This is a genomic window from Enterobacter sp. Taxon_2 (assembly GCF_058355295.1).
Map to the genome: position 1 here is coordinate 3,319,655 of NZ_CM178024.1, position 57,671 is coordinate 3,377,325.

A 57,671-nucleotide genomic window follows, 5' to 3' on the forward strand; every position below is an offset into this window, starting at 1 on the left:
TTTGAAATCGCCATTGATGATTTTGGAACCGGCCACAGCGCGCTGATTTACCTTGAGCATTTCACCATGGACTACCTCAAAATCGACCGTGGTTTTGTTAATGCGATCGGTACTGAGACCGTGACGTCGCCGGTGCTGGATGCCGTTCTGACGCTGGCAAGACGACTGAATATGTCGACCGTCGCCGAAGGGGTAGAGACGCCGGAACAGGCGGCCTGGCTGCGCGAACATGGCGTTAACTTCCTGCAGGGATACTGGATTAGCCGTCCGATGCCGCTGGCGCAGTTCCGTGAATGGCGGCCTGATATTTCGCCCGAGGGCGATTAATTTCACATTGTCCACGACGTCACTTATTATTCAGCTTAACCGAGCCGGTCTGTAAAAGAGGGAGCCGCCGCGAGATGCTTATGCGCTTTATGTTGCTGATGTTGGCATTCACCAGCCTGTCCAGCCAGGCGCAAGCCATCAAAGAAAATATCGCCTTCGCGGTGATTGGCGAGCCGAAATACGCGGTCAATTTTACGCACTTCGATTACGTCAACCCTGCCGCGCCGAAGGGCGGTAAGGTGACGCTTTCCGCCACGGGAACCTTCGACAACTTCAACCGCTTCGCCCTGCGCGGCGTGGCGGCAGCGCGGACGGAATCGCTTTACGATACGCTCTTTGTCACCTCTGACGATGAACCCGGCAGCTACTATCCGCTGATTGCCGAGAACGTGCGTTACGCCGATAACTTCGCCTGGGCGGAAATCTCGCTTAACCCGCGGGCACGTTTTCATGACGGCACGCCGGTGAAGGCCAGCGACGTCGCGTTCACCTTCCATAAATTTATGACCGAAGGCGTGCCCCAGTTCCGCATCGTATATAAGGGCGCGTCCGTCAGAGCCATTGCGCCGCTCACCGTGCGCATCGAGCTGAGCGAACCCAACAAAGAGAACATGCTGAGCCTGTTCTCGCTGCCGGTAATGCCTGAATCGTTCTGGAAAAATCATAAGCTAAGCGATCCCCTTTCGACTCCCCCACTGGCTGGCGGCCCTTACCGCATTACCGACTGGCGCATGGGGCAATATGTCGTCTATTCCCGCGTCAAAGACTACTGGGCGGCCAATCTACCGGTAAACCGCGGACGCTGGAACTTCGACACCCTTCGCTATGATTACTACCTCGACGATAACGTGGCGTTTGAAGCGTTCAAAGCCGGGGCCTTCGATTTGCGCGTCGAGAGCAGCGCCAAAAACTGGGCGACCCGCTATATCGGCAAAAATTTCGCAAAAGGCTATATCGTCAAAGACGAGCACAAAAATGAGTCTGCCCAGGACACCCGCTGGCTGGCGTTTAATATTCAGCGTCCGGTATTTAATGACCGCCGGGTGCGGGAAGCCATCTCCCTGGCCTTTGATTTTGAGTGGATGAACAAAGCGCTGTTTTACGGGGCCTACAGCCGCGCCAACAGCTATTTTCAGAATACCGAGTACGCCGCGCGCGATTACCCGAAAGCCGACGAGCTGGTTCTGCTGGCACCGCTAAAAGCGGAGCTGCCACCGCAGGTGTTCACCACCGTGTTTCAGCCGCCCGCGTCGAAGGGTGACGGCTACGACCGTGACAACCTGCTGAAGGCCAGCAAGCTGCTGGATGACGCGGGCTGGCACCTGAAAAATCAAAAGCGTGTGGATGCCAAAACGGGTAAGCCGCTCAGCTTTGAGCTGCTGCTCTCGTCCGGAGGCAACGATCAGTGGGTGCTGCCGTTTAAGCACAATCTTGAGCGGCTGGGAGTGACCATGAACATTCGCCAGGTGGATAACGCGCAGATCACCAGCCGCATGCGCAGCCGTGATTACGACATGATGCAGCGCCTGTGGCCCGCCCAGCCGTGGCCCAGCTCGGACCTGCAAATCTCCTGGGCCTCCAGCTACATCGACTCCTCGTACAACGCGCCGGGGGTAAAAAGCCCGGCGATTGACGCGCTGATTGCGAAAATCGTGGCGGCGCAGGGGGATAAAGAAAAGCTCCTGCCGCTCGGGCGCGCCCTCGACAGGGTCTTAACCTGGAACTACTACATGCTGCCGATGTGGTATATGGGCGAAGATCGCCTTGCGCGCTGGGATAAGTTCTCCGTGCCTGCCGTGCGCCCTGTCTACTCCCTGGGCTTTGATACCTGGTGGTATGACGTTAACAAAGCCGCCAGACTTCCCGCTGAGCGGCGATAAGGAATTATCATGGGTGCCTATCTTCTCCGCCGTCTCCTGCTGGTCATCCCCACCCTGTGGGCCATCATCACGATTAACTTTTTTATCGTGCAAATCGCCCCCGGTGGGCCGGTCGATCAGGCCATTGCCGCCATTGAATTTGGCAACAGCGGCGGCATGCCCGGCGGCGGCGGTGAAGGGATGGGCGCCAGCCATGCGCGAACCGGCGTAGGGAATATCAGTGAAAGCCACTACCGCGGCGGACGCGGGCTGGATCCGGAAGTGATCGCCGAGATCACCCACCGCTACGGCTTTGACAAACCGATTCACGAGCGCTATTTCAAAATGCTCTGGGATTACATCCGCTTTGATTTTGGCGATAGCCTGTTTCGCAGTGCGTCAGTGCTGACGCTGATCAAGCAAAGCCTGCCGGTTTCGATCACGCTGGGGCTGTGGGGAACGCTGATTATCTATCTGGTCTCTATTCCGCTCGGGATCCGCAAAGCGGTGTACAACGGCAGCCGGTTCGATATCTGGAGCAGCACGTTCATTATCATCGGCTATGCCATCCCGGCGTTTCTGTTTGCCGTCCTGCTGATCGTCTTTTTTGCCGGGGGAAGCTATTTCGACCTCTTCCCGCTGCGGGGGCTCGTCTCCGCCGATTTCAGCTCCCTGCCGTGGTATCAGAAAATCACCGACTACCTCTGGCATATCACGCTGCCGGTGCTGGCCACGGTCATCGGCGGGTTTGCGGCCCTGACCATGTTGACCAAAAACGCCTTTCTCGATGAAATTCGTAAACAGTACGTCGTCACGGCCCGCGCCAAGGGCGTGAGCGAGAAGCAGATCATGTGGAAACACGTGTTTCGCAACGCCATGCTGCTGGTGATCGCCGGATTTCCGGCCACGTTCATCGGCATGTTTTTTACCGGCTCGCTGCTGATAGAGGTGATGTTCTCGCTTAACGGCCTGGGGCTGCTGGGCTATGAAGCTACCGTGTCGCGCGATTATCCGGTGATGTTTGGCACACTCTATATTTTCACCCTGATTGGCCTGCTGCTGAATATCATCAGTGATATCAGCTATACGCTGGTCGATCCCCGAATCGATTTTGAGGGCCGCTGATGCCGCGTTTAAGCCCCGTCAACCAGGCCCGCTGGGCCCGTTTTCGCCACAACCGCCGCGGCTACTGGTCGCTATGGATTTTTGCCGTGCTGTTTGCCTTAAGCATGTGTTCGGAGCTGATCGCCAACGACAAACCGCTGCTGGTGCATTTTAACGACCGCTGGTACGTACCGGTTATCGCCAGCTACACCGAAAGCGACTTTGGCGGCCCGTTTGCGACCCCGGCTGAATATCAGGATCCGTGGCTTCGCGATCAAATCGACAGGCACGGCTGGGCGCTCTGGGCACCGGTGCGCTTTGGCGCAAACAGCATTAACTTCGCCACCACGACCCCCTTCCCTTCCCCGCCCTCCGCGCAAAACTGGCTGGGAACCGATGCGAACGGCGGCGACGTGCTGGCCCGCATCCTGTACGGCACGCGAATCTCGCTTCTCTTTGGGCTGATGCTGACGATCTTCTCAAGCGTCATGGGCGTCGTGGCGGGCGCCGTTCAGGGCTACTACGGCGGGAAAATTGACCTGTGGGGCCAGCGGATTATTGAAGTCTGGTCAGGCATGCCGACGCTGTTTCTGATCATCCTGCTTTCCAGCGTCGTACAGCCCAACTTCTGGTGGCTATTAGGCATCACCGTCCTGTTCGGCTGGATGGCGCTGGTCGGTGTGGTAAGGGCCGAGTTTCTGCGCACCCGCAATTTCGACTATATTCGCGCCGCGCAGGCGCTTGGCGTGAGTGACCGCGGGATCATCTTCCGCCATATGCTGCCCAACGCGGTGGTAGCAACACTCACCTTCCTGCCGTTTATTCTGTGCAGCTCCATCACCACCCTCACCTCGCTGGATTTTCTTGGTTTCGGGCTACCGCTGGGTTCCCCGTCGCTCGGCGAACTGCTGCTGCAGGGCAAAAACAACCTGCAGGCGCCGTGGTTAGGCATCGCCGCCTTTCTGTCCGTGGCCGTGCTGCTGTCGCTGCTGATTTTTATTGGCGAAGCCGTGCGCGATGCCTTTGATCCGAACAAGGCGGTATAAAATGACCCAGCCTCTTCTGAGTATTGATAACCTGTCGATTGCTTTTTCAACGCAGGGCGAGACGCGCACCGTTGTCACCGACCTGTCGCTGCAGATCCAGCCTGGTGAAACGCTGGCCCTGGTGGGCGAGTCGGGTTCAGGCAAGAGCGTTTCGGCACTCTCCATCCTGCGGCTGCTGCCCTCTCCGCCGGTGAGCTACCCGCAGGGGGATATTCTGTTTCACGGCAGTTCGCTGCTGCATGCCGACGAACAGACCCTGCGCGGCATTCGCGGCAACAAAATCGCCATGATCTTCCAGGAGCCCATGGTTTCCCTCAACCCGCTGCACAGCCTGGAGAAACAGCTCTATGAAGTGCTCTCCCTGCACCGGGGGATGCGCAAAGAGGCCGCACGGGGAGAAATTCTGAACTGTCTGGAGCGAACAGGCATACGTAACGCGGCCAAACGGCTGAATGATTTTCCGCACCAGCTCTCCGGCGGCGAACGCCAGCGCGTGATGATCGCCATGGCCCTGCTCACGCGCCCCGAACTGTTGATTGCCGACGAGCCCACAACGGCGCTGGACGTAACGGTACAGGCGCAAATACTGACGCTGCTGCGGGAACTGCGTGACGAGCTGAACATGAGCCTGCTGTTTATTACGCATAACCTGAGCATTGTGAGAAAGCTGGCCGACAGCGTCGCGGTGATGCAAAACGGACGCTGTGTTGAACAGAATACCGCGTCAACGTTGCTTAGCGCGCCGCAGCACCCCTATACGCAGCGCCTGCTTGACAGCGAACCCTCCGGCGACCCGGTTCCTCTCACGGCTGACAGCACACCGCTGCTGCGCGTTGAGGATCTGTCCGTCTCGTTCCCGATCCGCAAAGGTATTCTGCGGCGCATTGTCGATCGGAACACGGTATTGAAAAACATCCGCTTCTCGCTGCGCCCGGGAGAATCCCTGGGGCTGGTGGGCGAATCCGGCTCGGGTAAAAGCACCACCGGTCTGGCGCTGCTGCGCCTGATCGCCTCCCAGGGCGAGATCCTCTTTGACGATATGCCGCTGCACCGCTGGAACCGCCGTCAGATGCTGCCCGTGCGGCCCCGCATGCAGGTGGTGTTTCAGGATCCTAACTCCTCGCTTAACCCGCGGCTCAGCGTGTTACAGATTATCGAAGAGGGTCTGCGCGTGCATCAGCCCGGCCTGAGCGCGCAGCAGCGCGAGCAGGAGGTTATTCGGGTCATGGCCGAAGTGGGTCTAGATCCCGAGACGCGCCACCGCTACCCTGCGGAATTTTCCGGTGGGCAGCGCCAGCGCATCGCCATTGCCCGCGCGCTGATCCTGAAACCGGAGCTGATTATTCTGGATGAACCGACGTCGTCGCTGGACAGAACCGTTCAGGCGCAGATCCTGGCCCTGCTGAAAGGGCTTCAGGAAAAGCACCGGCTGGCCTATATCTTTATCAGCCACGATCTACAGGTGGTGCGGGCGCTATGTCATCAGGTGATAGTGTTGCGACAGGGAGAAGTGGTCGAGCAGGGTGAGTGCCAGCGCGTATTTAGCGCGCCAACGCAGCGCTACACGCGCCAGCTGTTGTCGGCAGACTAGCGGTCAGAACGGGTACTGGCCGGAGAAAGGTTCAGCAATGGCAACGCCAAAATTCTTCAGACGGCAGGTGGCGGCAAACTCGTCCTGGCTTTTCACAAACAGGCATGGCTCACCTTCACACTCCAGGACGGAGCTGTCCACTTCGATATCCGTCAGGGCCTGACTGAGACGCTCCATCACCCGCCATGCATTTTCGTCGCTCGGGCTTAACAGCTTGAGTGCCACCAGACAATTTTCGGAGCCCGCGACGTTTTGCGGAATCGGTTCAACTTTCGAACCTGCAAAACCCGCCGACCAGCGATAGCTCTGGGGCAAGCGATGGACAATGGAGAGTTGTAATGTATTCACGTTCGTTCCCCGGAAGCAAAATTTACTTCACAATTTATTTACATTTATAGTAACACATCATCGCCAGCCTGCACTATTCAGCGCTTTTTTATCCGTTTCCAGGCTCGCGTCGGCGCTATATGTACCCGTTTCTGCGATCTAACTCAACCTTTTTGAATACAATGATGTGACTTTTTACACAAATAGATTTTACATAAAATAAACAAACACGGAATAAACGAACGAGGGTTTGGTTGATATGCATCAACAAAAAAGGCCCTGCCGGGCCTTCTCTGTGTTTTAGTGGGCCGCTTTTCGCGGTCGACTGGCGTAAAGATAGAAGAGTATCGAGCTGGTTGCGCAAAAAGCCATCGCCCACAGCATGGGCCATGCCGTCGTAAAGGTGGCCATCGAAAGCAACGCGCCAACGATAGCGCCGATGCCGAAGCGGAACGTCCCTGCCAGAGATGATGCGGTCCCCGCCATGTGCGGGAACTCATCCAGAATCACCGCCATCGCATTGGATGATACCATCGACACGCAGCCGACAAAGGCCGCCACGCCGACCACCAGCGCCCAGAAGCCCACGCCCAGAAACGCGCTCACCACCAGCCAGATCGCCATCACAAACTGGATCCACAGCCCGGTGCGGAACATGTTCAGCGCCCCCACCCGCCGGACAAAGCGGCTGTTGATGATGGTCATGATAAACAGGAAGACGATGTTAAGGGCAAAGTAATAGCCGAAGTGCTGCGGCGAAACGTGGTTCAGCTCGATGTAGACAAACGGCCCGGCGCTCAGGAAGGAGAACATCCCGGCGAAGCTGAACCCGCTTGCCAGCATATAGCTGAGCACGCGCTTGTGGCGAAACAGAGAGGCAAAGTTGCCGATGGTGGTTCGGATGTGGAATTTCTGCCGACGCTCGACGGGAAGCGTTTCATCAATAAAGAAGAAAATCATCGCGGAGGCCAGCAGCGCGGCCAGGGCCAGGATCCAGAAAATCACATGCCAGCTAAACCACACCAGCACCGCACCACCGGCCATGGGTGCCACCAGCGGCGCAATCGTCGTCACCAGCATCACGAACGACATCATGCGGGAGAACTCTTCCTTCGGGTAGATATCGCGCATCAGGGCGTTAATGACCACGCTTGCCGCTGCCGCCGCCAGACCGTGGAAGAAGCGCATGACAATCAGATGATCGATGGTCTGCGCCAGCGCACAGGCAACCGCAGCGGCCGCAAAGACCAGCGTCCCGCCCAGAATGACCGGCTTGCGTCCAAGGCTGTCCGCCATCGGGCCATAAAACAGCTGGCCGAGGGCAAAGCCGAGAATATAGGTGCTGAGCGTCATCTGCGCGCTGCCCGCCGGGACGCCAAACTGTGCAGAAATCACCGGCAGCGCAGGCAGGTACATATCAATAGACAGCGGCATCAGCATGGCCAGCAGGCCAAGAATGAAGACGATTTTGAACGACGAGTGTGGCCTGGTGGTCACAGAGTTCTCCTGAAATTAGTGCGAAGGCAGACCGACGCTGGCGATCTCTTCTTCCGTTAACGGGCGATATTCGCCTGGCGCCAGGTCGGGATCGAGTTCGATCGCACCAATCCGTTCGCGATGCAGGCCAACAACGTGGTTCCCCACCGCGGCAAACATACGTTTCACCTGATGGTAGCGCCCCTCGCTGATGGTCAGGCGGACCTCCGTCGGGGTGATGACTTCAAGCACCGCCGGTTTGGTCAGATCTTTTTCATTATGCAGCTGAACGCCTTTCGCGAAGTGCTCTGCCGTGTCATCCGACACCGGAGACTCCAGCGTCACGAGGTAGGTTTTCTCGCAGTGGTGTCGTGGAGAGGTGATGCGGTGCGACCACTGCCCGTCGTCGGTCATCAGCACCAGACCGGTGGTGTCGATATCGAGGCGGCCTGCGGCATGCAGCTTGTGCGCCACCGGTTCGTCGAGGAAATAGAGCACCGTCGGGTGATCCGGATCGTCCGTTGAGCAGACGTAGCCTTCCGGCTTATTGAGCATGAAGTAGCGCGGACCGTGCTGCTGGGTCAGCGGATTGCCGTCATACTCCACCTGATGGTCAGGTTGCAGTTTGAACGCGCTGTCTCTCACAATGTCGCCATCCACGGTAACGCGGCTGGCGCGAATTTCGCGCCCGGCAATAGCGCGGCTTACGCCGAGTTGCTGAGCGATAAACTTATCAAGTCGCATGAAATCTTTTTAGCCTTAATGGTGCAGGAAGTCGGACAACAGGTCCGAAAAAAGAAGCAGTCTGGAACGGTTCAGTATAATGGTCTGGTTGCGCCACTCAAGGGAAAAAGTTTCGTGGCATACTATCTATACCCTAAATAATTCGAGTTGCATGAAGGCGGCAAAGGAGTGAATCCCCGGGAGCTTACATAAGTAAGTGACCGGGGTGAACGAGTGCAGCCAACGCACAGGCAACTTGAAGTATGACGGGTATATGTGCGGAATAACGAAACCGAGACCCTATGACTTTTACACTTCGTCCCTATCAGCAGGAAGCCGTTGACGCCACCCTCGCCTGGTTCCGTAAACATCGCGAGCCGGCGGCGATTGTGCTCCCGACCGGCGCAGGCAAAAGCCTGGTCATCGCCGAACTGGCACGTCTGGCCCGCGGCCGCGTGCTGGTGCTGGCGCACGTTAAAGAGCTCGTCGCGCAAAACCATGCCAAGTATTGTGCGCTTGGGCTGGAAGCCGATATTTTCGCCGCCGGGCTAAAGCGTAAAGAGAGCCACGGCAAAGTGGTGTTTGGCAGCGTGCAGTCGGTGGCCCGCAATCTGGATCTGTTTCGCAGCGAATTTTCGCTGCTGATTGTCGACGAATGTCACCGCATCAGCGATGACGACGACAGCCAGTATCAGCAAATCCTGTCCCACCTGAAAGCGGTGAACCCTCACCTGCGCCTGCTGGGCCTGACGGCGACCCCGTTTCGCCTGGGGAAAGGCTGGATCTATCGCTACCATTATCACGGCATGGTGCGCGGCGATGACAAGGCCCTGTTTAGCGACTGCATCTACGAGCTTCCGCTGCGCTACATGATTAAACATGGCTACCTGACGCCGCCTGAACGGCTGGATATGCCGGTGGTGCAGTACGACTTCAGCCGCCTGCAGGCGCAGAGCAACGGGTTATTCAGCGAAGCGGATCTTAACCAGGAGCTGAAAAAGCAGAAACGTATTACGCCGCATATCATCAGCCAGATAGAGGAGTTTGCCGCGACGCGCAAAGGGGTGATGATCTTTGCCGCCACTGTTGAGCACGCGCGGGAAATCACCGGGTTACTGCCCTCCGGCGACGCGGCGCTCATCACCGGCGAGACGCCCGGCCCGGAGCGCGACAGCCTCATCGACGCGTTTAAGGCCCAGCGGTTCCGCTATCTGGTTAACGTGTCGGTATTGACCACCGGCTTTGACGCCCCGCACGTCGACCTGATCGCCATTTTGCGCCCGACCGAATCGGTGAGTCTGTATCAGCAAATTGTTGGCCGCGGCCTGCGTCTGGCCCTGGGGAAAACCGACTGCCTGATTCTGGATTATGCCGGTAACCCGCACGATCTCTATACGCCTGAAGTCGGCTCGCCAAAAGGAAAAAGCGACAACGTGCCCGTGCAGGTCTTTTGCCCTGCCTGCGGGTTTGCCAACACCTTCTGGGGCAAAACCACCGCCGACGGCACGCTGATCGAACACTTTGGCCGCCGCTGTCAGGGCTGGTTTGAAGATGATGACGGGCATCGCGAGCAGTGCGATTTTCGTTTCCGCTTTAAAAACTGCCCGCAGTGCAACGCCGAAAACGACATTGCCGCTCGCCGCTGTCGGGAATGTGACACGGTGCTGGTTGACCCGGACGACATGCTGAAAGCAGCATTAAAGCTGAAAGATGCGCTGGTGCTGCGCTGTTCCGGCATGGCGTTGCAGCCCGGCGCCGATGAAAAAGGCGAATGGTTGAAAATCACCTATTACGACGAAGACGGGGCGGACGTCAGCGAGCGCTTCCGGCTTCAGACGCCTGCCCAGCGAACGGCCTTCGAACAGCTGTTTATCCGCCCGCACACCCGCACCCCGGGCGTGCCCCTGCGCTGGATCACCGTGGCCGATATCGTGCGCCAGCAGGTGCTATTGCGCCATCCGGATTTTGTCGTCGCCCGTAAGAAAGGCCAGTTCTGGCAGGTGCGCGAGAAACTCTTTGACTACGAAGGTCGCTTCCGTCGCGCCAACGAATTGCGCGGGTAACGGGACTTTTCGTTGATGTGAAGGGCATTTGAGTATAAAATGCCGCCCGCTTCACATCCGTGAGGCAGAACACTCACCTGCTGCTGGGTCGCCTGTAGTAGGGTTTTAAATACAGAGAGAAATCAATGTTTACTATCGAAGCAGAAGTACGTAACGTGCAGGGTAAGGGTGCGAGCCGCCGCCTGCGTACCGCTAACAAGTTCCCGGCTATCGTTTACGGTGGCGAAGCTGCTCCAGTTGCAATCGAACTGGATCACGACAAACTGTGGAACCTGCAGACCAAAGCTGAATTCTACAGCGAAGTTCTGACCATCGTTGTTGGCGGTAAAGAAGAAAAAGTGAAAGTTCAGGCTGTTCAGCGTCACGCGTTCAAGCCAAAACTGACTCACATCGACTTCGTTCGCGCGTAATCGCAAACCTGTCGAAAAAAACCCCGCTTCTGCGGGGTTTTTTGTGCCTGCTATTTACCGCCCGAGGTGCGGCGCTGAAGCTGATCGCGCAGATTCGGCGGCGTACCCTTAATGGTCAGCGTATCGGTGGCCGGGTCCCAGAAGATACGTTCCCCCAGCAGCATCGCATCAAAGTTGATGGTTAACCCGCCGCCGCTGCCGGCAAACTTGGTTAACTGGCGCAGCGTGCTGCGATCCGCCGGGAAGCTCTCTTCAAGCTCATAGCCCTTCTCTGCGGTAAATTCCTGGAAGCTGACTTCGCTGACGCCCGCCAGCTCTTTTGACAGCGACTCCAGCTCAATCTCTTCCCCTGCCTGCAGCTGTTCGTTGCAGTAGCTGTAAACCTGCTGGCGCACCGTCTGGCGCTCAGATTTATCGAGCTGCGCTTCTGCTGTGAAATCGTCAACCGCCTGGAGCAGCCCTTTGTTCTGCGCTTTGGCGTTAAGCCCTTCACTGGCACCGAGGAAGTCCATAAAGAAATCCGCCACTTTGCGGCCCACGCGCCCCTTCAGGAATGTCAGGTAGCGGGTCGACTCCGGGTTGGTTTCCCATTCGGTCAAATCAATACGCGCCACGATATCCGCATGGTTGATATCCAGATAATGCGTCGAGCTGATGTCCAGCTGCTCATTCACGCGCATGCTGCTTAAGTTATTCAGCACAGTAACCAGCAAATACTCGACCGCCAGATAGCGGTAGTGGCAGAACAGCACGATCCCGCCGTCGGCGAACGGATATTTCGCCAGCTCGTCGCGCAGACGCCCGGTTGCGGCGCGGCTAAACGCCAGAAAATCCTCTTCACCCTGACGCTGCAGGCGCAGGCTATCGGCCAGCTCACTCTCTTCGCTGAACAGCCCATAGGCTTTATTTTTGGCGCTGTAGACGCGATGCAGCTCTGCCATCATCTCCACAACGGTCGCCGTGGGTTCCAGTAACGAATCGCGCAGCACCACTTCAAGGGTTTGCTCATCACGCTTGATAAGCTGGTGCAAGGCAATCTGGTTGATTTCCAGACTCATGATAAACTCTCCTTTTAGACCGGGCGGTATTCAACCACCACCAGGACATGTGTGCAACAACAGATAAAAAAGGGGAAAAAAAGCTGTTGCTACGGTAATATGTTGCCCTTTCATCAACAAACTGATTTTGATTTATGCCACAACATTCCCGCTACAGTGATGAACACGTTGAACAACTGCTCAGTGAGCTGGTCAACGTACTGGAAAAACATAAAACGCCGACCGATCTCTCCCTGATGGTTTTGGGAAATATGGTCACCAACCTGATTAACACCAGCGTTGCTCCGGCTCAGCGTCAGGCGATCGCAAAATCTTTCGCCCAGGCTTTACAGTCGTCCGTCAGCAACGACCCGGCCCATTAAGGGATACGAACAACAGTTTATGGTGACGAATCGTCAGCGCTACCGTGAAAAAGTCTCCCAGATGGTCAGCTGGGGGCACTGGTTTGCCCTGTTCAACATTCTGCTGGCGACGGTCATTGGCTGTCGTTATCTGTTTGTCGCAGACTGGCCAACAACGCTCACCGGGCGTATTTACTCCTGGATAAGCGTTGTCGGTCACTTTAGCTTTTTGGTTTTCGCCACCTATCTGCTGATCCTGTTCCCCTTGACGTTTATCGTCATGTCGCAGCGTCTGATGCGATTCTTGTCCGCCATCCTTGCGACGGTGGGGATGACGCTGCTGCTTATCGACAGTGAAGTGTTCACCCGCTTCCACCTGCATCTCAACCCCATCGTCTGGGAACTGGTGATTAACCCCGACCAGAACGAAACGGCCCGTGACTGGCAGCTGATGTTTATCAGCGTCCCGGTGATCCTGTTGATTGAGATGCTGTTTGCCACCTGGAGCTGGCAAAAACTGCGTAGCCTGACACGGCGACGCCATTACGCGAAGCCCGTCGCCGCGCTCTTCTTCGTCTCCTTTATCAGTTCGCACATCATGTATATCTGGGCGGATGCGAACTTCTATCGCCCTATTACCATGCAGCGCGCGAACCTGCCGCTCTCATATCCGATGACGGCCCGTCGCTTCCTCGAAAAACACGGCCTGCTTGATGCGCAGGAATATCAGCGCCGTCTTATCGAGCAGGGTAACCCGGAAGCTGTCAGCGTTCAGTATCCTCTGAGCGACCTGAACTACCGCGATATGGGACGAGGCCAAAACGTCCTGCTGATCACCGTCGATGGACTGAACTATTCCCGTTACGAGAAGCAGATGCCTGCGCTGGCCAATTTCGCGAGTCAAAACGTCTCGTTTACTCAACATATGAGCTCCGGTAACACAACCGACGCGGGCATCTTTGGCCTCTTCTATGGCATTTCAGCCGGATACATGGACGGCGTACTTTCTACCCGCACACCTGCGGCGCTGATCACCGGGCTGAATCAGCAGGGTTATCAGTTAGGGTTGTTCTCATCCGATGGCTTTAACAGCCCGCTCTACCGCCAGGCGCTGCTGTCTGATTTCTCACTGCCGGCGGCACAAAATCAGTCCGATGCGCAGACCGCCAGCCAATGGATAAACTGGCTGCAGCGCTATGCCCAGGAAGATAACCGCTGGTTCTCATGGGTTTCCTTTAACGGCACAACGCTTGCTAACAGCAATAAGAGTGATTTCGCGCGCCGTTACGGCCGCGCGGCGGGTGATGTTGATGCGCAGATTGGTCGCGTGCTTGACGCGCTACGTGAGTCCGGCAAGCTGGATAACACCGTGGTGATCGTGACCGCAGGCCATGGCGTCCCGTTAGGTGACGAGACGAAGAGTATGAGCTGGTCACGCCCGAACCTGCAGGTTCCGCTGGTCATCCACTGGCCGGGCACGCCGGCGCAGCGTATCAATATGCTTACCGAGCATAAAGATGTGATGACCACCCTGATGCAACGCCTGCTGCACGTCAGCACGCCTGCCAACGAGTACTCGCAGGGGCAGGATCTCTTCAGCGCCGCGCGCCGCCATAACTGGGTCACGGCAGCGGGGAATAATACGCTGGTGGTGACCACGCCGAAGCTGACGCTGGTGCTGAACAACAACGGGAATTATCAGACGTATAACCTGCAGGGTGAACGGCTGAAAGACCAGAAACCACAGCTGAGCCTGCTGCTGCAGGTCCTGACGGATGAGAAGCGCTTCGTCGCTAACTGATTAATAATAAACCAGTTAGCGACGGATTCCCTTGCATTCGAAACGGAATCGAGTAGTATTCTTTCTATGCGTCGGCACGTAGCGCAGCCTGGTAGCGCACCGTCATGGGGTGTCGGGGGTCGGAGGTTCAAATCCTCTCGTGCCGACCAAAAACACATTGAAAACCAGCCTCTTATGGCTGGTTTTTTTATTCGATTTCGCCAGGTGTTTTACGCAGGTACACCAGCGTAACCAGGCAAATCACCGCTCCGGCATAGAACGTATATTCTGCGCCAAACGTCTCCCAGATGGCTCCTGCTCCCAGGCTTGCGACTAACAATCCCACGCCGCTGACCAGACTAAAAATGCCGTAGGCGGTACCGCGCAGATCCGCAGGCGCAGTTTTCGCAATCATTGCCGCCAGCAGCCCCTGCGTCATCCCCATATGCACTCCCCAAAGCGCAACGCCCAGAAGCATTCCAGCCCAGTGGGTGCTCAGCGCCAGCACAACATCTGCCCCAATCAGCATCACCAGCCCCCACTGCAGTAATCGGGTATGGCTCATCCCGTCCGATAACTTGCCAAACGGATAGGCAGAGAGGAAATAGAGCAGATTCATGGCCACCATCACCAGCGGGATCAGCGCCAGCGGCACACCCGACTGCTGAGCGCGAAGCACAAGAAATGCTTCACTGAAACGTGCGAGCGTGAAGATGGCCCCCAGACCAATAACCCACCAGCAGCCTTTCCCGAGGCGCCTGAGGTTCTCTCTTTTGATGGGATTCGTGCGTTTATGCTCGACAGGGGTTTTCGGCTCATGCAGGCCGAAGAAAAGCAGCGCCACGGCGAGCACGCCGGGGATCACCGCGATCCAGAAAATGGTACGAAAATCATCGTTCCACAGCAGCATTAAGCCTACGGCCAGCAACGGCCCGAGAAATGCGCCAATGGTGTCCATCGACTGACGCAAACCAAAGGCCGCGCCGCGGAGTTCCGGCGGCGTAACGTCAGCGACCAGCGCATCGCGCGGCGCACCCCGGATCCCCTTCCCTACCCGGTCGATTAAGCGAGCCCCAAGAATCATGCCGGAGGAAGAGGCAATAGCGAACAGCGGCTTACTCAACGCGCCAAGACCGTAGCCCAGAACCGCCAACCCTTTACGCTTGCCCAGATAATCACTGATGGCGCCGGAAAACACCTTGATAAACAGCGCCGTGGCCTCAGCCAGGCCTTCAATCAAACCAATGAAAATCACGCTGGCGCCCAGCGTCGTAACCATAAACAACGGCAGCAGGCTATGAATGATCTCCGAAGAAATATCCATCAGCATACTGACGCCACCCACAACCCAGACTCCTTTCGGGATCCGGCTGAGCGTTGCAAACCGGGATAACATTGCGCATCTCCTGCTTTATGTCGAACAGTCTTGTTCGAAACAGAATATCCTGGAAATGCGAATAAAAATCATCTGATATAAAAAAAGCCAGCCCGCAGGCTGGCTTCATTATCTGAGGTGAAGGCTTAGTGCTTCTCACGTCCGCCCAGGAAGAAAATGCCCAGCGGGATGGCCAGTAGAACAGTGAACACCAGACTGTAGACGAAGATCATCGCCGATTGCAGGACATACATGCTGGTTGTCCAGGCAGAGAGAGGAATGTTGTACTGTTCGATGACGCCAACAATGGTGGCCCGCCCCACGCATGCGGCAGCAATCATAAACACGACCAGCAGCGCCAGGAGGAACTTGCGGCCTTCAGGCGTTTTCAGTTTTGCTCGAACCATCTCTCTTCCCTTTTACAGATGAATAACATTATAGAGGATCTAAAATAACACAAACGCCTGCCGGACTCCACGCCAGTACAAACATCTACATAAATAGCAAATATGTGGTTTATTACGCTATTGATATTGAAAATGTAAGTAAATAACACCAATCATTCATAATTGATATGTTAACCTGTGCAGGATCGTTTTGACATAAAGGAATGACAATGAAAAACGCACCTAAATTTGCCATCGCACTCATCGCCGCCGCGTGTGTCAGCACCAGTGCTTTCGCCAGCGAAATACCTAAAGAGCAGCCGCTGGAAAAAGTCGCCCCGTATCCGAAAGCGGATAAAGGGATGAAGCGTCAGGTGATCCAGCTGCCGGCACAGCAGGATGAAGCGAATTTCAAAGTGGAGCTGTTAATTGGCAAGACGCTGGAAGTGGACTGCAACCAGCATCGCCTGGGCGGTCAGCTGGAAAGCAAAACCCTGGAAGGCTGGGGTTACGACTACTACGTCTTTGATAAAGTCACCTCGCCGGTCTCCACCATGATGGCCTGCCCGGATGGCAAGAAAGAGAAGAAATTTGTGACAGCGTATCTGGGCGACAATAGCCTGCTGCGCTACAACAGCAAGTTGCCGATCGTGGTCTATACGCCTGAAAACGTGGAAGTGAAGTATCGCGTGTGGAAGGCAGAAGAGACTGTCGGACAAGCGGTAGTACGTTAAAAGTCGGGTGGCGGCTTCGCCTAACCCGACCTACAAAACAACACCGAACATAGGCCGGGTAGGCGTCAGCGCCACCCGGCTTTTTTACCTTACAGCGCGATATCCGCAACCGGTTTGTTTTCCGGCTGAGGCTTCAGCTCCGCTTTTGGCGCAGCATCCGCAGCCTGCGGTTTGATGTACTGCAGCTGCAGTACGCGGCTGGTGTATTCCAGCTCCTGCTCCGTCGCGCTCACGTTGCCGTTCAGCTTCGTGCCATAGGATGGAATAATGGTTTTCAGCTTCGCCTGCCATTCCGGGCTGGCGACTTTATCTTTAAACACTTTTTCCATCAGGTGCAGCATGATTGGCGCAGCGGTAGACGCACCCGGTGACGCCCCCAGCAGCGCGGCGATGGTGCCATCTTTATCGCTTACCACTTCGGTACCCAGACGCAACACGCCACCCTCTTTCGGATCGCGCTTGATGATCTGTACGCGCTGACCCGCCTGCCACAGACGCCAGTCTTCTTTCTTCGCCTGCGGATAGTACTCTTTCAGCGCCTCGAAACGATCGTCGTCAGAGAGCATCACCTGGCTAATCAGGTATTTCACCAGGTCGAAGTTATCCAGCCCCACGTCCATCATCGGCTTGACGTTAGAGGTAGTGGTTGCGCTGAGCAGGTCCCACAGAGAACCGTTTTTCAGGAACTTCGTAGAGAAGGTCGCGAACGGCCCAAACAGCACCACGCGTTTGCCGTCAAGCATACGGGTATCGATGTGCGGAACGGACATCGGCGGTGCGCCAACAGAGGCCTGACCGTACACTTTTGCCAGATGACGGTTCACCACTTCCGGGTTATCGGACACCAGGAACTGACCGCCCACCGGGAAGCCCGCGTAGTCGTCAGCTTCCGGAATACCGGACTCCTGCAGCAGCTTCAGCGCCGCGCCGCCCGCACCGATAAAGACAAACTTCGCCTTGATAACGTGCTCGGCTTCGTTGTTTTTCAGATCGGCAACGGTCACGCTCCAGCTGTTATCCGCGTTGCGCTTGAAACCACGCACTTCAGTGCTGAGCTGCAGGTTGAAGTTCTCTTTTTTCTTCAGAGACGTCACCAGCTGACGGGTAATTTCACCGTAGTTAACGTCGGTACCAATTTCGGTACGGGTCGCCGCCACTTTCTGGTTCGGGTCACGACCTTCCATGACCAGCGGAGCCCACTCTTTAATCTGCGCGTGGTCTTCAGAGTATTTCATCCCGCGGAACAGCGTGCTCTGCTGCAGAGCGGCGTAGCGCGCGCGCAGGAAGTTGACGTTCTGCTCACCCCACACAAAGCTCATGTGCGGTACGGTGTTGATGAAGGAGTGCGGGTCGTGCATCACGCCGCTGTTGACCTGATGAGACCAGAACTGGCGAGAAACCTGGAATGCTTCGTTGATCTCTACCGCCTTCTCGATACTAATGGAACCGTCCTTTTTCTGCGGCGTATAGTTCAGTTCCATGAGTGCCGAATGGCCGGTACCGGCGTTGTTCCAGCCGTTCGAACTCTCCTGCGCCACGCCATCAAGGCGCTCGACCATGGTCATTGACCAGTCCGGCTGCAGTTCTTGCAGATAGGTTCCCAGCGTGGCGCTCATGATACCGCCACCAATTAAAAGGACGTCCGTTTCCTGCTCTTTTGGTGCGTCAGCTTTCGCCGCCATGGAGACGGTGTTAAGCCCTACGGCCAGAGAAAAGAGCATGGCAGTCATTTTTTTCATAATTTATGCCTTAGTGTAAAGTGCTTGATGCGTGGAAATTGCAGGTGAAAAAAGCTGCGGGGGCACGGTAACAACTTTTAAATATTGTTTAAAGGTTACGAAATTATTGTAATTGTGAAATTTAATGATGGATTGTTTGTGAGGAATTATCGATGCGTCTGGTAAAGCGCGGTTTTACTGGCTAGTATGTTGCGTTTTGTGATCGCGCGCACGGAAGCCTGCCCTAACCAGCGAACTGTTATGCCCTTACCCCATTCTGCTGTATCCCCCGAAGACCGCGTAGCCAACGTACTGCGTTCCCCTAAGCAGCTGACGCGTGAAACGCTGGCGGGCGTGATTACCGCCCTGGCGCTGATCCCCGAGGTCATCTCATTTTCGGTGGTGGCGGGCGTTGACCCGAAGGTCAGCCTGATCGCCTCCGTGGTGCTGTGTCTTGCCCTGTCCGTGCTGGGCGGTCGCCCGGCGATGGTCACGGCAGCGGCCGGTTCCGTAGCGCTGGTTATTGGGCCCATGGTGCATCAGCACGGCGTACAGTACATTCTTCCCGCCGTGCTGATGGCAGGCGTGATTCAGATTCTGTTTGGCGTGCTGGGCATGGCAAGGCTGATGCGCTTTATTCCCCAGTCGGTCATGACCGGGTTTGTTAACGCCCTCGGGATATTGATTTTCTTTGCGCAGGTTCCCCATTTCTGGAGCCGAAGCCCGCTGATTGTGGGCCTGTTCGTGCTGACGCTGCTGATCGTGCTGTGGGTGCCGCGCTATCTCAAAAGCATCCCTTCCCCGCTGATTGCGATTGTTGTGCTTACCGTGTTCACCGTTTCAACCGGTCAAATCCTGCCGACCGTGGGTGATGAAGGCTCCATGAGCGGCGGTTTACCGGGTCTTACCGAACTTCTGGTCCCCCTCAATGTACAGACGCTGAGCATTATCTGGCCGTGCGCGTTGAGCATCGCCTTTGTCGGCCTGCTGGAATCCCTGCTGACGGCAAAGCTGGTGGATGAGCTGACCGCAACGCCGTCGAGCAAGCGCCGTGAGAGCATCGGGCTGGGCGTGGGTAATATTCTGGCCGGATTTTACGGTGGTATTGCGGGCTGCGCGATGATTGGGCAAACCATCGTTAACGTGGAGATGGGAAAAGGCCGAAGCCGCATTTCAACCCTTGCAGCGGGCATTGTGCTGCTGATCCTGGTCACGGCACTCAGCGACGTGATGGCCAACATCCCGATGGCGGTGCTGGCGGGCATTATGGCGATCGTCGCCGTCAAAACCTTCAGCTGGCACAGCCTTCAGCCCGCCACGCTGAAAACGGCCCCGATCGCAGAAACGGTCGTCATGCTGGTCACCGTTGCCGCCACGGTATCAACCGGCAATCTGGCGATTGGCGTGCTGGGCGGGATTATCGTTATGGCGCTACTCCCCGCCCGCATTAAGCGTCGGCTTAAAGCAGAAAAATCGTCGCCAGCCCAAGAAAAATAAAGAAACCGCCGGTATCGGTGATGGCGGTGATCATCACGCTCGACCCCACCGCGGGGTCGCGCCCCAGTTTGGTCATCGTCAGCGGGATAATGACCCCCATCATCGATGCCACCAGCAGATTTAGCACCATCGCCAGCATCATCACCCCACCCAGCGCCATATCGTCATACAGCCACCAGGTAATGCCGCCCATAATACCGCCCCATACCAGGCCGTTGATCAGCGCCACGCCCATCTCTCTAAAGATCAGAAAGGCGAAGTTACCGGGCTGAATATTTTCCAGCGCCAGCGCGCGGACGATCATGGTGATGGTCTGGTTTCCGGTGTTGCCGCCGATTCCGGCCACAATCGGCATCAGCGAGGCCAGCGCCACCAGCTGCGAAATGGTGTGTTCAAAACCGTCAATCACCCGGGAGGCGATAAAGGCGGTACACAGGTTAATGGCCAGCCACGCCCAGCGGGTTTTCACCGCCTTGCCGACGGAGGCATGGACGTCATCTTCGGCGCTGATCCCCCCGAGCGCACGCAGATCGTTGTCGGTTTCTTCGTAGACCACATCAACGATCTCATCGATGGTCAGACGCCCCATCAGTTTGCCGACGGAGTCCACAACGGCGGCACTCACCAGGTCATCACGTTCGAAGGTACGCGCCGCTTTCTCCGCATCGTCTTCCGGGGAGAAGACCATCGGCTCGTTTTCCATCACCTCGCTCACCTTCCGCTGGGTGCTGTTGAGCAGGATGGTTTTCAGCTCCAGCTCGCCGAGCAGCGTTTTATCCCGGGAGGTGACAAACAGTTTATCGGTGTTGTCCGGCATTTTGCCCAGGCGACGCAGGTAGCGCTGCACGGTGCCGAGCGTCACGTCCGGGCGCACCGTGATAACGCCGAACTCCATGATCGCGCCGACGCTGTTTTTCTCATAGTGCATCACCTGACGCACGCGCGCGCGTTCATCGGCAGGCAGTGACGCCAGCAGGCGGCCGGTCAGGTTTCGCGGCAGGTGCTGAACGAGGTAAATCTGCTCGTCGATATCCAGGGTTTGCAGAGCGTCAAGAATATCCCGGTCGCTCATCTCGTCGATCAGGTCGTCCCAGACGTTTTCAGAGGCCTCGAGCAGCACCTGCCCGCGCTCGTGATCCTGCACCAGACGCCACAGGGCGTGACGTTCTTCCGAGGGAAGCGCTTCCAGGGTATCCGCCAGATCCGGTGGGGGTAAATGAGCAACCAGCGCACCTACCTCAGCAATATCGTCGGCCAGGGTGCCGACATCATATTGCTCAGCCAGGGTGAGTTTGCCTAATAGCGTAGAGGTGACCGCTTTATCGGTCGTGAGAAGCCAGATGAGTCGCGCACGTTCCTGGTCACGCTGTCTGGCGCTGTTTTTCTTTAATACCGACATCAATCATAAATCCATTAAATGAGTTGGGGTTAAGCATAGCGCGGGGATATGTAAATAAGAATAAACAACGGGGCGGGATGGAGAAAAAAGCGGCATTACGGCCACGATCTATCCCCTCTCCCTGTGGGAGAGGGTTAGGGTGAGGGCTTCAGGCCGTACGCGCCACCGCGTCACGCGAGGCTGCATCGCGCTCTTCACCGGTCAGCTCGCTCAGCCTGCCGTCGCGCATCTCCAGCAGGCGGTCAGCATGAATGAAGTAGTGATCGTCATGGCTGATGGCGAAAATGGTTTTGCCCATCTCCTGCATCAGCGGCAGCAGCACCTGATAAAACTCGCGGCGGAAGTGCGGGTCCTGATCCGCCGCCCACTCATCCAGCAGAATGATGTCACGCTCTTCCGCCAGCGCCAGCAGCAGCGCCACGCGCTTTTTCTGCCCTTTGGAAAGCTTCAGATTGAGGATCTTCCCGTCCTGTAACTCCAGCTTGTGCGACATCTGCAGCTGCGCCAGCCATTTTTCCACCAGCGCAGGATTGGCCTGCTGCCCTTCCGGACCCAGCAGCCGATCAAACAGCCAGACGTCGGTGAACACCGCCGAGAAAAGCTTGCGGTAATCCTCGGGTTTCTCCGCGCTCAGCGCTCTGCCATCCAGTAAAATCTCGCCCGACTGCGGCTGATAAAGCCCGGTGAGCAACATCGCCAGCGTCGATTTACCGCTGCCGTTGCCGCCAATCAGAAACAGCAGCTCGCCGCGGCGGATCGTCAGGTTAACCGGCCCCACGGAGAAGGCGCTGTCCTGATAGCGGAAGGTGACGTTACGCAGCTCCAGCGTCTGCCAGTTCGGGAAAGCCTGCGGGCGCGGAAATTCGGCCTTAAACGGCGCGAGATCGAATTTTTTGAGCTTATTAAAGGCCACCTGCGCACTCAGTAAGGTAGGCAACGCGCCGACCGCCGAGAGCAGCGGCGTGCGCAAAAACAGCAGCGTCAGCGAGTAGGTTGCCGCGACGTTGGTGTCCGCCCAGCCCAGGCTGTTCGCCATCCAGAATACCAGGCCAATGGCACCCAGCATCATGATGTTTGACCAGTTCACCGCACTCAGGTGGAAGGTATCGGCCCGAATAATGTGATGACGATATTCGCGCGCGTCCGGGATATAGAGATGGTTAAAGATATACTCGGCGCGCTCGCGGTTCAGGGTGAGCTCTTTGCGCCCTTCCAGTACCGTCTGGTAATCGTTATAGAGCTTATCTTCGGTTTCGCGCAGCACCGCCATATGTTTGTAGACGCGCGACACCAGCACAAAGCCGCCCCAGATGGTAATGGCAATCCACAGCGCGGTCACCGCCAGCATTTTGCTGGAGAGCCAGGCGAGATAGGCCGCCGAGCCAAAGGTCAGAATGATCCCCTGCACCAGCTCCGGCAGACGAACGAACGCGATGGTAATGGCGCGCACGTCGCTGGTCAGCCCCGCCAGCAGGGAAGCGCTGCCGAGCTGCTCAACGCGCTCTATCTGAGTGTCCAGGATCCGCTTGATAAACTCACTGCGCAAACGGAAAACGAAATGGTGCCCAAGCGCGGTCAGCGCAAGCTGGGAACCGAGCGTAACCGCCATCAACAGGAGCAGCAGACCGAGAAACTCCGGCAATACGGAGAGCGAGGTGTCGACCATTTCAATCAACCGCACGTTAATAAACGCGATCAGGCCAATACCCAGCGCGGCGCTGGCAAGGCTTAACGCCATTACGGCAATGAAGGGCCAGCGATACTGACGCCAGACAAGGAGAAGTAGTTGCATGCAGGCAATCCGGACAATAAAAATCAGCCAGCAGTGTAAACTGCCAGGCGCGTACATCAAGAATAATTCTTATTTTTGTTTACGCATCCCCGCCTGACGGAAGGTCAGGTTATAACGGTACTCGCCCGTGAGGGGATGGATCCCGGGTTTCAGCGGCTGAATGCCGTGATAATAAAGCCGAGATTCCCTGCCCCACACCACCACATCGCCATGTTCCAGCATGATGCGTTTGAGCGGATCGTTGCGGCGTAATCCCCCGAACTGGAAGACGGCGGGCAGACCTAACGATACCGAGACGATAGGCGCGCGCAGATCGGGTTCATCCTTGTCCTGATGCAGCGAGAGCTTCGCGCCAACGGCGTAGCGGTTGATCAGGCAGGCATCAGGGCGAAAGTCAGGATAATCCGCCGCCACGGCAGCCTCGTGGCAGAGAGCCTGAAAAACGGCAGGCATCGGGGGCCACGGCTGGCCGGTCGTGGGGTCGTGCGGGGCATACAGATAGCCCCGCTCGTTCGTCGCCCAGCCCAGTTCCCCGCAGTTGGCCATGGCCACCGACATGGTGTAGCCGCCCGGCGTCACCATATGGCGAAACGGCGAAACCGCCGTCACCTCGTCGATACCGGCAAGCAGCGCCGCCGCACGGGAGAGTGCAAAGCGGCGTAGGATCACCGCCCCCGGCGCAAGCGGCTCCTGCCAGGGTTCAGCATCCGCAAAAAGATCGAGCATTATCCCTCCTGGCGTTTCGCCTCACGTTTCAGTAATAGCGCTTTTCGCGCCGTCCCCCAGCGGTAGCCCGACAGCGCACCGTCGTTACGAACCACGCGATGACAGGGGATCACAATCGCCAGCGTGTTTGCCGCACAGGCGCCTGCTACGGCGCGTACCGCACTGGGTTGGCCAATCGCCTGCGCCACCTGCTGGTAACTTGCCGTTTCGCCGCTGGGAATGTTGCGAAGGGCCTGCCAGACGCGCTGCTGGAACGCGGTTCCGCGAATATCCAGCGGCAGTGCAAGCGGTATATCGCGGTTATCAATACTGGCAATCACCTGGTGGATCCGCTGCACAAAGGCGTCATCCAGCGGCGCGTGCGTAGCTTTTGGAAATTGCGTGGCAAGCTCTGCGGTTACTTCCGCATCGGTGTCACCCAGCAGAATCGCGCAGATCCCCCGCTCGCTTTCGGCGACCAGACAGCGTCCTAACGAACAGTCATCGATGGCATACCGCACGGCCACCTCTCCTTTACGGTACTGCTTCGCCGTCATGCCCAGCGCATCGTTGGCTTTACGATAATAGCTGCTGCTGTCAGGAAACCCCGCCGCCAGCACGGCGTCGGTAACTTTGTCTCCCTGTGCAAGCGCGGTGCGCAGGCGCTGGCCTCGCGCCGCCTGCTGCCAGGCTTTTGGCGTCATGCCGGTCACGGCCTTAAACAGACGGTGAAAATGGAAAGGACTCATGGCCACCTTCTGCGCCAACCCCTCCAGGGTTAGCGCAGGATCCTGCTCCAGAAGACGGCAGGCCTGTTCCACTTTCGCCAGCTTCTGCGCCTGCGGATCGCGTTTGTCCGGCATGCAGCGCTTGCACGGACGAAAGCCGGCCTGTACGGCATGATGGGCATCAGGATAAAAGCGGACATTTTTACGCAGCGCGTGGCGGGCACGGCATGACGGGCGGCAGAAAATACCCGTGGTCTGTACGGCGAAGACAAACTGATCGTCAGCGATCGGATCGCGGGCCAGCACGGCCTGCCAGCGATCCTCATCGGTAATAAAGGTTGAGTTTCTCATTATCGGCTCCTCTTACAAGCATACATAGAGCGTGCCTGAGTGCCACTGATAAAAAACCCGCAACCTTGCTTTTTAATTTTTGTCGCTGATCAGGAAACTGTTGAACTGCGGCGAGCTCCAGGTTTTGAACTCGTCGCCCTCTTTGGTGATCATATAAACCGCCAGCCCTTCCTGACGAACCACCTCTTTGGCTTTTTCCGGGCCGAGAACCATTAATCCGGTATCCCAGGCATCCGCTTCCAGCGCGGTGGGGGCAATGACCGTCACCGAGACCAGGTTATGCGTGATAGGACGCCCGGTCTGCGGATCGATAACGTGCGAAATACGCTTCCCCTCAAGCTCGTAATAGTTACGGTAGCTGCCGGAGGTACTGATGCCATGTCCGTTGATATCCACTATCGCCTGCACGGCATTTTGCCGATCGGTCGGCTTTTGAATCGCTACGCGCCACGGCTTATCGCTGGCGTTCATACCCCGGCTGACCAGCGCGCCGCCCACGGAGACCAGATAACGTGAAATACCTTCCTGAGCCATCAGCGCAGCAAGATGATCCGCCGCATAGCCTTCCCCGACCGTCGACAGATCGACAAACAGATCGGGGATATCCTTTTGCAGGTACTGTTGCCCGTACTGATTGATCACCGTCAGATGCTGTAACCCTGTCCGGGCGCGGGCGTCATCAATGGCCGCCTGTTCGGGCGTCTTCACCGGCTGTTTATTCGGGCCAAATCCCCAGAGGTTTACCAGCGGTCCGACGGTCACATCCATCGCGCCGTTGGTTTTATAACCCACGCGCATCGCCTCGGTCACGATATCGGCCATCGCCTCGCTCACTGGCCACAGGGAGGTGCTGGTTGAGAGGTTAAAGCGCATCAGCGCGGAGTCATTTTTATAGGTCGACAGCAGTTGATCGTCGGCGTCCAGCTGCGACTGGATTTTGCCGCGAAGTTCATCTGTGCGTGTTTTATCGAGGTTCATCACGCTGACGCGCCAGAAGGTCCCCATCGTTTTGCCTTCGAGCACCGTCGCGGCGGGTGCGTCGGTTTTCGCCACGGGTGTGGGATCGTTACACGCGGTCAGGAAAAAAAGCATAGCCAGAAAGCTGGCGCGTAAAAAAGTCATGTCCATTCATTATTATCCTCATGCCAGGGCGGCAAGAGTACACCAAAACGGATGAGTTGTGAGAATCAGAGAGGCACAAAAAAGGGGCCATCAGGCCCCTTACGTCACACGATGACGCGATTAGAACTGGTAAACCAGGCCCAGCGCGACGATATCGTCAGTACCGATACCCGCCTGACGGGTAAATTCATTTTCATCAACCAGGTTGATTTTGTAATCCACATAGGTGGACATGTTTTTGTTGAAGTAGTAGGTCGCACCCACATCAACATATTTCAGCAGATCCTGATCGCCGTAACCTTCGATGTCTTTGCCTTTAGACTGCAGGTAAGCCACGGATGGACGCAGACCGAAGTCGAACTGGTACTGAGCAACCACTTCGAAGTTCTGCGCTTTGTTAGCGAAGCCGTAAGCGGTAGTCGGGCTGCTGCCGTTAGAGGTACCGAAACGGGTTGCGTTATAGGTCTGAGAGTACTGCGCAGCCAGATAGATGTTGTTGGCATCGTATTTCAGGCCACCAGAATAGACTTCTGCGTGATCGCCATTACCGTATACGCCAGCTGCATTCTGGTCGGCGGTACGTTTGGAGGAGGACATCGCACCACCCACGCTGAAGCCTTCGCCCAGGTTATAGGTCACGGATGCACCGTAGCCGTCGCCGTTCTGTTTCAGCAGGCTGCGTCCACCGACGTTTTCACCGCTTACGCTGCCGTTTTTACCCTGATACTGCAGAGCAAAGTTCAGGCCGTCCACCAGACCAAAGAAGTCCTGGTTACGGTAGGTCGCGACGCCGTTAGCACGAGACTGCAGGAAGTTGTCAGCGCCGTAGGTATCGCCGCCAAATTCTGGCAGAACGTCAGTCCAGGAGGTTACGTCGTAGATCACACCGTAGTTACGACCGTAATCGAAAGAACCCGCCTCAGCGAATTTCAGACCCGCGAACGCCACACGCGTCCAGGCATCATTTTCGCTTTCGGAGGTGTTGCCCTGGATCTGGTATTCCCACTGGCCGTAACCGGTCAGCTGATCGTTAACCTGAGTTTCGCCTTTGAAGCCAAGACGCATGTAGGTCTTGTCGCCGTCGTTACCCTTGTCGTCAGAGAAATAGTGCAGACCATCAACTTTACCGTACAGATCTAATTTGTTGCCATCTTTGTTATAAATTTCGGCCGCATTTGCTGCGCCTGCCACCAGGAGTGCTGGTACCAGGAGGGACAGTACTTTAACTTTCATTTTATTAACCCTCTGTTATATGCCTTATAATTGCCACTGCTTACTGGTTAACCCTCATTAACCAGTCGGCAATTTCATTCTCCGCAAAATCACAGAATAATCCAATGCGAATATGATACGAAAACTTTGAAGATGTTTCATTTATCGATGAACATGTTTCAAAATGTAAATATCAAGGAACTTTTACAAAGCACAAATAGCTTAGAAATTTAGCATTTATAATCAAAAGAAAAATAACACACATAAAAATCAATAAGTTATAATAAAAATCGTTACAGCACTGAATGACAAAACAAGATCGCACCTAATCTCTAAAATATCTCTCGCTATCATCATTAACTTTATTTATTACCGTCATTCAGTTTTGAATGTCTGTTTATCCCTAATTGAGCCGGATGCTTCGCATTCGGTTTTTTTTTACCTTTCTTTACGTAACTTCTCATTTTTTGTGCTACCGCACCGAAACTGTAACGACTATTAACTAAATCTTCACCGCTATCCTTCGCTGGCGAAATATTGATGTAAAACTTAATTTCTTGTTAATTCGTGCTATTTGCTGGCTAAGCGCACTTATTATTTGTACGCGCACGGCGTGTTTGTACATGTTTAGTGCGTCACCTGCCGCCCATATTGTCCGTTGAAAAAGTCGCCTTTTCCCGGGCAGTGGCGCTGGAAATTCAGTTATTACCCTTTATACTGCCCTATCGCCACAGAGCATGACCATGACGGGTTAAAGATATCAATGAGTCAGACTGAAACTACCGCCCCGAGCAAATTTTCCCTCCTTCCCGGGAGCATCACCCGTTTCTTTCTTCTTTTGATCGTTGTGCTGTTAGTGACCATGGGGGTGATGGTACAAAGCGCGGTTAACGCCTGGCTGAAGGATAAGAGCTATCAGGTCGTCGATATCACCCATGCCGTGCATAAGCGCATCGATACCTGGCGCTACGCCACCTGGCAGATTTACGACAATATCGCGGCCGCCCCGGCCTCCTCGTCCGGAGATGGACTTCAGGAGACACGGCTTAAGCAGGATGTCTACTATCTCGAAAAACCGCAGCGTAAGACCGAGGCGCTTATTTTTGGCTCTCACGACAGCGCGACGCTTGAGATGACGCAGCGTATTTCGACCTATCTGGATACTCTCTGGGGTGCCGAAACGGTGCCATGGTCGATGTACTATCTGAACGGTCAGGACAACAGCATGATCCTGATCTCCACGCTGCCGTTAAAAGATCTCTCTTCCGGATTTAAAGAGACCACCGTGGGCAGCATCGTCGATTCCCGCCGGGCAGAGATGCTACAGCAGGCGAATGCCCTCGATGAACGTGAGAGCTTCTCTTCCCTGCGTCGTCTGGCCTGGCAAAACGGTCATTATTTTACCCTGCGCACCACGTTCAACCAGCCAGGACACCTGGCGACGGTGGTGGCCTTCGATTTACCGATTAATGATTTAATCCCGCCGGACATGCCGCTCGACAGCTTCCGTCTGGAGCCCGACAGCAGCACCCAGAACATGCGGGCGGCGTCTGACAAAGAGGCCGCAGAGAGCGTATCGATCTCCTTTAACGGCTCGAAAATCGAAATTGCCTCATCATTGAATTCAACCGGTATGCGTCTGGTGTGGCAGGTGCCGTTTGGCACGCTGTTGCTCGATACCCTGCAAAATATCCTGCTGCCTCTGCTGTTAAATATCGGTCTGCTGGCGCTGGCGCTGTTTGGCTACAGCACCTTCCGTTTCCAGTCGGGTCGTCAGAGCGACGCCTCTGCGGTTCCGGCCGGCACCAGCAATGAGCTGCGCGTATTGCGTGCATTGAATGAAGAGATTGTTTCCGTGCTGCCACTTGGGGTCTTAGTTCACGACCAGGAGGCGAATCGTACGGTGATGAGCAACAAAATTGCCGACCATCTGCTACCGCATCTTAACCTGCAGAACATCACCACCATGGCGGATCAGCATCAGGGAGTGATTCAGGCCACCATCAACAATGAACTGTACGAAATCCGTCAGTTCCGCAGCCAGGTGGCTCCCCGCACGCAAATCTTCATTATTCGCGACCAGGATCGCGAAGTGCTGGTCAATAAAAAGCTCAAGCAGGCACAAAGACTGTATGAGAAAAACCAGCAGGGGCGCGCCGCATTCATGCAGAACATTGGCGATGCCTTCAAGCAGCCGTTAAAAACGCTGGCGACCCAGGCAGCGGCGTTAAACACCGCTGAAAGCCACCAGCTTGCCTGCCAGGCCGATTCGCTGGTCAGAATGGTTGATGAGATCCAGCTGGCGAACATGCTGGAGAATGATTTCTGGAAGGGTACGCCAACCCTCTTCTCCATTCAGGAACTGATCGATGAAGTGGTGCCGGAAGTGCTGCCCGTCATTAAGCGCAAAGGGTTGCAGCTGCTGATCAATAACAATCTCCCTGCGAATGACGAACGCCACGGCGATCGTGAAGCGCTGCGGCGTATTCTGCTGATGATTATTCAGTACGCCGTGACCACCACGCAGATTGGCAAGATCACCCTCGAAGTTGGCACTGAGGAGTCAGCAGAAGACCGCCTGACGTTCCGCATCCTGGACACCGGGGAAGGCGTCACCACGAGTGAAATTGATAATCTGCACTTCCCGTTCCTGAATGACACGCAAAGCGATCGCTACGGCAAGGCCAATGCCCTGACCTTCTGGCTGTGCGATCAGCTGGCGCGTAAGCTCGGCGGCCATCTGAATATCAAAGCCCGTGAATCCCTCGGCACCCGTTATTCTCTGCACGTGAAAATGGCGGCCAATCCGCAGGAAGAAGATGAAGAACGTCTGCTGGATGATGTCGTGGTGATGGTCGATGTGACCTCGAACGAGATCCGCAATATTGTCGTTCGCCAGTTAGAAAACTGGGGTGCGGCCTGCATCACGCCGGATGAAAGACTTGCAAGTCAAGAATTTGATCTGTTTTTAACTGATAATCCGTCTAATCTTACTGCCTCCGGCTTGCTTTTAAGCGATGATGAGTCAGGCGTGCGGAAAATCGGCCCTGGCCAGCTGCGCGTCAACTTTAATATAAGCAATGCGATGCAGGAAGCTGTACTACAACTAATAGAAGAGCAGCTGGCGCAGGAAGAGATAGCGGAATCCCCGTTAGGCGGCAATGAAAATGCCGAGCTTCACGCCAGCGGATACTATTCACTCTTTGTTGATACAGTACCAGATGATGTTAAGCGGTTGTATACTGAGTCCGCTGCGAATGATTTTGCAGCGCTGGCACAGACAGCACACCGGCTTAAAGGGGTGTTTGCCATGCTTAATCTGGTTCCCGGCAAGCAGTTATGTGAAACGCTGGAACATCTAATTCGTGAGAAAGATGCCTCTGGCATTGAAAAATACATCAGCGACATTGACGCCTACGTCAAAAGCTTGCTGTAGCAAGGTAGCCTTATACATGAACAATATGAACGTAATTATTGCCGATGACCATCCGATTGTACTGTTCGGTATTCGCAAATCACTTGAACAGATCGAGTGGGTGAATGTAGTCGGTGAATTTGAAGACTCTACAGCACTGATCAATAACCTCCCAAAGCTTGATGCACACGTGCTCATTACCGATCTCTCCATGCCAGGAGACAAGTACGGTGATGGGATCACGCTCATCAAATATATTAAACGTCACTTCCCGGATATCTCGATCATTGTTCTGACCATGAACAACAACCCGGCGATCCTGAGCGCGGTACTGGATCTGGACATCGAAGGGATTGTGCTGAAACAGGGCGCACCGACCGATCTGCCAAAAGCGCTTGCTGCGCTGCAGAAAGGCAAGAAGTTCACGCCTGAGAGCGTCTCTCGTCTGCTGGAAAAAATCAGCGCGGGTGGCTACGGTGACAAACGCCTGTCGCCGAAGGAGAGTGAAGTTCTGCGCCTGTTCGCTGAAGGTTTCCTGGTGACCGAGATTGCCAAGAAGCTGAACCGCAGCATTAAAACCATCAGCAGCCAGAAGAAATCAGCGATGATGAAGCTTGGCGTGGACAACGATATTGCACTGCTGAACTATCTCTCCTCCGTTACGCTGAGCGCAACGGACAAGGATTGATCTCAACGGGTGTGCGGCCTGATGCCCTCACCCCGCCCCTCTCCCACCGGGAGAGGGTGAAAAGCTTAAAAGGCCCTTGCGGGCCTTTTTTATATTCTCGTTTTTCTCACGCGGTCCGCGTAAATCGACAATGTCTGTTTCAGCACGTCCAGCGTCACCGGTTTCGACAGACAGCTGTCCATGCCTGACTCCAGACAGCGCTGCTTCTCTTCCGCCAGCGCGTTCGCCGTTACGCCCACCACCGGCAGCGTCAGGCCAAGCTGTCGGATGCGCTGCGTCAGACGGTAGCCGTCCATGTTTGGCATGTTGACGTCGCTCAGCACGATATCAATATGATTCTTACTCAGCACGTTCAGCGCATCCACGCCGTCATTGGCGGTTTTGCACTGGTAGCCCAGCGATCCAAGCTGGTCAGCCAGCAGGCGGCGGTTAATCGGATGGTCATCCACCACCAGAATCATCATATCGTCATTCACTGACGCCAGAGACTCGGGTGACGGCAATCCGCCCGCGCCATCGCGCTCTTCCAGCTCCACTTTGTAGATGCGCGCCAGCAGGCTCAACAGCTCGTGCGGGGTTGCAACACTGTGTACCCATTCCCCAGGCGCACGCTCGACAGGAATGCCGATGTGGCGACGGCAGAAGAGCACCGAACCTCTCCCCTGCCACGGCTGTTCTGGCATCTCGTCGGCGATCAGCACATCGTCCACGTCCGGCGTTTGACCTTCATAGCGACACACCCTCACGCCGCTGTGGGTAAGCAGCGCCGTCAGGTAGTCATTCAGCGAGGCGTTATGCACCGCCAGCCAGCAGCGCTTATCGCTCAGCCCGTCTACCGTAGATTTTGCCGGATACTGCGCCGAATAGAGCGGAATGCGGATGGTGAACTGGCTGCCCATGCCGGGCTCGGTATCCACCGAGATATCACCGTCCATCATGCTGACGAGCTTCTCACAAATCGCCAGCCCCAGTCCGGTTCCCTGGAAGTTACGCTGCACGCCGGTACCGACCTGGAAGAACGGATCGAACAGACGAACCACTTCCTTCGCCGGGATGCCGACGCCCGTGTCGCGCACGCGAATGCTCAGGTAATCCCCCGCCCGGCAGACGTGCAGCACAATACAGCCGGTATCGGTGAATTTAATGGCGTTGCTGAGCAGGTTAGAGATGACCTGCTGCAGGCGCATCGGATCGCCGTGCAGCGTCAGTGGCACATCCGGCTCAATAAAGCAGTAGAGCCCCAGCTGTTTACGCACGACCAGTGGCAGATAGTTGGCGCTGATATGGTTCATGACCTCGCGCGGCGAGAACTCCCGCGGCTCGATTTTCAGCTGCTCAGACTCAATTTTAGAGAAGTCGAGAATATCGCTGATGATTTTCAGCAGCAGGCTGGAGGAGTTGTTCATCGCCGTCACCAGCCTGTCGACCCCTTTCGGCAGCTCTTTCGTCTGCAGCAGGTCGAGGTTACCGATGATCCCGTACAGCGGCGTTCGCAGCTCGTGGCTGACGGTGGCAAGGAACATGGATTTCGACTGGCTGGCCTGCTCTGCCGCCTGCGCCATCTCCTGCAAGGACTCTTCCATTTTCACGCGCGCGGAGACATCCACCAGCACGCAAATCGCCACGTTTTCATTGCGATAGCGGGAATGGACAAAGCTAATCTGCAGGTTGGTGTGCGTGCTGGTAAGCACGTCGACAAAGTTAACCTGCTGACCGCAGATAATTTGCGTCAGCCTCTGCCGGTCTTCATGCGTCAGCATGTTCAGGTAGTTATGCGCCAGCTCGTTACTCAGGATGTTGGTACCGTCCTGGGTACGCAGAATACAGATCCCCACCGGCGCCGAGGCGACAATCTTCCGGTTAAACTGCTCGTGTTCCTCCAGCCGCTGGGCGTCGCTCTCGGCGGGAATAAAGATTTTCCGCTCATACATGCGCGCCAGGGTGAACAGCGCTCCACCCGCGATCAGGTTCAGCAGAATGGCATTCATGATGAGAATGCGTATCCGCTCAAGCACCATGTCCACCGGCAGCGAATAGACGATACTCAGCGAGGAAGGCGGCAGGCTCTTCTTCAGCACCAGTTCGCGGAAACCCGAGGTATAGCCAAACCACGACCGCTCCTGCATCCAGTGCGGTTCGACGTTTAACCGGTTATCCGGTCCGGCAAGCGAGATCAGCTGATGACCGTTTTCATCCAGAATGGTCACGCCCATGGGCAGGCTGCCCGGGGTGAAGAAGTTTTCCATGCGAATGGTCTGCTCAATCCCCAGCAGCGCCTGCAGGCGATTGCCGAGATACACCGGCGTCAGAGCGTAGAAATAGCCCACGCCCGGACGCGGGCCCTGGCTCACCCAGAAGATGTTATTGCCGCGCTCGTCCTGCGGTGCATTGCGGTATTTGACAATACGTTCATGCAGGCTTTTCAGCGCATCGTCACGCTCAACGGGCACGTCGCGCAGGCCAAAGTCAGCCATGCAGAGATTCTCGCTGCCAATCAGGAAGACGCGGTTCAGGTCATAGGCGGCGGAGAAATTGTCGCGCCAGTAGCGCATAAACCAGGCGAGGGATTCCAGCGACCCGCGCCAGGAATTGCTCATGGTGGAGCAATCGGAGTCCGGGAACAGCGGCTGGAAGTCCGGAACTTCGGTTTTGTCATCACGCCCGCGAAGCGCAAGGATGCCGTTTTCCGCCGTCAGACGATTTTCGGCAATATACTTCAGCTCCTTCATCACGTCAGACGTTCGCTGAATGTAACGCTGGGCCTGGTCGGAGCTTAAGTTAAACTCCTGGCGGATCTCCGCTTCTTTCTGGTGCAGCGCGTTAACGATGTAAAACACCGAGAACAGGGCCACCAGCAGCCAAAGCAAGAGCGCCAGCGCCCGAAACAGATAGCGAGAGACTTTCAGCGTAGTACGAAAGGAGACGAGGTATTTCAAGGGGGCGAGGCTCCGCCGTCGGGGTCAAAAGAATGTGGTTAAGGTAGCGGTAAACGCGCCAGGTCGCAACGTTGACTTATCTGCTTGTGCAAAAGAAAAGGGCCGGAATCCGGCCCTTTTTTGCATCAGAAGACATTACTCGTCAGCGTCATCCGCTGCGTCATCGTCAGTGTCGACTTCCGGCGCGATATCATCATCGCCTTCCGCAACGCTACCGTCGATGGAATCGAGCTCTTCATCATCCACCGGCTCAGCAACACGCTGCAGACCCACCACGTTCTCATCTTCCGCTGTACGGATGAGGATTACGCCCTGGGTATTACGCCCTACCACGCTGATCTCAGACACGCGGGTACGCACCAGCGTACCGGCATCGGTGATCATCATGATCTGGTCCGCATCGTCCACCTGCACCGCGCCCACAACGGAACCGTTGCGCTCGGTAACTTTGATAGAGATAACGCCCTGCGTGCCGCGAGACTTGGTCGGGTATTCCCCTTCCGCCGTACGTTTACCGTAACCATTCTGCGTGACGGTCAGGATAGCCCCTTCACCGCGCGGAATAATCAGAGAAACCACGCTGTCTTCGCCAGCCAGCTTGATACCACGCACGCCCGTCGCGGTACGACCCATCGCACGGACGGCGTTCTCTTTAAAGCGCACCACTTTACCGGCCGCAGAGAACAGCATCACTTCATCAGAACCGGAGGTCAGATCCACACCGATCAGCTCGTCGCCTTCGTTCAGGTTCACGGCGATAATACCGGCAGAACGCGGACGACTGAACTCGGTCAGCGCGGTTTTCTTCACGGTGCCGCTGGCGGTCGCCATAAAGACGTTCACGCCCTCTTCGTACTCGCGTACCGGCAGGATGGCGGTGATACGTTCGTCCGCTTCCAGCGGCAGCAGGTTAACGATTGGACGACCACGTGCGCCACGGCTCGCTTCCGGCAGCTGATAGACTTTCATCCAGTACAGACGACCGCGGCTGGAGAAGCAGAGGATCGTGTCATGGGTGTTCGCCACCAGCAGGCGGTCAATAAAGTCTTCTTCTTTAATACGTGCCGCAGACTTGCCTTTACCGCCACGACGCTGTGCTTCGTAGTCGGTCAGCGGCTGATACTTCACATAGCCCTGGTGAGACAGGGTGACCACCACGTCTTCGCGGTTGATCAGATCTTCAATGTTGATATCAGAGCTGTTCGCGGTGATTTCGGTGCGGCGCTCGTCGCCGAACTGATCGCGGACCAGTTCCAGCTCTTCACGGATCACTTCCATCAGACGCTCTGCGCTGCCCAGAATGTGCAGCAGCTCAGCAATCTGTTCCAGCAGCTCTTTGTATTCGTCGAGCAGTTTTTCATGCTCAAGGCCGGTCAGTTTCTGCAGACGCAGATCCAGAATCGCCTGGGCCTGCTGTTCAGTCAGGTAATACTGACCGTCACGCACGCCGAATTCAGGTTCCAGCCACTCAGGACGCGCTGCGTCATCGCCCGCACGTTCCAGCATCGCGGCGACGTTACCCAGATCCCACGGACGGGAAATCAGGGCAGCTTTCGCTTCCGCCGGGGTTGGCGCACGACGGATCAGTTCGATGATCGGATCGATGTTGGCCAGCGCAACCGCCAGCGCTTCAAGGATGTGCGCACGGTCGCGCGCTTTGCGCAGTTCGAAGATGGTACGGCGGGTCACCACTTCACGGCGGTGACGCACGAACGCGCTCAGGATCTCTTTCAGGTTCATGATCTTCGGCTGACCATGGTGCAGTGCAACCATGTTGATACCGAAGGAGACCTGAAGCTGAGTCTGGGAGTACAGGTTGTTCAGCACAACCTCACCCACCGCGTCGCGTTTAATCTCAATCACGATGCGCATACCGTCTTTGTCAGACTCGTCACGCAGCGCGCTGATGCCTTCAACGCGTTTTTCTTTTACCAGCTCGGCGATTTTTTCAATCAGACGCGCTTTGTTCACCTGATACGGGATCTCGTGAACAATGATGGTTTCACGGCCGGTTTTAGCGTCCGCTTCCACTTCGGCGCGGGCACGGATGTAAATCTTGCCGCGACCGGTGCGGTACGCTTCTTCAATACCACGACGACCGTTGATGATCGCCGCCGTCGGGAAGTCCGGGCCCGGGATGTGTTCCATCAGCCCTTCAATGCTGATGTCTTCATCGTCGATATAGGCCAGGCAGCCGTTGATCACCTCGGTGATATTGTGCGGCGGAATGTTGGTTGCCATACCGACCGCGATACCGGACGAACCGTTAACCAACAGGTTCGGGATCTTGGTGGGCATCACATCTGGGATGCGCTCGGTGCCGTCGTAGTTATCGACGAAATCAACGGTCTCTTTTTCCAGGTCGGCCATCAGCTCATGAGCGATTTTCGACATACGGATTTCCGTATAACGCATCGCCGCAGCGGAGTCGCCGTCGACTGAACCAAAGTTACCCTGGCCATCTACCAGCATGTAGCGCAAGGAGAATGGCTGCGCCATACGAACGATGGTGTCATAAACGGCGGTATCACCATGCGGGTGATATTTACCGATGACGTCACCGACGACGCGGGCAGATTTTTTATAGGCTTTATTCCAGTCATTGCCCAATACGTTCATGGCGTATAGTACGCGACGGTGTACCGGCTTAAGGCCATCGCGGACGTCCGGCAGCGCACGGCCAACAATGACCGACATCGCATAGTCCAGATAGGAGCTCTTCAGCTCTTCCTCGATGTTAACCGGTGTAATTTCTCTCGCAAGGTCGCTCATCTAACCGCTATCCCTCTACTGTATCCCGGATTCAAAGGTCGCAAATTATAACACAGCCGAGGTGATTGAGGTAAACCTATACGCTTTATTCACGGGGATTGCCTGATATACTCATTCGTCTTGCTAAATAAGGAGTAAAAGCGCCCATGAATGCCGAAAAATCCCCGGTGGTTCACAACGTTGACCACGAAGAGATTGCCAAATTTGAAGCGGTGGCGTCCCGCTGGTGGGATCTCGAAGGTGAGTTCAAACCGCTGCACCGTATTAACCCGCTGCGTCTGGGCTATATCGCGGAGCGTTCCGGTGGTCTGTTCGGTAAGAAAGTGCTCGACGTCGGCTGCGGCGGCGGCATCCTGGCTGAGAGCATGGCGCGCGAAGGGGCGAATGTTACGGGCCTGGATATGGGCTTTGAACCGCTGCAGGTGGCCCGTCTTCATGCGCTGGAGTCCGGTATACAGGTGGAATACGTGCAGGAAACCGTAGAAGAGCACGCGGCAAAACACGCCCATCAGTACGATGTGGTGACCTGCATGGAGATGCTGGAGCACGTTCCCGATCCGCAGTCGGTGGTGCACGCCTGTGCAAAACTGGTAAAACCGGGCGGCCAGGTCTTCTTCTCAACCCTCAACCGCAACGGTAAAGCCTGGCTGATGGCCGTCGTCGGCGCGGAGTATGTTCTGCGCATGGTGCCGAAAGGGACCCACGATGTGAAGAAATTCATTAAGCCTGCAGAGCTGTTAAGCTGGGTTGATCAGACGTGGCTCAAAGAGCAGCACATCATCGGCCTGCACTACAATCCGCTGACCAATAAATTCAAACTCGCACCGGGCGTTGATGTTAACTATATGTTGCACACAACCGCCAAAAACGACTAACGTCATTCGTTATTCTTATAAAGATTGCGCGACATCATGTTGCGCAATTCTGACCTCTCGTTGAAGAAATCAGCACTCGATCAAATTTTGAATTTTTTTTCTTAATTATTGACATGTCTTCCAGGCCTTACGGTACGAGGACTTAGCCTTTTTTACCCTTTCACAACCTCAATTTAACGTCAAAATCAACCCTTGTGCTGAAAAGAATCGATACTAGAATACTCACCATATAGCGTTTTTCTTATCGCAAACCCCCTATATGTAGTATTTATCCACAGAGTTAGTCACAAGACGGATCTGTGGATAAGCGGGGGATATTTTTTATTTCACGGACAGGTAAAACCCACATGAATCAGAGTCTGCTGGTGACAAAGCGCGACGGTACTACCGAGCGTATCAATCTGGACAAAATCCATCGAGTTCTCGACTGGGCAGCAGAAGGACTGAACAACGTATCTATCTCCCAGGTTGAACTGCGTTCTCATATTCAGTTCTACGACGGCATCAAAACGTCTGATATCCACGAAACCATCATCAAAGCGGCGGCAGACCTCATCTCCCGCGAAGCACCGGATTATCAGTACCTCGCTGCACGTCTGGCGATTTTCCACCTGCGTAAAAAAGCCTACGGCCAGTTTGAGCCGCCGAAGCTTTACGATCACGTGGTGAAAATGGTTGAGCTGGGCAAATACGACACGCATCTGCTGGAAGACTATACGGAAGAAGAGTTCGAGCAGATGAACGGGTTTATCGATCACTGGCGCGACATGAACTTCTCCTACGCGGCGGTGAAGCAGCTCGAAGGCAAATACCTGGTTCAGAACCGTGTAACCGGTGAGATCTACGAAAGCGCCCAGTTCCTCTACATTCTGGTGGCCGCCTGCCTGTTCTCAAACTACCCGCGTGATACCCGTCTGGATTACGTGAAGCGTTTCTACGATGCGGTATCGACGTTCAAAATTTCTCTGCCGACGCCAATCATGTCTGGCGTGCGCACCCCTACCCGTCAGTTCAGCTCCTGCGTCCTGATCGAGTGTGGTGACAGCCTGGATTCCATCAACGCCACCTCCAGCGCCATTGTGAAATACGTTTCCCAGCGTGCAGGTATCGGCATCAACGCCGGCCGCATCCGTGCGCTGGGCAGCCCGATTCGCGGCGGTGAAGCGTTCCACACCGGCTGTATCCCGTTCTATAAGCACTTCCAGACGGCAGTAAAATCCTGCTCTCAGGGCGGCGTGCGCGGCGGTGCTGCGACCCTGTTCTACCCAATGTGGCACCTGGAAGTGGAAAGCCTGCTGGTCCTGAAAAACAACCGTGGTGTCGAAGGCAACCGCGTGCGTCACATGGACTACGGCGTGCAGATCAACAAGCTGATGTACACCCGTCTGCTGAAAGGTGAAGACATCACCCTGTTCAGCCCGTCCGACGTTCCAGGCCTGTATGACGCATTCTTTGCCGATCAGGACGAGTTTGAGCGTCTGTACACCAAATACGAAAAAGACGACAGCATCCGCAAGCAGCGCGTGAAGGCGGTAGACCTGTTCTCCCTGATGATGCAGGAACGTGCCTCTACCGGCCGTATCTACATCCAGAACGTTGACCACTGCAACACCCACAGCCCGTTTGACCCGGTTGTTGCACCAGTGCGCCAGTCTAACCTGTGCCTGGAGATCGCCCTGCCGACCAAACCGCTGGAAGACGTGAACGACGAGAACGGCGAAATCGCGCTGTGTACGCTGTCCGCGTTCAACCTGGGCGCGATTAAGAGCCTGGACGAGCTGGAAGAGCTGGCCGTGCTGGCGGTTCGTGCCCTCGACGCCCTGCTGGACTACCAGGATTACCCAATCCCGGCCGCTAAACGCGGTGCGATGGGCCGCCGTACCCTGGGTATCGGCGTGATCAACTTCGCCTACTGGCTGGCGAAAAACGGCAAGCGTTACTCCGACGGCAGCGCTAACAACCTGACGCACCAGACGTTCGAAGCGATTCAGTACTACCTGATGAAAGCGTCCAACGAGCTGGCGAAAGAGCAAGGCGCGTGCCCGTGGTTCAACGAAACCACCTACGCGAAAGGCATTCTGCCGATCGACACCTACAAAAAAGACCTGGATGCGATCGTCAGCGAGCCGCTGCATCTCGACTGGGAAGGGCTGCGCGAGTCCATCAAGACTCACGGACTGCGTAACTCAACGCTTTCTGCCCTGATGCCGTCCGAGACCTCTTCGCAAATCTCTAACGCCACCAACGGTATCGAACCGCCGCGCGGCCACGTCAGCATCAAAGCGTCGAAAGACGGCGTGCTGCGTCAGGTCGTACCGGACTACGAAACGCTGGGCAACAACTACGAGCTGCTGTGGGAAATGCCAAACAACGACGGCTACCTGCAGCTGGTGGGTATCATGCAGAAGTTTATCGACCAGTCGATCTCTGCCAATACCAACTATGACCCGACGCGCTTCCCGTCAGGCAAGGTTCCGATGCAGCAATTGCTGAAAGACCTGCTCACCGCCTACAAGTTTGGCGTGAAAACGCTGTACTATCACAACACCCGTGACGGTGCGGAAGACGCGCAGGACGACCTGGTTCCGTCAATTCAGGACGATGGCTGCGAAAGCGGCGCATGTAAGATCTAAGCACTTCGCCGGGTGGCGCTACGCTTACCCGGCCTACGGTTTTGTAGGCCCGGCAAACGCAGTGCCGCCGGGCAATAAAATCTCAACAGGACTCACCGCAATGGCATATACCACCTTTTCACAGACGAAAAACGACCAGCTCAAAGAGCCGATGTTCTTCGGCCAGCCGGTCAACGTGGCACGCTACGATCAGCAAAAATATGACATCTTCGAAAAGCTGATTGAAAAGCAACTCTCCTTCTTCTGGCGCCCGGAAGAAGTGGATGTCTCCCGCGACCGTATTGACTACCAGTCGCTGCCGGATCACGAAAAGCATATCTTCATCAGCAACCTGAAGTACCAGACGCTGCTGGACTCTATTCAGGGCCGTAGCCCGAACGTGGCGCTGCTGCCGCTGATCTCCATTCCAGAGCTGGAAACCTGGGTGGAAACCTGGGCGTTCTCCGAGACGATCCACTCCCGCTCTTACACCCACATCATCCGCAACATCGTGAACGATCCGGCGGTGGTGTTTGACGATATCGTCACCAACGAGCAGATCCAGAAGCGCGCGGAAGGCATTGCCCATTACTACGACGAGCTGATCGAGATGACCAGCTACTGGCATCTGCTGGGCGAAGGCACCCACAACGTGAACGGTAAAACCATTACCGTGAACCTGCGCGCGCTGAAAAAGCAGCTGTATCTGTGCCTGATGAGCGTTAACGCGCTGGAAGCGATCCGCTTCTACGTGAGCTTCGCCTGCTCCTTCGCCTTTGCCGAGCGCAAGCTGATGGAAGGCAACGCCAAAATCATCCGTCTGATTGCCCGCGATGAAGCCCTGCACCTGACCGGTACCCAGCACATGCTGAACCTGCTGCGCAGCGGTACGGACGATCCGGAGATGGCGGAAATCGCCGAAGAGTGCAAGCAGGAGTGCTACGACCTGTTCGTACTGGCGGCTCAGCAGGAGAAAGAGTGGGCAGATTACCTGTTCCGCGACGGCTCCATGATTGGCCTGAACAAAGACATCCTGTGCCAGTACGTTGAGTACATCACCAACATCCGCATGCAGGCTGTCGGTCTCGACCTGCCGTTCCAGACGCGCTCTAACCCAATCCCGTGGATCAACACCTGGCTGGTGTCCGATAACGTGCAGGTTGCGCCGCAGGAAGTGGAAGTGAGCTCTTATCTGGTCGGTCAGATTGATTCTGAAGTCAACACTGACGACCTGAGCAACTTCCAGCTCTGATGCCACGCGTCACGTTAAGTCTTTCCGGCACTGAGGTACTGTGTCGGGAGGAGCACCCTTCTCTGCTGGTGGCGCTTGAGGCGCATCAGGTAGAAGTAGAGTACCAGTGTCGTTCCGGCTACTGCGGCTCCTGCCGCTGCCGTCTGGTCGCAGGCCAGGTAGACTGGCTGACCGAGCCGCTGGCCTTTATCAACGAAGGGGAAATTTTGCCCTGCTGCTGCCGGGCAAAAGGCGATATCGAAATCGAGATGTGATTGCCCTTATTCCCTCTCCCTGTGGGAGAGGGAATAAGGGCATCAGGCCGCAGAGCCTGATTGTCGGGTGTCGGCCTCGCCTTACCCGACCTACAAAACCTACTTCCGGTGAATGAATTCAACCGCTTTATCCGGGAAATCCGTAAACAGTCCGTCCACGCCCGCCTGGTTATACAACACCTCATAAAGCTGATTCACATTCGTGGCATACGGCGGCAGCTGGTCTGCACGCACGGTATACGGATGCACCTGCATCTTGCTGTCGTGCGCCTCTTTCACCATCGCCGTCAGCTTCACGTGGCCCGGCGCTGAGCCCTCCGCCACCAGCATGTGATAATCCGGCCCGATGCCGTCGGCGTACTGCGCAATCTGCTTCATCGCCCCCGGCTTAAACATCCAGTCGTAGTTGTAGTTAACCCACTTCCCGTCCGGCTGTTTCTCCTGAGTTTCATTCCAGTCAGTGTAGGCAATCAGCTGCACCAGGTTGAGGTTCATGCCCATCTTCGGCTCCAGCTCGGTTTTGATGCGCTTCAGCTCGGCGGCATCAAAACACTGCAGGTAGACTTTGTCCTTCTTGCTGGTGTAGCCGTACTGCTTCAGCACCTCCAGCGTCTTCGCGGCAATGTCTTTCCCTTCCTGATGATGGAACCACGGCGCTTTGATCTCCGGGTAGATACCGATATTTTTACCGGTTGAGTGGTTCAGCCCCTGAACAAACTCAATCTCTTCCTGGAAGGTATGAATGCGGAAGTCAGATTTGCCCATCGGGAAACGTCCCGGATAGACCTGCACCTTCTTGCCGTTTTCAATCTCGAAGCCTTCGGTAAACTTCAGGGAACGGATCTCCGCCAGGGTGAAATCAATGGCGTAGTAGCGGCCATCTTTTCGCGCGCGGTCCGGGAAACGCTCCGCCACGTCCGTCACTCGGTCCAGATAGTGATCGTGCAGGACCACCAGCTGGTCGTCCTTCGTCATCACCAGATCCTGCTCGAGGTAATCCGCACCCTGCGCATAGGCCATCGCTTTCGCCGGCAGCGTATGCTCCGGCAGATAGCCACTCGCGCCACGGTGGGCAATAACGATTTTATCCGCCGCCAGCGCGGAGCCTGTCATCAGGCCCGCCAGCAGCAGGCCTGTCGCTAACTGAGTTAATTTCATCGTAAAGCTCCTTATTGACGACGTGCCAGCACTTCCGCGTGGTGACGTTTCTCACCGATCATCACAACAATCAGCAGCAGTACCGCCAGCACGCTACCGCCGATCATCACCATAAAGCCGCCGTCCCAGCCGAAGAAGTCAACGGTGTAGCCCACAATGGCGCTCGCCGCGACCGAACCGCCGAGGTAACCGAACAGGCCGGTAAAGCCTGCCGCCGTGCCTGCCGCTTTTTTCGGTGCCAGCTCCAGCGCATGCAGGCCGATCAGCATTACCGGACCGTAAATCAGGAAGCCGATGACGATCATGCAGGCCATGTCTACTGATGGATTGCCCGGCGGGTTAAGCCAGTAAACAACCGTCGCGATGGTCACCAGGGTCATAAAGAAGACGCCCGTCGCACCGCGGTTACCCTTAAACACCTTGTCCGACATCCAGCCGCAAAGCAGCGTGCCTGGGATCCCGGCGTATTCATACAGGAAGTACGCCCAGGAGGATTTATCCAGCGCGAAGTGCTTCACCTCTTTCAGGTAGGTTGGCGACCAGTCGAGGATGCCGTAGCGCAGCAGGTAAACGAACACGTTCGCCACCGCGATGTACCACAGAAGCTTGTTCGGCAGGACGTACTTCATGAAGATCTGTTTTGCGGTCAGCTCCTCTTCGTGCTCCTTGCTGTAATCATCCGGATAGTCGTTTTTGTACTCTTCAATCGGCGGCAGGCCGCAGGACTGCGGCGTATCACGCATCAGCGCGAAAGCGAAAATCGCCACCACGATGGCGCCAAAGGCAGGCATATACAGCGCAGCGTGCCAGTCGTTGAACCAGGCCATCCCCAGCAGGAACAGCAGCGGCGGAATACCGCCACCCACGTTATGGGCACAGTTCCACACCGACACGATGCCGCCGCGCTCCTTCTGCGACCACCAGTGCACCATGGTGCGTCCGCACGGCGGCCACCCCATCCCCTGGAACCAGCCGCAGAGGAACAGCAGCACGAACATGATGGCAATACTGGAGGTTGCCCACGGCACAAAGCCCATGAACAGCATCACCGCGGCCGCCAGGATCAGACCGGCGGGCAGGAACACGCGCGGATTCGAGCGATCCGACACGGAGCCCATGATGAATTTGGAAAAACCGTAGGCGATGGAGATCCCCGACAGCGCGAACCCCAGATCGCCGCGGGAAAAGCCCTGCTCCACCAGATACGGCATGGCGAGCGCGAAGTTTTTACGTACAAGGTAGTACGCCGCGTACCCGAAGAAGATCCCCAGGAAGATTTGCCAACGCAGACGGCGATAGAGCGGATCTATTTCTGCCTCTGGCAGACGCGCCCTGTGGGGCGCAGGTTTGAAGATACTGAGCATAACAGCCTCCGTGGCCTTGAAATGAATGAGCAGGTGGCTCGCACCTGAATTCCAGAGGCGGGGATGTTAAGAAATCACGGTGATTGTTACTGTGAATCAACGCACAGATTGTTACAGAAATATGACAGAATGCGCAAAAAAGCGCATGAAATCACGTTTCACTTTCGAATTCCGCGCGTTTATGTTCGAAATCAAACAAACCACAAAATTAATATGGCTAAATGATAAAAAACGAACATAGAGGGTAAACAATGACCATTCACGATCCTCGCTACAGCGATGTGATAATCATTGGCGGTGGCGCAACCGGCGCCGGGATCGCACGCGATTGCGCCCTTCGCGGCCTGAGCGTCACGCTTCTGGAACGCCATGATATCGCTACGGGCGCAACCGGGCGTAACCACGGCCTGCTGCACAGCGGCGCGCGGTATGCGGTCACCGACGCTGAATCCGCGCGCGAATGTATTGCTGAAAACCAGATCCTCAAGCGTATCGCCCGCCACTGCATTGAGCCGACCGACGGCCTCTTTATTACCCTTCCCGAAGATGATCTCGCTTTTCAGAACACCTTTATTACCGCCTGCAGCGCCGCGGGCATTCAGGCTGAGGCCATGGATCCGGCGCTGGCGCGGCGGCTGGAATCGTCGGTTAACCCGGCGCTTATCGGCGCGGTGAAGGTCCCTGACGGCACCGTCGATCCGTTCCGCCTGACCGCCGCCAATATGCTGGACGCCCGCGAGCATGGCGCGCATATCCTGACCGGGCATGAAGTGACCGGGCTTATCCGCGAAGGCCATCGTATCTGCGGCGTGCGGATCCTTGATACGCAATATAACGAACACAGCGAGCTGTATGCCGCCGTTGTGGTCAACGCGGCGGGGATCTGGGGGCAGCGGATTGCGGAATACGCGGACCTTTCGGTGCGCATGTTCCCGGCGAAAGGCTCGCTGCTGATCCTCGACCACCGCATCAATAACCACGTGATCAACCGCTGCCGCAAACCGTCTGACGCCGATATCCTCGTGCCGGGAGATACCATTTCGTTAATCGGGACGACCTCAACCCACGTGGACTACAGCGAGATTGACTACAACCGCGTCACCGCTGAAGAGGTGGACATCCTGCTGCGCGAAGGGGAAAAACTGGCGCCGGTGATGGCCCAGACGCGTATTCTTCGCGCCTACGCGGGCGTGCGTCCGCTGGTCGCCAGCGACAACGACCCGAGCGGACGTAACGTCAGCCGGGGCATCGTGCTGCTCGATCACGCCGAACGCGACGGCATGGACGGGTTTATCACCATCACCGGCGGCAAGCTGATGACCTACCGCCTGATGGCCGAGTGGGCGACCGATGCCGTCTGCCGCAAGCTGGGCAATACCGAACGGTGCGTGACGGCAGAACAAGCCCTGCCCGGCTCGCGTCAGTCCACCGAGAAGACGCTGCAAAAAATTATCTCCCTGCCCGCGCCGCTGCGCGGGTCCGCTATTTACCGCCACGGCGACAGAACGCCACAGTGGCTCGGTGAAGGACGACTGAGCCGCAGCCTGGTGTGCGAGTGCGAAGCCGTCACCGCCGGTGAGGTGCAGTACGCGGTGGAGAATCTGACGGTCAACAGCCTGCTCGATCTTCGCCGTCGCACCCGCGTCGGAATGGGCACCTGTCAGGGCGAACTGTGCGCCTGTCGTGCCGCCGGTCTGCTGCAGCGTTTTCACACCACCACCGCCACCCAGTCGCTCGATCAGCTCAGCGCGTTTTTAAACGAGCGCTGGAAAGGCATTCAGCCTGTCGCCTGGGGCGATGCCCTGCGCGAAAGCGAATTTACCCGCTGGGTCTACCAGGGGCTTTGCGGTCTTGAGAAGGAGCAACGCGATGAAATTTGATACCGTAATCGTCGGCGGCGGGCTGGCAGGCCTGCTCTGCGGCATCAAACTCACGAAGCAGGGGCTGCGCTGCGCCATTATCACCCGGGGCCAGAGCGCCCTGCACTTCTCGTCGGGCTCGCTGGATCTGGTGGACGAAGCGTACCGCGATAAGCTGCCGCCGGAGCACCCGTATCACCTGATTGGCGCGCAGCATATTGACCGCTTTGCGCTGGAAACCGAAGCGCTGCTGGCGGGCTGCGGCGCACGTCTGCAGGGCAGCGCCCGGCTCAATCACCAGCGCGTTACGCCGCTCGGCACCCTGCGTTCCGCGTGGCTCAGCCCGGAGGAGGTGCCCATTGCCCCCATTCGCGCGGGACGTGTGCGGGTGGTAGGGATTAGCGGCTTTCTGGATTTCCAGCCCCATCTCGCAGCGGCGTCGCTCTGTCGCCAGGGCGTTAACGCGGAAATGGCAGAGATAGAACTGCCCGAGCTTGATGTCCTGCGCGATAACCCGAGCGAGTTTCGCGCGGTGAATATCGCCCGTTTTCTTGATAACGAGGACAAATGGCCGCTGCTGTATGACGCGCTCAGGCCGCTCGGCGAAACCTGCGATGCCCTGCTGATGCCCGCCTGCTTCGGTTTACGCGACAACCGACTCTGGCGCTGGCTCTCGGATCGTCTGCCCTGCTCGCTCGGCCTGCTGCCAACGCTGCCCCCTTCCGTACCCGGCATTCGCCTGCATACCCAGCTCCAGCGTCAGTTTGTCGCGCAGGGCGGCGTGTGGATGGCGGGTGATGAGGTGAAAAAAATCACCCTGACCGACGGCGCGGTGAGCGAAATCTGGACGCGCAACCACGACGATATTCCGCTTCGCGCCCGCTATACGGTGCTGGCAAGCGGCAGCTTCTTCAGCAACGGACTGCTGAGCAGCCGGGAGGGCATCCGGGAAGCCATTATGGGGCTGGATGTTCGCCAGCGTGCCTCACGCGCGGACTGGTATCAGAGTGATTTCTTCTCGCCGCAGCCCTGGCAACAGTTCGGCGTGATTGTCGATAACCAGCTGCATCCGCAGCTTTCCGGTAAACCCGTCAGGAATCTCTTTGCCATCGGCTCGCTGCTGGGCGGGTACGATCCCATTGCCCAGGGATGCGGTGGCGGGGTCTGCGCCGTCACGGCGCTGTATGTGGCAGAGCAGATTAGCCAGCGCACGGAGGCTGAACAATGAACGACACCCGTTTTGAAAGCTGCATCAAATGCACGGTGTGTACCACCGTCTGCCCGGTCAGCGGCGTTAACCCACGCTATCCCGGACCAAAGCAGGCCGGGCCGGACGGCGAGCGCCTGCGCCTGAAGGACGGCAAGCTGTACGATGAAGCGCTGAAATACTGCATTAACTGCAAACGCTGCGAAGTCGCCTGCCCGTCGGATGTGAAAATCGGCGATATCATTCAGCGCGCCCGGGCGCGCTACAGCACGCAAAAACCGACACTGCGCGATGCGATCCTGAGCCACACCGATCTGATGGGCAGCGTCTCGACGCCCTTTGCCCCCATCGTGAATGCCGCGACCGCTCTCAAACCGGTGCGTCAGCTGCTGGATGCCACGCTGAAGATAGACCATCACCGCAGCCTGCCGAAATATTCTCACGGCACCTTCCGCCGCTGGTACAAATCCGTCGCGGCGCAACAGGCGCAGTACGCCGACCAGGTGGCCTTTTTCCACGGCTGCTATGTGAACTACAACCACCCGCAGCTGGGTAAAGATCTGCTGAAGGTGCTGAACGCCATGGGCACTGGCGTTCAGTTACTGAACAAAGAGAAGTGCTGCGGCGTACCGCTAATTGCCAACGGGTTTACCGATAAAGCGCGCAGGCAGGCTCAAAGCAATGTCACCTCCCTGCGCGAAGCCATTGTCGATAAAGGTATTCCGGTGCTGGCGACCTCGTCCACCTGTACCTTCACCCTGCGCGATGAGTATCCGCATCTGCTGGACGTGGATAACACCGGCCTGCGCGAGCACATCGAGCTGGCGACACGCTTCCTGTGGCGCAAACTGGATAGCGGGCAGACGCTGCCGCTGGGAAAATTGCCGCTGAAAGTGGTCTATCACACGCCGTGTCATATGGAAAAGATGGGCTGGTCGCTCTATACGCTTGAGCTGCTGCGGCTTATTCCAGGCCTGGAGCTGACGGTGCTGGATTCGCGCTGCTGCGGGATTGCGGGGACCTACGGCTTTAAGCGTGAAAACTACGAAACGTCACAGGCGATTGGCGCCCCACTGTTCCGTCAGATTGAAGAGAGCGGCGCGGATATCGTGGTGACCGACTGCGAAACCTGCAAGTGGCAGATTGAGATGTCCACCAGCAAGCGCTGTGAACATCCGATTACCCTGCTGGCGAAGGCGCTGGGCTGAACATGGCCGGGGCGAAAGGCCCCGGCACAGGTTTTACTCGATAAACAGCGACTCGACCACATGGATCCAGCCGTGCTCGCTGGCAACCTCTTTGCCATTCAGCCAGCGGCGCAGCATGTTCAACGCCATCATCGCGCAAACCTCCTGACGCACCGCCAGGCTATGGCGGGTGATGCTCATTTTAACCCGCAGCGCCCAGGTGCCTTCCGGCGTCGCCAGCGCGAAGTTAAGGTATTCCTCGTCCAGCCCCCCGACAAACAACGCCAGACCGGCAAAATGCTTCACCCTTCTCTCGGACGCCCAGCGGGCGGTTTGCGCGAGAGTCTCCTGCTGGAACGGCACCACTTCGCTGGCCAGCAGCGGCGCGTTGACGCGCGACAGCTGCAGCGCCAGCAGGCCACCGGTGAACTGCTCGCTTAAGGTCACGCTCAGCTGGCGCGCCTGCAGATGCGTCGCAATCTGCGCGGGCAACCCTTCCGTCCCTTCAAAGATCAGGCTTTCGCCCGCCACGCGCTGCACCTCTGGCCACAGGGCCAGCATCGCCTCTTTCTGTTCGGCCGGGCCTGTCAGCTTAAGTTCAATGATCGGCATGGAGGAGCGATAGCCCATGGACACGCCTGGCGGCAGCGGAAGATGATCGAGGCTCTGGGCCAGATCGCTTTCCGAGCGGCCAAAGGTGGTCAGACGCAGGCACAGCGGCGGTTCAGGCAGGGTAAAACGATCGCGAAGGCGCGGCAGGATCTGCTGCTCGACCATCACTTTAAATTCAGAGGGCACGCCCGGCGTAAAGAACATCAGGCAGCGGTTCAGCTGCATAGCAAACCCGCACGCGGTACCCACCGGGTTATCGACCAGTTCAGCACTGGCGGGAATTTCAGCCTGTTTGCGGTTGCTTGGGGCCATGACGCGGCCACGTTCGGAGAAAAAGCGCTCCATCTGCGAAAGCCACGCCTCGTGCAGCACCAGCCCTTCGCCTTTTGCGGTCGCGGCGGCCAGGGCGCTGAGATCGTCGCCGGTGGGGCCGAGTCCGCCGTTCACAATCAGCACGTCGCAGTGCTCGCTGCGCTCACGCAGAATAGCGACCAGCGACTCAAGATTGTCGCCTACGGTATTGCGGCGCGTTAACGGTAATCCTTGCTCAAAGAAAAGATCGGCCAGCCAGGCAGCATTGGTATCAATAATTTGTCCATGCAGCACTTCGTCGCCGGTGGATAACATCTCCACGTTAATCATTATGTTCTCCCGCTTATATGGTCAAAACACTATAGCGCAAACGCGGGGTGGAGAAGAGAGAAACTGGCGCGACAGAACGCCGCGCCGGTGTGATTAGAAGCCTGCGCTAACGCCCACGTACGGGCCGTCTGCCAGCGCATTGTCACGGTTGCCGTCTTTACCGGCCAGGTTCAGATAGCGATAGCCAGCTTCGATGGTAATCGGACGCATGATGGTCCAGCGCGCACCGGCGTTGGCCTCTTCATAGCTTTCGATACCGCTCGAGAGGGAGTCCGGCGAATAGTAGTACTCACCAAACAGGCCGAAGCTGTCGCCAATTTTCCACTGCAGGCCGCCACCCACTGCCGCCGCGTACCCTTCATCACCGTCATTTGGGTTGGTATAGATGCCTTTACCGCCGACGGTCGCCAGGAACGGGCCAAGAGGAATGTTGAGACCCAGGCCGAGGCTGGCCGCGTCGCCGTCGTCATCGTTATGCGTCCAGCCGCCGGTCATCGCCAGACCGGATGTCTCGGTACCCATGCCAAAGCCCAGGTGGGTATAATCCTGACCCGCCGAGCCGTTAATGCTAATGGCGTTCGCCGCCGCCGATACAACCATCAGGCCGAAGCCCAGTAATGCCACTTTTTTCATTGTCGTGATCCCGCACAATTATTATAAAGAAGTCCCAAAACCGCGAGATTTTAACCGGAGTCTCCCGGGGATCAAGCACTCTGCGTGCGGCCGGTCAGTAGATTGTAACTATTTGAAACGGCTATTATCCCTTCAGCGATGCGTTCACCCACTGCTGCAGTGCGCGGCGTGAGACTTTGATGCCGCCATTTTTGAGTTCAGTCGGTAACACCAGCCAGCGGACGGGTTGCTCAAAACGCGCCACCTTATCCCTGACCCAGTCGGGTAAGCAGGTGATATCCGTTCCCGGCTCGCACTCCACCACCGCCACCGGACGTTGCCCGAATTCAGCGTCGTCCAGCGGGACGACAAACACCTGGTTAACCTGCGGGTGCGTGGCGATAACGCGCTCCAGCGATTCCGGCTGGATCCCTTCTCCGCCGCTAAAAAAGAGGTTGTCCATGCGGCCCAGGATCGTCAGGCGGCCGTCATGCCATTCACCGCGATCGCGTGTAGCGAACCAACCCTGCGCGTTAGTCAGCGGAATCAGTTCGCCGTCTCGCCAGTAGCCTGAGGCCATGCTCTGCGCCCGGATCCAGACTTCACCGTTAACCACCTGCACCTCTCTGCCCGGCAGCGCACAGCCCACGTCCGGCTCGCCGTCCGCCTCTTTCGCACAGACGGTAGAGGCAAACTCGGTCAGACCGTAGCCGCAGAAGGTGCGTATATCCTGCTCTCGCGCCTGTTCGGTCAATTCAACAGGGATGGCCGCCCCGCCCAGCAGCACCGCTTTCAGTGCGATAGGCTGGTGTGCATTCAGCAAGCGCCAGAGCTGGGTCGGCACCAGCGAGGCGTGGGTGCAGCCGCGCAACGCCTGCTCAAGAGGCTGTTTCTCGCGCACGGTTAACCGCGCGCCGGCCTGCAGCCAGCGCCATAAAATTCCCTGGCCGGAAACGTGAAACAGCGGTAGCGAAAGCAGCCAGTCGTCGTCTTTACCGTAGGGCATCAGCGACAAAACACCGCGCGCGCTGGCGAGATGCGCCCCGCACGTATGCACCGCCGCTTTCGGTAGCCCGGTGGAGCCGGAGGTCAGCGTCATGGAGGCCAGCCGCGCCGGTTGCCACGCAGCGCAATACGCATCGGCTGTCTCGTGCATGCGCAGGGCAGGAAGAGCGTCGTAGCTGCCGTCCAGCACCAGCGCAAAGCACAGCGTCATCTGCGGAAGCAGCACGTCCAGCAGCGGGCGCGGAAGCTGCGGATTAGCGGGAAGAATACGCGCCCCGCACTGTAGGAGCGCCAGCCACGCCAGCAGGGTTTGCGGATGATTATGGGCCAGCAGCAGCACGCCGTTGCCCTCCTCCACGCCCTGCCGGTGAAACTCTGCCGCAAGCCGGTCGACGCGGGTGCACAGCTGCTGCCAGCTGAGCACCTCATCGTTCAGCCTGAGGGCCGGTTTATCGGCAAACTGCGCGCGCCAGTGTCGCCACGGCCAGTCGGTAAAACTCATCGCAACGGCTCCAGCGCCTCGACGTCGAGGCACGGCAGCGCGCTGTCCGGCCACGGGCGGATAAGCTGAGCCTGCATCAGGTTCAGCGTGTCGAGGCCAGGAACCGTACCCGGCGTTAGCCAGGCGGCAATGCGCGCCAGCTGGGTCAGCCCAAGGCTGGACTCAATCGACGAGCTGATGACCGCCGTCAGCCCTGAGGCGTGCGCTGCTGCGACCTGCTCGCGCACCTTCGCCAGACTGCCGGTCAGCGTCGGTTTAATCACCACCGCGCTGACGCCGGGCTCGGCGACAAATTCAAAATCGTCCTCGCGCAGACTTTCATCCCAGGCGATGGCAATCCCGGTTTCGCGGGCAAACGCGCGTGAATCGTCGCGGGTTTTGCACGGTTCTTCGAGGAAGGCAATGCGGCTGCGGTAGGCCGGGTTGACGTACTTTGCAAACTGCTGCGCCTTGAGCGGCGTCCAGGCGCGGTTGGCGTCCAGACGCAGATGCAGGTCGGGGATCGCCTCCAGCAGCAGGTTGGCGACTATGCCGTCGCGCACCGCTTCATAGAGACCGACTTTAATTTTCGCCACCATCTCGCCCGGCATGGCGGAGAGCAGCGCGAACAGCTCGTCAGGATCGCCCGTACAGAGCGGCGCCGCGCGGTAATTCCCCGCTTCCGGCAGGCTGCCGTCCAGCTCCGCCAGCGCGCAGCTGATACCAAAGGCCGCGGAAGGCACCTCCGGCAGCACCGGATCCGCTCCCTCGCGCCACGCGTCCGCCCACGCCAGCAAGGCCGTCTGCGCGTCATCCAGCGACTCCTGGCTAAAGCCCGGCAGAGGCGCAATCTCGCCCCAGCCTTCCCGCTCGCCCTGCTGCAGATGCACGAAGAAGCCGTCACGGGTTTTTAACCGCCTTTCACGCAGCACCACGCCCGCGTCCATCGGTATCTGCCAGCGGTAAACCTGCGCGCGACGCATTACGGATTCCGTTTGTATTTGCTGAAGTCCGGCTGGCGTTTTTCGTTAAACGCGTTGCGCCCTTCCTGACCCTCTTCGGTCATGTAGAACAGCATAGTGGCGTTACCCGCCAGCTCCTGCAGACCCGCCTGACCGTCGCAGTCGGCATTGAGCGCGGCCTTCAGGCAGCGCAGCGCCATCGGGCTGTTTTGCAGCATTTCACGGCACCAGCGAACGGTTTCTTTTTCGAGATCGGCAATCGGTACCACGGTATTCACCAGGCCCATATCCAGCGCTTCCTGCGCATTGTACTGACGGCACAGGAACCAGATTTCGCGGGCTTTTTTCTGCCCGACGATGCGCGCCATGTAGGAGGCACCCCAGCCGCCGTCGAAGGATCCTACTTTCGGGCCGGTCTGGCCGAAGATGGCGTTCTCGGCGGCAATGGTCAGGTCACACATCATGTGCAGGACGTGGCCGCCGCCGATAGAGTAGCCCGCCACCATCGCCACCACCGGTTTTGGACAGGTGCGGATCTGACGCTGGAAATCGAGGACGTTCAGGTGATGCGTACCCGCGTCGTCCTGGTATCCGCCGTAGTCACCGCGCACTTTCTGATCGCCGCCGGAGCAGAACGCTTTCTCGCCTTCGCCGGTCAGGACAATCACGCCGATGTTGTCGTCGTAGCGCGCATCCGCCAGGGCCTGAATCATCTCTTTCACGGTCAGCGGGCGGAAGGCGTTACGCACCTGTGGACGGTTGATGGTGATTTTGGCAATGCCGTCGGTGGATTTGTGGTAACGAATGTCGGTGTAGCCTTCGGAGCAGTCCTGCCATTCAACCGGGGCGTAAAGCATGTTTTCATCAGGGTAGATCATAGAGTGTCCTTTATTCGAAGACGCAGTATCTGAGCCAGACTTGCCGCAACCGCATCGGGGTTTTCCCGGTGGGCGTTGTGTCCGGCGTTGGGAATTGCATGGCGAACAACGTTCAGCTCCGCGGCAAGGGCCGCGAACTTCTCGTCACGTTCGCCATAGAGATAATCAAAAGAGAAATCGCGCGCGCTCAGGGCAGCACGCAGGTCGGGCTGCACGGCCAGCGAGGTCGACTCAAGCATCATCGCCAGCATCGCGCCGTCGTTCTGGCTGCGCAGGGTAATCAGCGCCTCGCGCTGGGCGTCAGTGAGGGAGGCGAACACGGGCTGTTGATACCAGTCAGCGAACACCTTCTCCAGCGGTTCGCTGCGAAAACGTGCTGCCCAGCGGCGGTCGGATACCAGCCGCGCCTGTCGCGCATCGGCATCCTGCAGGCCCGGATGTCCTCCCTCCACTATTGCGCCCTGCAGCCCCTTTGGCTGCTGGCAGGCATGGAACATTGCAATGCGGCCGCCGAGGGAGTACCCGATGAGCCAGAAATTCAGTATGTTGTAACTAATAAGGGTTTGGGTGAGTAGCCTGCTCATCTCGTCAAAGCCCGCGACGCCCAGATTCCGGGATCCGCCGTGCCCCGGCAGATCCAGATACAGCCGGGGGTAGTCACGGAGTCGCTCACCAACAACCTGCCACTCGCGGCAATCGCCGGAAAAACCGTGCAAAAAGACCAGCCAGGGATAGCCTGCTTTTCCGTCATGCTGCACGCCCGAGAGGATCACAGCTGGCTCACCTGCGCCAGCAGGCTTTGCAGGGCCTGCGCACCGTCAGCCTCGTTTACCACCAGCTCAATCAGCGTCGCACCCGGCTGCTTCCAGGCGCTGCTTAACGCCGCGTCCAGCTGTTCCCAGCTTTCCGGGCGATGGTATTTCAGGCTAAACATCGCCGCGGCGTGTTCGAACTGCACGTTCTGCGGCATCAGATAGAAGCGCTCGCGCTCGCTCTGCGGCGTAGGCAGCAGGGAGAAAATCTGCCCACCGTTGTTGTTGACCACAATTAGCACAAACGGGGCTGACGCCTGACGCAGCAGCGCCAGCGCGTTGAGATCGTAGAGCGCGGAGAGATCGCCCACTATCGCCAGCGTTGATTTCGCGCTGGCGCGCTGCACGCCCGCCGCCGTGGAGATCAGCCCGTCGATACCGCTGGCGCCACGGTTGCTGTACACCGGGTAGCCCGCGGGCAGCTTCGAAAAAGCGTCAATCAGGCGAACCACCAGGCTGTTGCCGACAAACAGCTGCCCCTGTTCAGGCAGGCACTGGCGAATACGGTGCGCCAGTCCGGCCTCGCTAAACGCTTCACAGTGCGCTTTGGTCAGTTCCCACGCCTGGCGCGAAAGGTCCGGGATGGCCACCGCCCAGGGCTTGCGTTTTTCAGCCGGATGAAGCGTCAGCCAGGCGTCGATACTACTGACCAGACGACGACCGCGATGGTGCGCCGGGTCAAGCCGCCCTTCCAGCGCGTCCACCAGCCAGTACTCTTCCGGCGTGCAGGTGGCCTGCCACTGCAGTAAGCGTTTGCCGGTCAAACTCGATCCAAGCTGAACCACAATCTGCGCCTGCGCCAGCTCGGTGACCGCTTTGGCATTACCCAGCCAGAGGTCGGCGCACGGCAGCGGCTGACCGGTCTGGGAAAGCACGTCGCCTATCAGCGGCCAGCCCAGGGTTTGCGCCCATTCGGCGACCAGCTTGCCTTCGGCGGCGCTCATGCGCCCGGCGATCACCACGCCGCGCTTCTGCCGCCAGAAGAACCAGTCGCGCTGCTTCGCGCTCTCAAGGTGCGTCTGCTCGCGAAGCCACGGTTTTTCACTCTCCCACCAGTCGCCAAGGGATTGCTGCCAGTCAAGACCCGTATCGTCCAGCTCACCGTACAGCGGCTCGGCAAACGGGCAGTTAATATGCAGCGCCCCGCTGCGCAACGTCTCCAGAGCGTGATCGACGGTCGAGACCAGCCAGCTTGCCGGAATATCCTGGGTGGGACGGGGCAGCGAAATCGTCTGCGAAGGGTGCGAAGAAAAGAGTCCCGGCTGACGGATGGCCTGATTGGCGCCGCAGTCGATAAGCTCAGGGGGGCGATCGGCCGTCAGTAAGATCAGTTTTTCACCGGTTAACCCGGCTTCAATCAGAGCCGGATAGAGGTTCGCCACGGCGGTACCGGAAGTGACGATCACCGCCACGGGCTCTTTGCTGACCTTCGCCAGACCCAGCGCGAGATGCCCGAGACCACGCTCATCAAAGTGGGTGTGGTGAATCAACGCCCGGTTTTCGGCGGCCGCCAGCGTCAGCGGCGTTGAGCGAGAACCCGGTGCAATACACACGTGCCTGACGCCATGGCGCGTCAGGGCTTCAAGGATCACCGCCGCCCAGCGTCGGTTAAAAGAACTTACTGACATGAGATTGTCCGGTATCAAGAATGCGACACAGTATAAATAATAGAAAAAATTGGAATTTTGATATGAATCGGGATTGCGCGAATCAGTATTAATCCCTAAGGAGCAGAGAGCGCAATCCGGCCGCTTTGTTTTCGATCTCCTGCCACTCCTGTTCCGGGTCAGACCCGCTGACAATGCCGGCACCGGCATAGAGCCGCAGGGAGTCATCCTGGACGCGAGCGGAGCGCAACGCCACGCAAAATTCACTCTGGTCAGGCGATAAATACCCGGCAGAACCTGCGTACCATTCGCGGTTAAAAGGCTCAACCTTCTGAATAAACTCGCGCGCAGGCTGTCGGGGCAATCCGGCAACGGCCGCTGTCGGCTGTAGCATATGCAGACACTGCTCATCATCGGCCTGTTTGAGCTCGGTCCAGATACAGCGGCGCAAATGCTGCACTTTACGCAGGCGCACCACCTGAGGGGGCAGTACCTCAAGCGTCTGCGTGTAGTGCTGAAGACGCTGGCAGATATCTTCCACGACCAGCATATTTTCGCGCTGGTTTTTATCGTCGTTAAGCAACCACTCGCCGAGACGCTGCGCCTGGCCATCATCGGTATGGCTGGCAACGGTGCCCGCCAGCGCTTCCGTGCGCAGCAGCGTGCCCCGCCGCCGCCAGAGACGCTCGGGCGTCGAGCCAAGAAACGCGTTGCTGGCGTCGAATACCATGCAGAAATGGTAGCAGTGTAAATTCAGGGCGCGGCTGGCCGCCATCAGCGCGACAGGGTTAACGCGCTGTGTAAGCTGAATATCGGTTGCCCGGGCGAGAACCACTTTTTCAAAATCACCGCGCGCGATGGTCTCCGTCGCCATGCGGATAAGCGTCAGCCATTCGGCCTGCTGCGGCTGATGGGTTTCGTGCTCAACCTGAACGGACAGTGGACGGATAGATCTCGCAGGACGGAGCTGCTGTAAAAAATCCCGCGCGGCGTGGGCATCTTCCTGAAGTGAATAATCGCTCCACAGCTGCAGGCGCAGCGTGGCGGTGCCGGCGGTACGTCGCCAGAGCAGCCGCGGTAAAAAGAGGCTGCCCTGCTCCGGAGTAAAGGCGTTCAGGCCGCAGATACGGGTATCACCTGCTGCGTTTTGCTCGCGCAAAAACTGCGAGGCTAACGCCAGAGAGGAAAAAGGGATAACCGCTCCCAGCGCAGCCAGCTCTTCATCGCCGTTACGCTGCTGCCAGTAAAACTGCGGATAACACTGCTGCTCGCCCAGCCAGGCGAGGGGATCAAAGGCGTCGTTTAACGGGAAAGAGACGTCGAAATGACGTATGCCGGGTGCCGCGGGTAACGCTTG

Annotated in this window: 45 protein-coding genes and 1 tRNA gene (2 of these 46 running past the window's edge); 21 read left to right on the forward strand and 25 right to left on the reverse strand. The window is 57.3% G+C overall.

All coding sequences use genetic code 11. The features are described from left to right. The 5 genes from AC4IC4_RS15775 to yejF form a co-directional block, all read left to right on the forward strand. Positions 1-327: the end of a cyclic di-GMP phosphodiesterase gene (locus AC4IC4_RS15775; RefSeq protein WP_491471487.1), read on the forward strand. The gene continues 1,230 nt to the left of window position 1, outside the view; the window shows 327 of its 1,557 coding nt (coding positions 1,231-1,557); the start codon falls outside the window, past its left edge; the stop codon is at positions 325-327. Between the two features lie 74 nt (positions 328-401). Then, positions 402-2,207 (forward strand): extracellular solute-binding protein, encoded by a 1,806-nt coding sequence (locus AC4IC4_RS15780; RefSeq protein ID WP_417927616.1) that lies wholly within the window; start codon positions 402-404, stop codon positions 2,205-2,207. A 9-nt stretch (positions 2,208-2,216) separates the two neighbouring features. Continuing rightward, positions 2,217-3,311: a microcin C ABC transporter permease YejB gene (locus AC4IC4_RS15785; RefSeq protein ID WP_024908182.1), complete on the forward strand. Its 1,095-nt coding sequence runs from the start codon at positions 2,217-2,219 to the stop codon at positions 3,309-3,311. Then, the gene (locus tag AC4IC4_RS15790; RefSeq protein WP_024908183.1) at positions 3,311-4,336 is read left to right on the forward strand and encodes an ABC transporter permease; all 1,026 of its coding nucleotides are present in this window, start codon (positions 3,311-3,313) and stop codon (positions 4,334-4,336) included. Before AC4IC4_RS15785 ends, AC4IC4_RS15790 begins: the two co-directional genes overlap by 1 nt. A 1-nt stretch (position 4,337) precedes the next feature. Continuing rightward, the gene (gene yejF, locus AC4IC4_RS15795) at positions 4,338-5,927 is read left to right on the forward strand and encodes a microcin C ABC transporter ATP-binding protein YejF (protein ID WP_491471488.1); all 1,590 of its coding nucleotides are present in this window, start codon (positions 4,338-4,340) and stop codon (positions 5,925-5,927) included. Between the two features lie 3 nt (positions 5,928-5,930). On the opposite strand, the gene AC4IC4_RS15800 is transcribed toward yejF, so the two are convergent. From AC4IC4_RS15800 to rsuA, 3 genes are all read right to left on the reverse strand, one after another. Further along, the gene (locus AC4IC4_RS15800) at positions 5,931-6,275 is read right to left on the reverse strand and encodes a YejG family protein (protein WP_024908185.1); all 345 of its coding nucleotides are present in this window, start codon (positions 6,273-6,275) and stop codon (positions 5,931-5,933) included. 279 nt (positions 6,276-6,554) lie between these two features. Continuing rightward, a complete protein-coding gene (locus AC4IC4_RS15805; RefSeq protein ID WP_491471489.1) occupies positions 6,555-7,751 on the reverse strand; it encodes a Bcr/CflA family multidrug efflux MFS transporter in 1,197 nt (398 codons plus the stop codon). A 15-nt stretch (positions 7,752-7,766) separates the two neighbouring features. Continuing rightward, a complete protein-coding gene (gene rsuA, locus AC4IC4_RS15810) occupies positions 7,767-8,474 on the reverse strand; it encodes a 16S rRNA pseudouridine(516) synthase RsuA (RefSeq protein WP_021241522.1) in 708 nt (235 codons plus the stop codon). Between the two features lie 281 nt (positions 8,475-8,755). Between rsuA and radD the strand changes: the two genes are divergently transcribed. Then, entirely contained in the window at positions 8,756-10,516 is a 1,761-nt protein-coding gene (radD, locus tag AC4IC4_RS15815) for a DNA repair helicase RadD (protein ID WP_491471490.1), read from the forward strand. A gap of 125 nt (positions 10,517-10,641) precedes the next feature. Then, positions 10,642-10,926: a 50S ribosomal protein L25 gene (rplY, locus tag AC4IC4_RS15820; RefSeq protein WP_008500956.1), complete on the forward strand. Its 285-nt coding sequence runs from the start codon at positions 10,642-10,644 to the stop codon at positions 10,924-10,926. Positions 10,927-10,976: 50 nt separating this feature from the next. On the opposite strand, the gene yejK is transcribed toward rplY, so the two are convergent. Beyond that, positions 10,977-11,984 (reverse strand): nucleoid-associated protein YejK, encoded by a 1,008-nt coding sequence (gene yejK, locus AC4IC4_RS15825; RefSeq protein ID WP_008500957.1) that lies wholly within the window; start codon positions 11,982-11,984, stop codon positions 10,977-10,979. Between the two features lie 134 nt (positions 11,985-12,118). On the opposite strand from yejK, the gene AC4IC4_RS15830 reads away from it, so the two are divergent. From AC4IC4_RS15830 to AC4IC4_RS15840, 3 genes are all read left to right on the forward strand, one after another. Then, complete coding sequence (locus AC4IC4_RS15830) at positions 12,119-12,346, forward strand: YejL family protein (protein WP_008500958.1); 228 nt, start codon at positions 12,119-12,121, stop codon at positions 12,344-12,346. Between the two features lie 19 nt (positions 12,347-12,365). After that, complete coding sequence (gene yejM / locus AC4IC4_RS15835) at positions 12,366-14,126, forward strand: LPS biosynthesis-modulating metalloenzyme YejM (RefSeq protein ID WP_032646582.1); 1,761 nt, start codon at positions 12,366-12,368, stop codon at positions 14,124-14,126. A gap of 72 nt (positions 14,127-14,198) precedes the next feature. Further along, a tRNA-Pro gene (locus AC4IC4_RS15840) sits at positions 14,199-14,275 on the forward strand. A 38-nt stretch (positions 14,276-14,313) separates the two neighbouring features. Here the strand turns inward: AC4IC4_RS15840 and AC4IC4_RS15845 are convergent. Both AC4IC4_RS15845 and AC4IC4_RS15850 read right to left on the reverse strand, forming a co-directional pair. After that, positions 14,314-15,501, reverse strand: coding sequence for an MFS transporter (locus AC4IC4_RS15845; RefSeq protein WP_491471491.1), 1,188 nt, complete (start codon positions 15,499-15,501; stop codon positions 14,314-14,316). A gap of 125 nt (positions 15,502-15,626) precedes the next feature. Further along, positions 15,627-15,887 carry a DUF2534 family protein gene (locus AC4IC4_RS15850; RefSeq protein WP_008500962.1) on the reverse strand — a complete coding sequence of 87 codons (261 nt, stop codon included), beginning with the start codon at positions 15,885-15,887 and terminating at the stop codon, positions 15,627-15,629. 209 nt (positions 15,888-16,096) lie between these two features. Here AC4IC4_RS15850 and eco point away from each other — a divergent pair, with 209 nt between their 5' ends. Further along, on the forward strand, positions 16,097-16,600 hold the full coding sequence (gene eco, locus AC4IC4_RS15855; protein WP_032646584.1) for a serine protease inhibitor ecotin: 504 nt from the start codon (positions 16,097-16,099) through the stop codon (positions 16,598-16,600). Between the two features lie 89 nt (positions 16,601-16,689). Here eco and mqo read toward each other — a convergent pair whose 3' ends face one another. Next, positions 16,690-18,339 (reverse strand): malate dehydrogenase (quinone), encoded by a 1,650-nt coding sequence (mqo, locus tag AC4IC4_RS15860; protein ID WP_032646585.1) that lies wholly within the window; start codon positions 18,337-18,339, stop codon positions 16,690-16,692. A 186-nt stretch (positions 18,340-18,525) separates the two neighbouring features. Here mqo and AC4IC4_RS15865 point away from each other — a divergent pair, with 186 nt between their 5' ends. Then, positions 18,526-19,815 carry a SulP family inorganic anion transporter gene (locus tag AC4IC4_RS15865; RefSeq protein ID WP_491471492.1) on the forward strand — a complete coding sequence of 430 codons (1,290 nt, stop codon included), beginning with the start codon at positions 18,526-18,528 and terminating at the stop codon, positions 19,813-19,815. On the opposite strand, the gene mgtE is transcribed toward AC4IC4_RS15865, so the two are convergent. From mgtE to AC4IC4_RS15895, 6 genes are all read right to left on the reverse strand, one after another. Next, positions 19,778-21,214: a magnesium transporter gene (mgtE, locus tag AC4IC4_RS15870; RefSeq protein WP_021241530.1), complete on the reverse strand. Its 1,437-nt coding sequence runs from the start codon at positions 21,212-21,214 to the stop codon at positions 19,778-19,780. The two genes, AC4IC4_RS15865 and mgtE, sit on opposite strands and share 38 nt — an antisense overlap. 148 nt (positions 21,215-21,362) lie before the next feature. Beyond that, positions 21,363-23,006, reverse strand: coding sequence for a multidrug ABC transporter permease/ATP-binding protein (locus AC4IC4_RS15875; RefSeq protein ID WP_090420248.1), 1,644 nt, complete (start codon positions 23,004-23,006; stop codon positions 21,363-21,365). A gap of 69 nt (positions 23,007-23,075) precedes the next feature. Next, complete coding sequence (gene alkB, locus AC4IC4_RS15880; protein ID WP_032646588.1) at positions 23,076-23,732, reverse strand: DNA oxidative demethylase AlkB; 657 nt, start codon at positions 23,730-23,732, stop codon at positions 23,076-23,078. Next, positions 23,732-24,790: a bifunctional DNA-binding transcriptional regulator/O6-methylguanine-DNA methyltransferase Ada gene (ada, locus tag AC4IC4_RS15885; RefSeq protein WP_491471493.1), complete on the reverse strand. Its 1,059-nt coding sequence runs from the start codon at positions 24,788-24,790 to the stop codon at positions 23,732-23,734. Before ada ends, alkB begins: the two co-directional genes overlap by 1 nt. Before the next feature lie 72 nt (positions 24,791-24,862). Then, a complete protein-coding gene (gene apbE / locus AC4IC4_RS15890; RefSeq protein WP_491472836.1) occupies positions 24,863-25,882 on the reverse strand; it encodes an FAD:protein FMN transferase ApbE in 1,020 nt (339 codons plus the stop codon). Between the two features lie 150 nt (positions 25,883-26,032). Next, positions 26,033-27,145 (reverse strand): porin OmpC, encoded by a 1,113-nt coding sequence (locus AC4IC4_RS15895; RefSeq protein ID WP_491471494.1) that lies wholly within the window; start codon positions 27,143-27,145, stop codon positions 26,033-26,035. Between the two features lie 742 nt (positions 27,146-27,887). On the opposite strand from AC4IC4_RS15895, the gene rcsD reads away from it, so the two are divergent. Next, a complete protein-coding gene (gene rcsD, locus AC4IC4_RS15900; protein WP_090419925.1) occupies positions 27,888-30,560 on the forward strand; it encodes a phosphotransferase RcsD in 2,673 nt (890 codons plus the stop codon). A gap of 16 nt (positions 30,561-30,576) precedes the next feature. After that, positions 30,577-31,227 (forward strand): response regulator transcription factor RcsB, encoded by a 651-nt coding sequence (rcsB, locus tag AC4IC4_RS15905; protein ID WP_003859405.1) that lies wholly within the window; start codon positions 30,577-30,579, stop codon positions 31,225-31,227. A gap of 89 nt (positions 31,228-31,316) precedes the next feature. On the opposite strand, the gene rcsC is transcribed toward rcsB, so the two are convergent. Both rcsC and gyrA read right to left on the reverse strand, forming a co-directional pair. Next, the gene (rcsC, locus tag AC4IC4_RS15910; RefSeq protein WP_491471495.1) at positions 31,317-34,163 is read right to left on the reverse strand and encodes a two-component system sensor histidine kinase RcsC; all 2,847 of its coding nucleotides are present in this window, start codon (positions 34,161-34,163) and stop codon (positions 31,317-31,319) included. A 135-nt stretch (positions 34,164-34,298) separates the two neighbouring features. Further along, positions 34,299-36,935: a DNA topoisomerase (ATP-hydrolyzing) subunit A gene (gene gyrA, locus AC4IC4_RS15915; RefSeq protein WP_024908202.1), complete on the reverse strand. Its 2,637-nt coding sequence runs from the start codon at positions 36,933-36,935 to the stop codon at positions 34,299-34,301. A 146-nt stretch (positions 36,936-37,081) separates the two neighbouring features. On the opposite strand from gyrA, the gene ubiG reads away from it, so the two are divergent. The 4 genes from ubiG (at position 37,082) to yfaE (ending at position 41,928) form a co-directional block, all read left to right on the forward strand. Continuing rightward, positions 37,082-37,810, forward strand: a complete 729-nt coding sequence (gene ubiG, locus AC4IC4_RS15920) for a bifunctional 2-polyprenyl-6-hydroxyphenol methylase/3-demethylubiquinol 3-O-methyltransferase UbiG (RefSeq protein WP_032646594.1) — start codon at positions 37,082-37,084, stop codon at positions 37,808-37,810. A gap of 347 nt (positions 37,811-38,157) precedes the next feature. Next, entirely contained in the window at positions 38,158-40,443 is a 2,286-nt protein-coding gene (gene nrdA / locus AC4IC4_RS15925; RefSeq protein ID WP_032646595.1) for a class 1a ribonucleoside-diphosphate reductase subunit alpha, read from the forward strand. A 100-nt stretch (positions 40,444-40,543) separates the two neighbouring features. Further along, positions 40,544-41,674, forward strand: coding sequence for a class Ia ribonucleoside-diphosphate reductase subunit beta (gene nrdB / locus AC4IC4_RS15930; protein ID WP_023312514.1), 1,131 nt, complete (start codon positions 40,544-40,546; stop codon positions 41,672-41,674). Continuing rightward, positions 41,674-41,928, forward strand: coding sequence for a class I ribonucleotide reductase maintenance protein YfaE (yfaE, locus tag AC4IC4_RS15935; protein ID WP_023325749.1), 255 nt, complete (start codon positions 41,674-41,676; stop codon positions 41,926-41,928). The genes nrdB and yfaE overlap by 1 nt, the downstream gene beginning before the upstream one ends. A 99-nt stretch (positions 41,929-42,027) precedes the next feature. Here yfaE and glpQ read toward each other — a convergent pair whose 3' ends face one another. Both glpQ and glpT read right to left on the reverse strand, forming a co-directional pair. Continuing rightward, positions 42,028-43,086 carry a glycerophosphodiester phosphodiesterase gene (glpQ, locus tag AC4IC4_RS15940; protein ID WP_061714729.1) on the reverse strand — a complete coding sequence of 353 codons (1,059 nt, stop codon included), beginning with the start codon at positions 43,084-43,086 and terminating at the stop codon, positions 42,028-42,030. 11 nt (positions 43,087-43,097) lie between these two features. Continuing rightward, complete coding sequence (gene glpT / locus AC4IC4_RS15945; RefSeq protein ID WP_024908206.1) at positions 43,098-44,450, reverse strand: glycerol-3-phosphate transporter; 1,353 nt, start codon at positions 44,448-44,450, stop codon at positions 43,098-43,100. Positions 44,451-44,701: 251 nt separating this feature from the next. Here glpT and glpA point away from each other — a divergent pair, with 251 nt between their 5' ends. Genes glpA through glpC form a run of 3 tightly spaced genes read left to right on the forward strand, consistent with a single transcriptional unit; the run spans position 44,702 to position 48,724 of the window. After that, entirely contained in the window at positions 44,702-46,330 is a 1,629-nt protein-coding gene (glpA, locus tag AC4IC4_RS15950; protein ID WP_491471496.1) for an anaerobic glycerol-3-phosphate dehydrogenase subunit A, read from the forward strand. After that, the gene (gene glpB / locus AC4IC4_RS15955) at positions 46,320-47,537 is read left to right on the forward strand and encodes a glycerol-3-phosphate dehydrogenase subunit GlpB (protein ID WP_491471497.1); all 1,218 of its coding nucleotides are present in this window, start codon (positions 46,320-46,322) and stop codon (positions 47,535-47,537) included. Before glpA ends, glpB begins: the two co-directional genes overlap by 11 nt. Then, on the forward strand, positions 47,534-48,724 hold the full coding sequence (gene glpC, locus AC4IC4_RS15960; RefSeq protein ID WP_061714727.1) for an anaerobic glycerol-3-phosphate dehydrogenase subunit GlpC: 1,191 nt from the start codon (positions 47,534-47,536) through the stop codon (positions 48,722-48,724). The genes glpB and glpC overlap by 4 nt, the downstream gene beginning before the upstream one ends. Before the next feature lie 33 nt (positions 48,725-48,757). Here glpC and AC4IC4_RS15965 read toward each other — a convergent pair whose 3' ends face one another. The 8 genes from AC4IC4_RS15965 to menF form a co-directional block, all read right to left on the reverse strand. Then, positions 48,758-49,957: a nicotinamide mononucleotide deamidase-related protein YfaY gene (locus AC4IC4_RS15965; protein WP_024908210.1), complete on the reverse strand. Its 1,200-nt coding sequence runs from the start codon at positions 49,955-49,957 to the stop codon at positions 48,758-48,760. Positions 49,958-50,050: 93 nt separating this feature from the next. Next, positions 50,051-50,590, reverse strand: a complete 540-nt coding sequence (locus tag AC4IC4_RS15970) for a YfaZ family outer membrane protein (RefSeq protein WP_028016260.1) — start codon at positions 50,588-50,590, stop codon at positions 50,051-50,053. A gap of 124 nt (positions 50,591-50,714) precedes the next feature. Continuing rightward, positions 50,715-52,076 carry an o-succinylbenzoate--CoA ligase gene (gene menE, locus AC4IC4_RS15975; RefSeq protein WP_491471498.1) on the reverse strand — a complete coding sequence of 454 codons (1,362 nt, stop codon included), beginning with the start codon at positions 52,074-52,076 and terminating at the stop codon, positions 50,715-50,717. Further along, entirely contained in the window at positions 52,073-53,038 is a 966-nt protein-coding gene (gene menC / locus AC4IC4_RS15980; protein ID WP_491471499.1) for an o-succinylbenzoate synthase, read from the reverse strand. Before menC ends, menE begins: the two co-directional genes overlap by 4 nt. Continuing rightward, positions 53,038-53,895 (reverse strand): 1,4-dihydroxy-2-naphthoyl-CoA synthase, encoded by an 858-nt coding sequence (gene menB, locus AC4IC4_RS15985; protein WP_014832749.1) that lies wholly within the window; start codon positions 53,893-53,895, stop codon positions 53,038-53,040. Before menB ends, menC begins: the two co-directional genes overlap by 1 nt. Continuing rightward, the gene (menH, locus tag AC4IC4_RS15990; RefSeq protein ID WP_491471500.1) at positions 53,892-54,668 is read right to left on the reverse strand and encodes a 2-succinyl-6-hydroxy-2,4-cyclohexadiene-1-carboxylate synthase; all 777 of its coding nucleotides are present in this window, start codon (positions 54,666-54,668) and stop codon (positions 53,892-53,894) included. The genes menB and menH overlap by 4 nt, the downstream gene beginning before the upstream one ends. Beyond that, positions 54,665-56,335: a 2-succinyl-5-enolpyruvyl-6-hydroxy-3-cyclohexene-1-carboxylic-acid synthase gene (gene menD / locus AC4IC4_RS15995; RefSeq protein ID WP_491471501.1), complete on the reverse strand. Its 1,671-nt coding sequence runs from the start codon at positions 56,333-56,335 to the stop codon at positions 54,665-54,667. Before menD ends, menH begins: the two co-directional genes overlap by 4 nt. Before the next feature lie 88 nt (positions 56,336-56,423). Next, positions 56,424-57,671 carry the 3' portion of an isochorismate synthase MenF gene (gene menF, locus AC4IC4_RS16000; RefSeq protein WP_491471502.1) on the reverse strand. It continues 48 nt past the right edge of the window, so 1,248 of the gene's 1,296 nt are visible here — the last part of the coding sequence; its start codon lies off the right edge, out of view; it ends in the stop codon at positions 56,424-56,426.

Bases quoted from the DNA above. Each gene is read 5' to 3' on its own strand.
- rplY (WP_008500956.1), top strand. From the start codon at position 10,642: ATGTTTACTATCGAAGCAGAAGTACGTAACGTGCAGGGTAAGGGTGCG.
- AC4IC4_RS15790 (WP_024908183.1), top strand. From the start codon at position 3,311: ATGCCGCGTTTAAGCCCCGTCAACCAGGCCCGCTGGGCCCGTTTTCGC.
- yejF (WP_491471488.1), top strand. From the start codon at position 4,338: ATGACCCAGCCTCTTCTGAGTATTGATAACCTGTCGATTGCTTTTTCA.
- glpA (WP_491471496.1), top strand. From the start codon at position 44,702: ATGACCATTCACGATCCTCGCTACAGCGATGTGATAATCATTGGCGGT.
- eco (WP_032646584.1), top strand. From the start codon at position 16,097: ATGAAAAACGCACCTAAATTTGCCATCGCACTCATCGCCGCCGCGTGT.
- AC4IC4_RS15895 (WP_491471494.1), bottom strand. From the start codon at position 27,145: ATGAAAGTTAAAGTACTGTCCCTCCTGGTACCAGCACTCCTGGTGGCA.
- AC4IC4_RS15865 (WP_491471492.1), top strand. From the start codon at position 18,526: ATGTTGCGTTTTGTGATCGCGCGCACGGAAGCCTGCCCTAACCAGCGA.
- rsuA (WP_021241522.1), bottom strand. From the start codon at position 8,474: ATGCGACTTGATAAGTTTATCGCTCAGCAACTCGGCGTAAGCCGCGCT.
- nrdB (WP_023312514.1), top strand. From the start codon at position 40,544: ATGGCATATACCACCTTTTCACAGACGAAAAACGACCAGCTCAAAGAG.
- rcsD (WP_090419925.1), top strand. From the start codon at position 27,888: ATGAGTCAGACTGAAACTACCGCCCCGAGCAAATTTTCCCTCCTTCCC.
- AC4IC4_RS15845 (WP_491471491.1), bottom strand. From the start codon at position 15,501: ATGTTATCCCGGTTTGCAACGCTCAGCCGGATCCCGAAAGGAGTCTGG.
- menE (WP_491471498.1), bottom strand. From the start codon at position 52,076: ATGAGTTTTACCGACTGGCCGTGGCGACACTGGCGCGCGCAGTTTGCC.
- AC4IC4_RS15970 (WP_028016260.1), bottom strand. From the start codon at position 50,590: ATGAAAAAAGTGGCATTACTGGGCTTCGGCCTGATGGTTGTATCGGCG.
- mgtE (WP_021241530.1), bottom strand. From the start codon at position 21,214: ATGTCGGTATTAAAGAAAAACAGCGCCAGACAGCGTGACCAGGAACGT.
- menC (WP_491471499.1), bottom strand. From the start codon at position 53,038: ATGCGTCGCGCGCAGGTTTACCGCTGGCAGATACCGATGGACGCGGGC.
- yejM (WP_032646582.1), top strand. From the start codon at position 12,366: ATGGTGACGAATCGTCAGCGCTACCGTGAAAAAGTCTCCCAGATGGTC.
- glpQ (WP_061714729.1), bottom strand. From the start codon at position 43,086: ATGAAATTAACTCAGTTAGCGACAGGCCTGCTGCTGGCGGGCCTGATG.
- ada (WP_491471493.1), bottom strand. From the start codon at position 24,790: ATGAGAAACTCAACCTTTATTACCGATGAGGATCGCTGGCAGGCCGTG.
- AC4IC4_RS15785 (WP_024908182.1), top strand. From the start codon at position 2,217: ATGGGTGCCTATCTTCTCCGCCGTCTCCTGCTGGTCATCCCCACCCTG.
- menB (WP_014832749.1), bottom strand. From the start codon at position 53,895: ATGATCTACCCTGATGAAAACATGCTTTACGCCCCGGTTGAATGGCAG.
- AC4IC4_RS15965 (WP_024908210.1), bottom strand. From the start codon at position 49,957: ATGATTAACGTGGAGATGTTATCCACCGGCGACGAAGTGCTGCATGGA.
- glpB (WP_491471497.1), top strand. From the start codon at position 46,320: ATGAAATTTGATACCGTAATCGTCGGCGGCGGGCTGGCAGGCCTGCTC.
- mqo (WP_032646585.1), bottom strand. From the start codon at position 18,339: ATGAAAAAAATGACTGCCATGCTCTTTTCTCTGGCCGTAGGGCTTAAC.
- yfaE (WP_023325749.1), top strand. From the start codon at position 41,674: ATGCCACGCGTCACGTTAAGTCTTTCCGGCACTGAGGTACTGTGTCGG.
- alkB (WP_032646588.1), bottom strand. From the start codon at position 23,732: ATGCTCGATCTTTTTGCGGATGCTGAACCCTGGCAGGAGCCGCTTGCG.
- AC4IC4_RS15850 (WP_008500962.1), bottom strand. From the start codon at position 15,887: ATGGTTCGAGCAAAACTGAAAACGCCTGAAGGCCGCAAGTTCCTCCTG.
- radD (WP_491471490.1), top strand. From the start codon at position 8,756: ATGACTTTTACACTTCGTCCCTATCAGCAGGAAGCCGTTGACGCCACC.
- AC4IC4_RS15780 (WP_417927616.1), top strand. From the start codon at position 402: ATGCTTATGCGCTTTATGTTGCTGATGTTGGCATTCACCAGCCTGTCC.
- menD (WP_491471501.1), bottom strand. From the start codon at position 56,335: ATGTCAGTAAGTTCTTTTAACCGACGCTGGGCGGCGGTGATCCTTGAA.
- AC4IC4_RS15875 (WP_090420248.1), bottom strand. From the start codon at position 23,006: ATGCAACTACTTCTCCTTGTCTGGCGTCAGTATCGCTGGCCCTTCATT.
- ubiG (WP_032646594.1), top strand. From the start codon at position 37,082: ATGAATGCCGAAAAATCCCCGGTGGTTCACAACGTTGACCACGAAGAG.
- gyrA (WP_024908202.1), bottom strand. From the start codon at position 36,935: ATGAGCGACCTTGCGAGAGAAATTACACCGGTTAACATCGAGGAAGAG.
- nrdA (WP_032646595.1), top strand. From the start codon at position 38,158: ATGAATCAGAGTCTGCTGGTGACAAAGCGCGACGGTACTACCGAGCGT.
- glpC (WP_061714727.1), top strand. From the start codon at position 47,534: ATGAACGACACCCGTTTTGAAAGCTGCATCAAATGCACGGTGTGTACC.
- rcsB (WP_003859405.1), top strand. From the start codon at position 30,577: ATGAACAATATGAACGTAATTATTGCCGATGACCATCCGATTGTACTG.
- yejK (WP_008500957.1), bottom strand. From the start codon at position 11,984: ATGAGTCTGGAAATCAACCAGATTGCCTTGCACCAGCTTATCAAGCGT.
- glpT (WP_024908206.1), bottom strand. From the start codon at position 44,450: ATGCTCAGTATCTTCAAACCTGCGCCCCACAGGGCGCGTCTGCCAGAG.
- AC4IC4_RS15830 (WP_008500958.1), top strand. From the start codon at position 12,119: ATGCCACAACATTCCCGCTACAGTGATGAACACGTTGAACAACTGCTC.
- apbE (WP_491472836.1), bottom strand. From the start codon at position 25,882: ATGCTTTTTTTCCTGACCGCGTGTAACGATCCCACACCCGTGGCGAAA.